The 55,278-nt window shown below is 48.9% G+C and carries 66 protein-coding genes and 1 pseudogene (2 of these 67 running past the window's edge); 20 read left to right on the forward strand and 47 right to left on the reverse strand.

Annotated elements, in window-relative coordinates; all coding sequences use genetic code 11:
* The 3 genes from cas3 to KNP85_RS13530 form a co-directional block, all read right to left on the reverse strand.
* Nucleotides 1-593, reverse strand: partial view of a CRISPR-associated helicase Cas3' gene (gene cas3 / locus KNP85_RS13520; RefSeq protein ID WP_214803514.1) — the start only. 1,756 nt of this gene lie to the left of the window's left edge; only the first 593 of its 2,349 coding nucleotides appear in the window; it begins with the start codon at nt 591-593; its stop codon lies off the left edge, out of view.
* Between the two features lie 188 nt (nt 594-781).
* A complete protein-coding gene (locus tag KNP85_RS13525) occupies nt 782-1,237 on the reverse strand; it encodes a hypothetical protein (protein WP_214803517.1) in 456 nt (151 codons plus the stop codon).
* 93 nt (nt 1,238-1,330) lie between these two features.
* Nucleotides 1,331-1,975, reverse strand: coding sequence for a plasmid pRiA4b ORF-3 family protein (locus KNP85_RS13530; RefSeq protein WP_214803520.1), 645 nt, complete (start codon nt 1,973-1,975; stop codon nt 1,331-1,333).
* A 337-nt stretch (nt 1,976-2,312) separates the two neighbouring features.
* Here KNP85_RS13530 and KNP85_RS13535 point away from each other — a divergent pair, with 337 nt between their 5' ends.
* Entirely contained in the window at nt 2,313-2,822 is a 510-nt protein-coding gene (locus tag KNP85_RS13535; protein WP_251136301.1) for a glucosaminidase domain-containing protein, read from the forward strand.
* A 173-nt stretch (nt 2,823-2,995) separates the two neighbouring features.
* On the forward strand, nt 2,996-3,538 hold the full coding sequence (locus tag KNP85_RS13540; RefSeq protein WP_214803526.1) for a GNAT family N-acetyltransferase: 543 nt from the start codon (nt 2,996-2,998) through the stop codon (nt 3,536-3,538).
* 20 nt (nt 3,539-3,558) lie between these two features.
* On the opposite strand, the gene KNP85_RS13545 is transcribed toward KNP85_RS13540, so the two are convergent.
* Both KNP85_RS13545 and KNP85_RS13550 read right to left on the reverse strand, forming a co-directional pair.
* Entirely contained in the window at nt 3,559-4,572 is a 1,014-nt protein-coding gene (locus KNP85_RS13545) for an ABC transporter permease (RefSeq protein WP_214803529.1), read from the reverse strand.
* Complete coding sequence (locus KNP85_RS13550) at nt 4,565-5,293, reverse strand: ABC transporter ATP-binding protein (RefSeq protein ID WP_214803531.1); 729 nt, start codon at nt 5,291-5,293, stop codon at nt 4,565-4,567. Before KNP85_RS13550 ends, KNP85_RS13545 begins: the two co-directional genes overlap by 8 nt.
* Before the next feature lie 171 nt (nt 5,294-5,464).
* On the opposite strand from KNP85_RS13550, the gene KNP85_RS13555 reads away from it, so the two are divergent.
* Together KNP85_RS13555 and KNP85_RS13560 are read left to right on the forward strand one after the other, a co-directional pair.
* Complete coding sequence (locus KNP85_RS13555; RefSeq protein ID WP_214803534.1) at nt 5,465-6,067, forward strand: TetR/AcrR family transcriptional regulator; 603 nt, start codon at nt 5,465-5,467, stop codon at nt 6,065-6,067.
* Nucleotides 6,068-6,190: 123 nt separating this feature from the next.
* A complete protein-coding gene (locus tag KNP85_RS13560) occupies nt 6,191-7,693 on the forward strand; it encodes a phytoene desaturase family protein (protein ID WP_214803536.1) in 1,503 nt (500 codons plus the stop codon).
* Nucleotides 7,694-7,946: 253 nt separating this feature from the next.
* Here KNP85_RS13560 and KNP85_RS13565 read toward each other — a convergent pair whose 3' ends face one another.
* The 4 genes from KNP85_RS13565 to KNP85_RS13580 are packed head-to-tail and all read right to left on the reverse strand — an operon-like array spanning nt 7,947 to nt 10,241.
* Nucleotides 7,947-8,339 carry a hypothetical protein gene (locus tag KNP85_RS13565; protein WP_214803538.1) on the reverse strand — a complete coding sequence of 131 codons (393 nt, stop codon included), beginning with the start codon at nt 8,337-8,339 and terminating at the stop codon, nt 7,947-7,949.
* Nucleotides 8,340-8,360: 21 nt separating this feature from the next.
* The gene (locus KNP85_RS13570; RefSeq protein ID WP_214803541.1) at nt 8,361-8,846 is read right to left on the reverse strand and encodes a hypothetical protein; all 486 of its coding nucleotides are present in this window, start codon (nt 8,844-8,846) and stop codon (nt 8,361-8,363) included.
* Nucleotides 8,847-8,905: 59 nt separating this feature from the next.
* Complete coding sequence (locus KNP85_RS13575; protein ID WP_214803544.1) at nt 8,906-9,724, reverse strand: SMI1/KNR4 family protein; 819 nt, start codon at nt 9,722-9,724, stop codon at nt 8,906-8,908.
* 16 nt (nt 9,725-9,740) lie between these two features.
* Complete coding sequence (locus KNP85_RS13580; protein WP_214803547.1) at nt 9,741-10,241, reverse strand: hypothetical protein; 501 nt, start codon at nt 10,239-10,241, stop codon at nt 9,741-9,743.
* Between the two features lie 77 nt (nt 10,242-10,318).
* Here KNP85_RS13580 and KNP85_RS13585 point away from each other — a divergent pair, with 77 nt between their 5' ends.
* Complete coding sequence (locus KNP85_RS13585; protein WP_214799836.1) at nt 10,319-10,522, forward strand: hypothetical protein; 204 nt, start codon at nt 10,319-10,321, stop codon at nt 10,520-10,522.
* Here the strand turns inward: KNP85_RS13585 and KNP85_RS13590 are convergent.
* From KNP85_RS13590 to KNP85_RS13630, 9 genes are all read right to left on the reverse strand, one after another.
* Nucleotides 10,519-10,992: a DMT family transporter gene (locus KNP85_RS13590; RefSeq protein WP_214803550.1), complete on the reverse strand. Its 474-nt coding sequence runs from the start codon at nt 10,990-10,992 to the stop codon at nt 10,519-10,521. The two genes, KNP85_RS13585 and KNP85_RS13590, sit on opposite strands and share 4 nt — an antisense overlap.
* A gap of 12 nt (nt 10,993-11,004) precedes the next feature.
* The gene (locus KNP85_RS13595; protein WP_214803553.1) at nt 11,005-11,673 is read right to left on the reverse strand and encodes a Crp/Fnr family transcriptional regulator; all 669 of its coding nucleotides are present in this window, start codon (nt 11,671-11,673) and stop codon (nt 11,005-11,007) included.
* A 6-nt stretch (nt 11,674-11,679) separates the two neighbouring features.
* On the reverse strand, nt 11,680-12,105 hold the full coding sequence (locus tag KNP85_RS13600; RefSeq protein WP_214716089.1) for a DMT family transporter: 426 nt from the start codon (nt 12,103-12,105) through the stop codon (nt 11,680-11,682).
* A gap of 15 nt (nt 12,106-12,120) precedes the next feature.
* Nucleotides 12,121-13,059, reverse strand: coding sequence for a DMT family transporter (locus tag KNP85_RS13605; RefSeq protein ID WP_214803557.1), 939 nt, complete (start codon nt 13,057-13,059; stop codon nt 12,121-12,123).
* Between the two features lie 112 nt (nt 13,060-13,171).
* Complete coding sequence (locus KNP85_RS13610) at nt 13,172-13,657, reverse strand: hypothetical protein (RefSeq protein ID WP_214803560.1); 486 nt, start codon at nt 13,655-13,657, stop codon at nt 13,172-13,174.
* Nucleotides 13,657-14,112: a hypothetical protein gene (locus KNP85_RS13615; protein ID WP_214803563.1), complete on the reverse strand. Its 456-nt coding sequence runs from the start codon at nt 14,110-14,112 to the stop codon at nt 13,657-13,659. The genes KNP85_RS13610 and KNP85_RS13615 overlap by 1 nt, the downstream gene beginning before the upstream one ends.
* A gap of 17 nt (nt 14,113-14,129) precedes the next feature.
* Nucleotides 14,130-14,612, reverse strand: a complete 483-nt coding sequence (locus KNP85_RS13620) for a hypothetical protein (RefSeq protein ID WP_214803565.1) — start codon at nt 14,610-14,612, stop codon at nt 14,130-14,132.
* Between the two features lie 11 nt (nt 14,613-14,623).
* Nucleotides 14,624-15,085, reverse strand: coding sequence for a hypothetical protein (locus tag KNP85_RS13625; RefSeq protein WP_214803568.1), 462 nt, complete (start codon nt 15,083-15,085; stop codon nt 14,624-14,626).
* 9 nt (nt 15,086-15,094) lie between these two features.
* Nucleotides 15,095-15,559 (reverse strand): hypothetical protein, encoded by a 465-nt coding sequence (locus tag KNP85_RS13630; RefSeq protein WP_214803571.1) that lies wholly within the window; start codon nt 15,557-15,559, stop codon nt 15,095-15,097.
* A 160-nt stretch (nt 15,560-15,719) separates the two neighbouring features.
* Between KNP85_RS13630 and KNP85_RS13635 the strand changes: the two genes are divergently transcribed.
* A complete protein-coding gene (locus tag KNP85_RS13635; RefSeq protein ID WP_214803573.1) occupies nt 15,720-16,925 on the forward strand; it encodes an MFS transporter in 1,206 nt (401 codons plus the stop codon).
* A gap of 14 nt (nt 16,926-16,939) precedes the next feature.
* Nucleotides 16,940-17,371 carry a MarR family winged helix-turn-helix transcriptional regulator gene (locus tag KNP85_RS13640; RefSeq protein WP_251136302.1) on the forward strand — a complete coding sequence of 144 codons (432 nt, stop codon included), beginning with the start codon at nt 16,940-16,942 and terminating at the stop codon, nt 17,369-17,371.
* A 130-nt stretch (nt 17,372-17,501) separates the two neighbouring features.
* Here the strand turns inward: KNP85_RS13640 and KNP85_RS13645 are convergent, their stop codons facing one another.
* The gene (locus KNP85_RS13645; protein WP_214803579.1) at nt 17,502-18,455 is read right to left on the reverse strand and encodes a flavin monoamine oxidase family protein; all 954 of its coding nucleotides are present in this window, start codon (nt 18,453-18,455) and stop codon (nt 17,502-17,504) included.
* 425 nt (nt 18,456-18,880) lie between these two features.
* On the opposite strand from KNP85_RS13645, the gene KNP85_RS13650 reads away from it, so the two are divergent.
* Nucleotides 18,881-19,108, forward strand: a complete 228-nt coding sequence (locus tag KNP85_RS13650; RefSeq protein ID WP_214803582.1) for a hypothetical protein — start codon at nt 18,881-18,883, stop codon at nt 19,106-19,108.
* An 18-nt stretch (nt 19,109-19,126) separates the two neighbouring features.
* Nucleotides 19,127-19,399 carry a hypothetical protein gene (locus KNP85_RS13655; protein WP_214803584.1) on the forward strand — a complete coding sequence of 91 codons (273 nt, stop codon included), beginning with the start codon at nt 19,127-19,129 and terminating at the stop codon, nt 19,397-19,399.
* A 26-nt stretch (nt 19,400-19,425) separates the two neighbouring features.
* Here KNP85_RS13655 and KNP85_RS13660 read toward each other — a convergent pair whose 3' ends face one another.
* The 5 genes from KNP85_RS13660 to KNP85_RS13680 form a co-directional block, all read right to left on the reverse strand.
* Nucleotides 19,426-19,896, reverse strand: coding sequence for a hypothetical protein (locus KNP85_RS13660; protein ID WP_214803587.1), 471 nt, complete (start codon nt 19,894-19,896; stop codon nt 19,426-19,428).
* A gap of 19 nt (nt 19,897-19,915) precedes the next feature.
* Complete coding sequence (locus tag KNP85_RS13665; RefSeq protein ID WP_214803590.1) at nt 19,916-20,581, reverse strand: DUF3841 domain-containing protein; 666 nt, start codon at nt 20,579-20,581, stop codon at nt 19,916-19,918.
* 94 nt (nt 20,582-20,675) lie between these two features.
* The gene (locus KNP85_RS13670) at nt 20,676-20,984 is read right to left on the reverse strand and encodes a nucleotide pyrophosphohydrolase (protein ID WP_034781437.1); all 309 of its coding nucleotides are present in this window, start codon (nt 20,982-20,984) and stop codon (nt 20,676-20,678) included.
* The gene (locus KNP85_RS13675) at nt 20,981-23,164 is read right to left on the reverse strand and encodes a UvrD-helicase domain-containing protein (protein ID WP_214803592.1); all 2,184 of its coding nucleotides are present in this window, start codon (nt 23,162-23,164) and stop codon (nt 20,981-20,983) included. The genes KNP85_RS13670 and KNP85_RS13675 overlap by 4 nt, the downstream gene beginning before the upstream one ends.
* A 297-nt stretch (nt 23,165-23,461) precedes the next feature.
* Nucleotides 23,462-25,093, reverse strand: coding sequence for a restriction endonuclease (locus KNP85_RS13680; protein ID WP_214803595.1), 1,632 nt, complete (start codon nt 25,091-25,093; stop codon nt 23,462-23,464).
* A gap of 200 nt (nt 25,094-25,293) precedes the next feature.
* Between KNP85_RS13680 and KNP85_RS15930 the strand changes: the two genes are divergently transcribed.
* The 3 genes from KNP85_RS15930 (at nt 25,294) to KNP85_RS13695 (ending at nt 27,963) form a co-directional block, all read left to right on the forward strand.
* Entirely contained in the window at nt 25,294-26,280 is a 987-nt protein-coding gene (locus KNP85_RS15930; protein WP_214803598.1) for a LytTR family transcriptional regulator DNA-binding domain-containing protein, read from the forward strand.
* Between the two features lie 130 nt (nt 26,281-26,410).
* Nucleotides 26,411-27,259 (forward strand): ABC transporter ATP-binding protein, encoded by an 849-nt coding sequence (locus KNP85_RS13690; RefSeq protein WP_214803601.1) that lies wholly within the window; start codon nt 26,411-26,413, stop codon nt 27,257-27,259.
* Nucleotides 27,256-27,963 carry an ABC transporter permease gene (locus KNP85_RS13695; RefSeq protein WP_214803604.1) on the forward strand — a complete coding sequence of 236 codons (708 nt, stop codon included), beginning with the start codon at nt 27,256-27,258 and terminating at the stop codon, nt 27,961-27,963. Before KNP85_RS13690 ends, KNP85_RS13695 begins: the two co-directional genes overlap by 4 nt.
* 49 nt (nt 27,964-28,012) lie before the next feature.
* Here the strand turns inward: KNP85_RS13695 and KNP85_RS13700 are convergent, their stop codons facing one another.
* The 9 genes from KNP85_RS13700 to groES all read right to left on the reverse strand — a co-directional run bounded on the left by KNP85_RS13700 (nt 28,013) and on the right by groES (nt 40,842).
* Nucleotides 28,013-28,579, reverse strand: a complete 567-nt coding sequence (locus KNP85_RS13700; protein ID WP_214803607.1) for a YdeI/OmpD-associated family protein — start codon at nt 28,577-28,579, stop codon at nt 28,013-28,015.
* Nucleotides 28,580-28,757: 178 nt separating this feature from the next.
* Nucleotides 28,758-30,020, reverse strand: coding sequence for a TIGR02679 family protein (locus tag KNP85_RS13705; RefSeq protein WP_214803610.1), 1,263 nt, complete (start codon nt 30,018-30,020; stop codon nt 28,758-28,760).
* The gene (locus tag KNP85_RS13710) at nt 30,017-34,111 is read right to left on the reverse strand and encodes a TIGR02680 family protein (protein ID WP_214803613.1); all 4,095 of its coding nucleotides are present in this window, start codon (nt 34,109-34,111) and stop codon (nt 30,017-30,019) included. The genes KNP85_RS13705 and KNP85_RS13710 overlap by 4 nt, the downstream gene beginning before the upstream one ends.
* Nucleotides 34,108-35,265 carry a TIGR02678 family protein gene (locus KNP85_RS13715; RefSeq protein WP_214803614.1) on the reverse strand — a complete coding sequence of 386 codons (1,158 nt, stop codon included), beginning with the start codon at nt 35,263-35,265 and terminating at the stop codon, nt 34,108-34,110. The genes KNP85_RS13710 and KNP85_RS13715 overlap by 4 nt, the downstream gene beginning before the upstream one ends.
* Complete coding sequence (locus tag KNP85_RS13720) at nt 35,262-36,737, reverse strand: TIGR02677 family protein (protein WP_214803618.1); 1,476 nt, start codon at nt 36,735-36,737, stop codon at nt 35,262-35,264. Before KNP85_RS13720 ends, KNP85_RS13715 begins: the two co-directional genes overlap by 4 nt.
* 308 nt (nt 36,738-37,045) lie before the next feature.
* Nucleotides 37,046-37,795: a hypothetical protein gene (locus tag KNP85_RS13725; protein ID WP_214803621.1), complete on the reverse strand. Its 750-nt coding sequence runs from the start codon at nt 37,793-37,795 to the stop codon at nt 37,046-37,048.
* Nucleotides 37,783-38,742 (reverse strand): helix-turn-helix domain-containing protein, encoded by a 960-nt coding sequence (locus KNP85_RS13730; RefSeq protein ID WP_214803624.1) that lies wholly within the window; start codon nt 38,740-38,742, stop codon nt 37,783-37,785. Before KNP85_RS13730 ends, KNP85_RS13725 begins: the two co-directional genes overlap by 13 nt.
* Nucleotides 38,743-38,874: 132 nt before the next feature.
* Nucleotides 38,875-40,515 (reverse strand): chaperonin GroEL, encoded by a 1,641-nt coding sequence (gene groL, locus KNP85_RS13735; protein ID WP_058765593.1) that lies wholly within the window; start codon nt 40,513-40,515, stop codon nt 38,875-38,877.
* 42 nt (nt 40,516-40,557) lie between these two features.
* Complete coding sequence (gene groES / locus KNP85_RS13740; RefSeq protein ID WP_021065365.1) at nt 40,558-40,842, reverse strand: co-chaperone GroES; 285 nt, start codon at nt 40,840-40,842, stop codon at nt 40,558-40,560.
* Between the two features lie 213 nt (nt 40,843-41,055).
* Between groES and KNP85_RS13745 the strand changes: the two genes are divergently transcribed.
* The 4 genes from KNP85_RS13745 to KNP85_RS13760 all read left to right on the forward strand — a co-directional run bounded on the left by KNP85_RS13745 (nt 41,056) and on the right by KNP85_RS13760 (nt 42,909).
* Nucleotides 41,056-41,751 carry a CPBP family intramembrane glutamic endopeptidase gene (locus KNP85_RS13745; protein WP_251136303.1) on the forward strand — a complete coding sequence of 232 codons (696 nt, stop codon included), beginning with the start codon at nt 41,056-41,058 and terminating at the stop codon, nt 41,749-41,751.
* A gap of 16 nt (nt 41,752-41,767) precedes the next feature.
* Nucleotides 41,768-41,977: a YdiK family protein gene (locus KNP85_RS13750; RefSeq protein WP_021065367.1), complete on the forward strand. Its 210-nt coding sequence runs from the start codon at nt 41,768-41,770 to the stop codon at nt 41,975-41,977.
* 129 nt (nt 41,978-42,106) lie between these two features.
* Entirely contained in the window at nt 42,107-42,538 is a 432-nt protein-coding gene (locus KNP85_RS13755) for a hypothetical protein (RefSeq protein ID WP_214803627.1), read from the forward strand.
* Between the two features lie 92 nt (nt 42,539-42,630).
* The gene (locus KNP85_RS13760) at nt 42,631-42,909 is read left to right on the forward strand and encodes a hypothetical protein (RefSeq protein ID WP_214803629.1); all 279 of its coding nucleotides are present in this window, start codon (nt 42,631-42,633) and stop codon (nt 42,907-42,909) included.
* 33 nt (nt 42,910-42,942) lie between these two features.
* Here the strand turns inward: KNP85_RS13760 and bsh are convergent, their stop codons facing one another.
* The 3 genes from bsh to KNP85_RS13775 form a co-directional block, all read right to left on the reverse strand.
* Nucleotides 42,943-43,917: a choloylglycine hydrolase gene (gene bsh / locus KNP85_RS13765; protein WP_214803632.1), complete on the reverse strand. Its 975-nt coding sequence runs from the start codon at nt 43,915-43,917 to the stop codon at nt 42,943-42,945.
* Nucleotides 43,918-44,035: 118 nt separating this feature from the next.
* A complete protein-coding gene (locus tag KNP85_RS13770; RefSeq protein WP_214803635.1) occupies nt 44,036-44,440 on the reverse strand; it encodes a hypothetical protein in 405 nt (134 codons plus the stop codon).
* Nucleotides 44,437-44,595, reverse strand: a complete 159-nt coding sequence (locus KNP85_RS13775; protein ID WP_021065374.1) for a hypothetical protein — start codon at nt 44,593-44,595, stop codon at nt 44,437-44,439. The genes KNP85_RS13770 and KNP85_RS13775 overlap by 4 nt, the downstream gene beginning before the upstream one ends.
* 118 nt (nt 44,596-44,713) lie before the next feature.
* Between KNP85_RS13775 and KNP85_RS13780 the strand changes: the two genes are divergently transcribed.
* Nucleotides 44,714-45,049, forward strand: coding sequence for a TM2 domain-containing protein (locus tag KNP85_RS13780; RefSeq protein WP_214799892.1), 336 nt, complete (start codon nt 44,714-44,716; stop codon nt 45,047-45,049).
* Nucleotides 45,050-45,089: 40 nt separating this feature from the next.
* Here KNP85_RS13780 and KNP85_RS13785 read toward each other — a convergent pair.
* Nucleotides 45,090-45,677, reverse strand: a pseudogene (locus tag KNP85_RS13785) (NADPH-dependent F420 reductase); the annotation flags it as partial.
* 156 nt (nt 45,678-45,833) lie between these two features.
* Here KNP85_RS13785 and KNP85_RS13790 point away from each other — a divergent pair.
* The gene (locus tag KNP85_RS13790) at nt 45,834-46,016 is read left to right on the forward strand and encodes a PspC domain-containing protein (protein WP_214803638.1); all 183 of its coding nucleotides are present in this window, start codon (nt 45,834-45,836) and stop codon (nt 46,014-46,016) included.
* A gap of 31 nt (nt 46,017-46,047) precedes the next feature.
* On the opposite strand, the gene KNP85_RS13795 is transcribed toward KNP85_RS13790, so the two are convergent.
* The 5 genes from KNP85_RS13795 to KNP85_RS13815 form a co-directional block, all read right to left on the reverse strand.
* Nucleotides 46,048-47,394: an FAD-dependent oxidoreductase gene (locus tag KNP85_RS13795; RefSeq protein WP_058765575.1), complete on the reverse strand. Its 1,347-nt coding sequence runs from the start codon at nt 47,392-47,394 to the stop codon at nt 46,048-46,050.
* 191 nt (nt 47,395-47,585) lie between these two features.
* Nucleotides 47,586-47,879, reverse strand: a complete 294-nt coding sequence (locus tag KNP85_RS13800; protein ID WP_214803641.1) for a YesK family protein — start codon at nt 47,877-47,879, stop codon at nt 47,586-47,588.
* A gap of 124 nt (nt 47,880-48,003) precedes the next feature.
* Complete coding sequence (gene tatC, locus KNP85_RS13805; protein WP_058765572.1) at nt 48,004-48,792, reverse strand: twin-arginine translocase subunit TatC; 789 nt, start codon at nt 48,790-48,792, stop codon at nt 48,004-48,006.
* A gap of 2 nt (nt 48,793-48,794) precedes the next feature.
* On the reverse strand, nt 48,795-49,013 hold the full coding sequence (locus KNP85_RS13810; RefSeq protein WP_021065382.1) for a twin-arginine translocase TatA/TatE family subunit: 219 nt from the start codon (nt 49,011-49,013) through the stop codon (nt 48,795-48,797).
* Entirely contained in the window at nt 49,013-49,669 is a 657-nt protein-coding gene (locus KNP85_RS13815) for a redox-sensing transcriptional repressor Rex (protein ID WP_029596207.1), read from the reverse strand. Before KNP85_RS13815 ends, KNP85_RS13810 begins: the two co-directional genes overlap by 1 nt.
* A 149-nt stretch (nt 49,670-49,818) precedes the next feature.
* On the opposite strand from KNP85_RS13815, the gene KNP85_RS13820 reads away from it, so the two are divergent.
* Both KNP85_RS13820 and KNP85_RS13825 read left to right on the forward strand, forming a co-directional pair.
* Complete coding sequence (locus KNP85_RS13820) at nt 49,819-51,720, forward strand: ABC-F family ATP-binding cassette domain-containing protein (protein WP_214803643.1); 1,902 nt, start codon at nt 49,819-49,821, stop codon at nt 51,718-51,720.
* Nucleotides 51,717-52,124 carry a hypothetical protein gene (locus KNP85_RS13825; RefSeq protein WP_214803646.1) on the forward strand — a complete coding sequence of 136 codons (408 nt, stop codon included), beginning with the start codon at nt 51,717-51,719 and terminating at the stop codon, nt 52,122-52,124. Before KNP85_RS13820 ends, KNP85_RS13825 begins: the two co-directional genes overlap by 4 nt.
* Nucleotides 52,125-52,171: 47 nt before the next feature.
* Here the strand turns inward: KNP85_RS13825 and KNP85_RS13830 are convergent, their stop codons facing one another.
* The 5 genes in view from KNP85_RS13830 to tsaE are tightly spaced (at most 14 nt apart) and all read right to left on the reverse strand, a layout consistent with a single transcriptional unit that may run on beyond the window.
* Entirely contained in the window at nt 52,172-52,738 is a 567-nt protein-coding gene (locus tag KNP85_RS13830; RefSeq protein ID WP_214803647.1) for a hypothetical protein, read from the reverse strand.
* Between the two features lie 14 nt (nt 52,739-52,752).
* Entirely contained in the window at nt 52,753-53,775 is a 1,023-nt protein-coding gene (tsaD, locus tag KNP85_RS13835) for a tRNA (adenosine(37)-N6)-threonylcarbamoyltransferase complex transferase subunit TsaD (protein ID WP_214803650.1), read from the reverse strand.
* Nucleotides 53,772-54,233, reverse strand: a complete 462-nt coding sequence (rimI, locus tag KNP85_RS13840; protein WP_214720076.1) for a ribosomal protein S18-alanine N-acetyltransferase — start codon at nt 54,231-54,233, stop codon at nt 53,772-53,774. Before rimI ends, tsaD begins: the two co-directional genes overlap by 4 nt.
* A complete protein-coding gene (gene tsaB, locus KNP85_RS13845) occupies nt 54,226-54,882 on the reverse strand; it encodes a tRNA (adenosine(37)-N6)-threonylcarbamoyltransferase complex dimerization subunit type 1 TsaB (RefSeq protein ID WP_214803652.1) in 657 nt (218 codons plus the stop codon). The genes rimI and tsaB overlap by 8 nt, the downstream gene beginning before the upstream one ends.
* A protein-coding gene (tsaE, locus tag KNP85_RS13850; RefSeq protein WP_029596214.1) for a tRNA (adenosine(37)-N6)-threonylcarbamoyltransferase complex ATPase subunit type 1 TsaE crosses the window boundary here: on the reverse strand, nt 54,879-55,278 show its 3' portion. Its footprint extends 50 nt past the window's final position; only the last 400 of its 450 coding nucleotides appear in the window; its start codon lies beyond the right edge, outside the window — the gene reads right to left on this strand; its stop codon occupies nt 54,879-54,881. The genes tsaB and tsaE overlap by 4 nt, the downstream gene beginning before the upstream one ends.

The following is a 55,278-nucleotide window of genomic DNA, read 5'->3' on the forward strand; positions in this document are numbered from 1 at the left end:
CTTGTATTTGTTCGATCTGCATCGATCAAAATGCTGAAGACTAACTTTGTAAGAAAAGTGGAGTTTACTAACGTCTGCCCGATTCGTTCCAAATAACTCATCAATTGTTGAGAAGCCACTTCCGCATAATTCATAAAGTCTGTTTCTGATATCACTTCATCAAAGAATCGCTTTTTACATACTTCGTATTCATCTAATACTTTTAATTCAACTCGTTGTAGAAAGGGCGAGTCTTCACCTTGAATGTAATCATGGAGGTTTCCGTGATGCGATATGATTGCGTTGCTCACGATTTCTCCCAATAACTGGTCAGGTATTTTTCTTTTTAACGTTTCGAACAATAAACGTCCGCCCGCTGTAGCATGATCCACTTCGCCTCGCCTAACCTTTTCTCCTGAAACGGCTCGACGTATGTAATGTTGAAACGCCTCACTGTACTTGCCCATATCGTGTAGCAAAGCTGCAAGACCACAAACTTTTGAGATTCCAAGCGGGTCTCCCCATCTCTCTGCTAATAATTTCGTGTCTAATAAATGTTGATGAACGGATTGAATTTCTCCATCTTCAGCGCGTATATGAGCGATATATTCCACAATCCTATCCCTCCCTAATCTCTAAAAATATTCCACGAAATAGGTGTTTTCACCTTTATTTTATTACATTATTTTACTTTAGGTGGTTACTTTTTCTTGTTGGGTGTAAATAAAAAAGCAGCTTTAGCCGCTTTTATACTTGCACTGATTCCTAAAGATCCAGTGCCACATACTAACTATTTATCTAATCATTTAGCGAAACTCAAGTCATGCCGACTCGGATGCTCCGGATCGAGCTGGCGAATCTTGCGTTCGTAATACATCGTCGTCGCCGCTTGGCCCGCGACCGCACCAAAGAAAATCATCATCCATAAGAACAGATTTGACTGGAATCCGTTCTTAAACAACAAACAGAATCCGATGGCCCCGAACAACGAGACAGCGTTGCGACCGAGATACGTGCGGCGAATGAACTTCTGGACGGATGGTTCGTCTGTCAACCGTTGCATGAATTGGCTTTCGCGCCACTCCAAATAAATCAACACGACGAGCGCCGCTAAGAAGACGATTCCATAACCCGTTTGAAACTCATTCATAACCAATAACGCAAATGACATCCCGACCGCGATGACGACGGATACGTGCAAGGGCATCCATCTTTTTTGATACGATTGAATCGAACGCATCCGTGCTTGTTTCTCCATTCCCATCACCTCGTTTCTATTTACGCAAGCAAACTGATTTTAGTTTCCTTAAAACGTGGGGTTTTTATAGAGATATTCACTCCGCCGCTTTTCTCATTTCACTCTCTTCACAGTCACATATTCTTGCAATAGGAAATTGATTTTATCCTTTTGATAGAATTGTACTTCTTTAGACGCCTCCACATACTCCTCGTGTTGCGGATGAGACGAATCGTTTAGGATGTCTTGAATCATCTGATTTCCAGTCATCCCGCCCACGTCTTCGAATGGCGTCTCCCCTTCCCATTCTGTCACCATCGGATATGGATACGGATAGTCGTCGATGACTTTCTCTAACGTCAGTTCATGCTTCCAGTCGTCCCCGTAGTCATACGTATAGTAAAGTTTCGGATTCGACTCGATGACGGTCGGCAATTTTACGTTCTTCATCTGGCGAATGGATAATTGCCGATACATTTCATAAATCTGTTGTTCGAATGCTTGTAATTGCGACTTAGACTTGAAGTAAGACAACCGAGCCTTATGCTCCTCGGCTTCATCTGAAGATAAGACGAACCGGAACGTCGGCTTTCGTAAATCATTTTCAAACTTTGCCAAGTGAGAGTCGTCCCACCACATAACGATTTGAATCGCGTCATGGAGCCGTTTGAAGTTCGTCTCGGCCGGGATGCTAAAGCGGCGCCAGACCGGTGTTGGGCTGTCGAGAAGTTGAATGTGGAACTGATACGCTTTGAACATAAAGTCGATTCCTCCTAATTTCGTTTCCGTCGCTTCTTTTTCTGATGATGATTCTTCCTGTTTCAAAAATACCTGAATGAATGGAAACTCGCCACTTATAAAATAGCACTTCACGATTTAGTTGCATAAATTTGGATGATTCCTCCCACTTAATCAAAATGAAATAATTATAAAGCCTAATATATGGTATTATTTTCATAGTTTATTTACTGATTAGGGAGGAACAAGGATGAAAAACGTGGTCGTTTATTCGATTGGAATGGCTTTAATCCTATTTTTGTTAATTAGTTCGACGCCGTCTGTTTCAGCTGCGTCAAAAAAAGAAAATCGTGCTATTATGGGAACATCAGCATTAACACCTCAACAAATGGCGGACTTTGTCAAAAAGAAAAATCCGAGAAACGTCCGGCTTGAAGGGGTGACCGTCGAAGAACTCGCCAAGCTGTTCGTCGTCATCGGCGCCAAAGAAGGTGTCCGTGGCGATGTCGCGTTCGCACAGGCGTTGAAGGAGACCGGCTACTTCAGTTACAAAGGGGACGTCCTCCCGAGGCAACATAACTACGCGGGGATCGGAACGGTCGGCAACGGGGTAAAAGGCCATACGTTCCGCTCGCCTTTCCAAGGCGTCACGGCCCATATTCAGCATTTGAAAGCATACGCTTCCACTGACAAACTGAACATGACGCTCGTCGACCCACGCTTCCGTTACGTAAAACGTGGATCCGCCCCAACATGGCCTGCCCTTCAAGGCAAATGGGCGATGCAGCCGAGAGGCAACTATGGCAACGACATCCTTGCAATCTACAAAGAGATGGAACGGACAAAATTTCGCGTCGCCAAAAAATGAACGACTACAATGACTTACAGGGGTGAAAGATAGTGACTTGCAACCAAGTACGATTGTTTAGCGGACTCGCACTTCTCGTGACCGGCGTCGCTTTACTACTTAAACGTTAAGCTGCATCCGGGAATGCCCGGATGCTTTTTTGACGCAATCAACAATAAAGAGGAGCTACCTCAATGAAACCACGCATGTATATCCGAGAGGGTCAACGATGTACCGTTCGACTGGCCGAGACGAACGATGCGAAGCGACTTGAATTGATTCGTCTTCAAATCGACAGCGAAACCGAATTTTTAGACCGCGAGCCGGACGAGGGCTATCTCGACGCTCCTGCGTTCAAACGACTCATTCAACTAGACCGCGAAACAGCCAACCGTGTCTTCCTAGTCGCCGAAGTCGATGGAAACCTTGTCGGGTTTGCCCGTTGCGAAGGCAGTTCGTTGAAACGGAAAGTGCATGCCGTCGAGTTCGGCGTCGGGGTGTTGCAAGCCTATTGGGGATTCGGCCTCGGCTCGGCACTATTGCGCGCTTCAATCGATTGGGCCGAGACGAACGGAATTCATAAAATCAATTTGAGCGTCATCGAGGCGAATGAAAAAGCCGTCGCACTCTATGAGCGTTACGGCTTTGAAGAGGAAGGCAGATTGCGTCATGACAAACGCCTGAGCGATGGTAAGTACTATGACACGATAATGATGGGACGGTTGAATCGGGGTTGAGCAAATGGCTCAACTCTTTTTTAATGCCCCCGATACTTCCCGAGCGCCCGCATGTTGAGCAAGTAGAGTACCCCGGCATAGACAATCAAGCCGAGCACGTAGCCCCAGATGCCGGCGAACCCGCTACCGTACACCATCACTTCTTTGATGGCCGTCGCCCCGTAAAAGATGGGCATGACGTAGCTCAAGTTGCCAAGCCCGTATGGAATCAAGTCGAGCGGGATCAATCCCGAGAAGAACACTTGCGGAATGATCGTGAACGGAATCATTTGGACGACTTGGAGTTCCGAACGAGCGAACACCGAAATCGTCGCGCCGAACAAGACGGCCGTCCCCGCCATTAAAATCATCACGAGAAACACCCAACCGATATTGCCGAGCGAGGTCAGCCCGAGCACGTAAATCGTATACAGAACGATGAAAACGGACTGAACGACCGCGAACACGCCGTAGCCGAGCGTATACCCTAAGATGACCTGTCCACGTTTAATCGGTGTCATGAGTAGACGTTCGAGCGTGCCACCGCTCCGCTCTTTGACGAGCGCCATCGCGGATAGAATGAAGACGAAGAAGAACGAGAACAGTGACAAGAACACGTAGCCGAACGAATCGAACGTCGATTGGCCTTCTTCCCCATATACATAGTTCATCTCGATATCGGCCGCCGGATTCAATGCCGACAACGCCGCTTGAATCTCTCGTACCGCCTTCGAGGACTTCGTCGACGGCTCTCGGAGCGTGATGGTCGTCCCTTCCTGCGTCGCTTCAAAAATCGCATCGACGTTTTTATTGTCCTCTAAATACCCGAACGGATTGTCGACCGTATCCAACCGGACGTCGAGTGTCTCGGCTTCGAACGCTTCGACGAGTTGCGTTTGCGCGTTCTCATCGAGCACGACGACCGGCACGTAATCCGAGTCACCGAGGAGGAAGTAAACGAGCGTCAAAATCAAGAGTGGTGCGATCAAAATCAAGGCGACACTCCGTTTATCATTGAGCGTCTGAAAGATGACGCGTTTCGCCAAGTTACGCATGATCCGTCCCTCCTTCTCGACCGGCGATGAGGAACAGTTCCTCGACGCGACCGTTCTCCGTCTGATCTAACAGATGCGGCACGGTGTCGTAAGCGATCAAACGGCCGTTATAGATGAGCGCGGCCCGGTCACACTCGAGCACCTCGTCCATGACGTGCGTCGAGACGATGATCGTCGTCCCGTTCGCCCGAATCGCTTGAAACTGATCCCAAATCTGACGGCGTAAGATTGGATCGATTCCGACCGTCGGCTCGTCTAAAAACAAGACGTCCGGTTGATGCAGGATTGCGATTGCGAGTGACAACCGTTTTTTCATCCCGCCCGAGAAGTTTCGGACGAGTTTCTTGCGGTCGGCCGTCAAATCGACGAGCGTGAGCACTTCCGTGATGCGTTGTTGGAGCTTCGGTTTGCCGAGCTTATAGATGGAGCCGAAAAATTCAAGATTCCCCTCGGCCGACAAGTCGTCATACAATCCGTCGTTCTGGGGCATGAAGCCGATCTTGTGGAGCATGCTCATGTTTGGCATGATCGTCTCTCCGATTTGAATCGAACCTGTGTCTGCGGCCAAGGCACCAATCATCAGCCGGATGAGCGTCGTCTTTCCCGAACCGGATGGGCCCAGCAGGCAACAGATGTCCCCTGAGTTGATGGTGAAGCCGACGTGGTCGATGGCCCACTGGTCACCGAACGATTTACTGATGTCGTTCAGTTGAATATCCATATTCATTCTCCTTTTCGATGCCTTGTTCGAGTACACTGAATTAATAGACACCGTGTTGGTTTATAGGTTCAGTATAGACCTCAGTCGACAGCCCAACAATCGGCAATATCGGCCATCGTGTCGGTTATCAGACAGTTTTCACTCAAGTGTTGGATAAAGGAGAATATTCAGATGGGACATGAAGATTTACGCATCACACGAACGAAACAATTGATTAAAAGCGCCTTCCTCGAATTGATTGACGAGCATGGGTTCGAGGCGGTCACCGTGAAAGCGATCACCGAACGGGCCGGTATCAATCGGGGCACGTTCTACAGTCACTATGTGGATAAGTTCGACTTGATGGAGAAGTCGATTGAAGCGATTTTCCATGAGGCCGAACTTAAACTCGTCAAAAACCTCCCTCACGTCTTCGGTGAAGAGCGCGGCGAATCATCCTATCAACTGCTCGTCCCGTTCATCCGTTTCATCGAAGACAATAAAATCTTGATGAAACCGCTCCTCAGACCGAACGGGGACCCGCAGTTCCAGGCCCGGCTCCGGTCGTACATGCATGCGGCGCTGTTCCATCGTTCCCCGACGGTCTTGTTCGACGAGACGAAGGCGCTCGTGCCGGCCGATTATTTAGTGTCTTACATCTCATCGGCCCATATAGGTGTCATTTACGAATGGCTCTATAGCGATCGGCCCGACACGGCCGAGGACATTGCCCGCATCATCTATACGATCACGTTCGAAGGGCCGCTCGTCGCGGGTGGTCTCCGTGCACATTGAAACTTTTACCGTTCCCTCCTGTACGTTAATATTTGGATAAAATACTTCTCAAATGGGTATGTATACGGAGAAGAATGTCTTTGGTTCATAAAAATTAACTGGCGAAAGAAGGGCGGCTCGTCTATGCAAAATGTGAACAAGTCTGTGATTGTGATTGGCGGTGGGCTCGGCGGGATTTCCGCGGCCATCTCGCTCACACAAAAAGGATACGACGTCTCCTTGTACGAAAAGAACGACCATATCGGCGGGAAAGTGAATCGGCTCGAACAAGACGGCTTCGGCTTTGACCTCGGCCCGTCGATTTTAACGATGCCACAAATTTTCGAGAAGCTGTTCGCAGGTAGCGGCAAGCGGATGGAAGACTACGTGCCAATCAAACGTCTCGATCTCGAGTGGCGTTCGTTCTTCCCGGATGGCACCGTGCTCGATCTCTATCACGATTTGGACAAGATGGAGCGCGCCAACCCGACACTGTCACGCAAAGACATGTACGAGTACCGCGAGCTGTTGAAATACGCTGAGCGGATTTATAACACGACAGAGAAGGCATACTTGAAAGAGGGGTTTGAATCGCCGCGCGAAGCGGTCGCGAAGAACGGTCTCTTCTCGACGTTGTTCGGATTCGATTTGACGTCGACGATGTACGACGGCATCGCCAAACGGATTAACAACCCGCATTTACGGACGATGCTGTCGTATTACGTCAAGTACGTAGGATCATCCCCGTATAGCGCGCCGGCCGTCCTCAACATGATGATTTATATGCAACACGCCCAAGGCTGCTGGTACGTCGAAGGCGGGACGCATAAACTCGCGGAAGGACTGACGAAACTTGCGGAGGAGATTGGCGTCCAGCTCCATACCGGGCAAGGCGTCGTCCGCGCGCACACGCTGAATGGTCAACTGACGGCCATCGAACTCGAGGACGGAAGGCTCCGCTCAGCTGACTATTTCGTCTCTAATATGGAAGTCATCCCGTTCTATCAAAAGATGGTCGAAGCAGACGAACAGTTCGTCGACAAGCTCGTCGAGAAATATGAGCCGGCCAGTTCTGGTTTCGTGCTCCACCTCGGCGTGAACAAAGCGTATCCGGCGCTCGGCCACCACAACTTCTTCTTCTCGGAGAACTTGCATGAACAGATGGACAAGATTTTCGAGCAGCACGAGTTGCCGGACGACCCGACGATTTACTTGGTGAACGTCAATAAGACCGACCCGACACAGGCACCGCCCGGGCACGAGAACATCAAAATTTTGCCGCATATCCCGTACATCCAAGACAACCCGTTCACGCCAGAGGACTACGCCGCCTTTGAAGAGCGTGTCCTCGATAAGCTCGAGCGGATGGGCTTGGAAGGATTGCGCGAACACACGGTGACACGTGACGTCTGGACGCCGCATGATATCGAGCGCACGTACGGCTCGGACCGGGGCGCGATTTATGGCACCGTCGCTGATAAGAAGCAGAACGGCGGCTTCAAGCACAAAAAGCAGAGCGAGCTGTACGACAACCTCTACTTTGTCGGCGGCACGGTCAATCCGGGCGGCGGCATGCCGATGGTGACATTGAGCGGCCAGCAAGTGAGCGATAAGATTGCGAAACGCGACGGAGTCACAAATCGATGACCGACTCGTTTTGGGAACGACACCGCTTCAAGTTCTATACGATTGGCATGGTCATCTGCGGAATCTTGGTGGGCATGTTTTCATGAAAAGAAGCATCTGACGTCGTGTCAGATGCTTCTTTTAGTTGCCTGTATTCGATTTTCCGACAATCAGCTTCAATACAAAAATGATTCCGCCTAACACGACAGAATAGGTTCCAAGCGACCAGAGCATGTCAAACACTCGCATATCCACCTTAATCTACTCACTCCATTTAAAAGTTATTTAGACTCAAGATCTCGTTCACTTCTTCGGTGTACATCGAATCGACTTCAAATACATCGGTTCCTTCCAATCCACGAGTGAAGAGCATCTTGTTATCATCTAGTACCCAGACGTTCACCGTCGCTTCCATCGTCGACTCGGACCGGTTGTTCACCGTGATGACGTAGTCGGGCAAACCTGTGACTGTTGATTCAGACAAAGGACTCGTCTCAATCAACTCAAGAAACCGTCCAATTTCTGCTTCGTCCGTGAGCGTATCGCCAGAATAGACGATGGTGCTTTCATCTGTATACGTCCCGACGACGAGTTCACGACCATTCGCATTACACGCATTCAAAAACAACAACCCGACAATTAGAAAGAAGATTAGTCTTCGTCTCATTCATCTGCACGTCCCTCCGTTTTACTTGAAACGATTATTGGACGCGTCGCGATGAGCCGTCCGCAGTTCGTGATTCGTCACGTGCTCCGAATCAATCAACTCGATTTTCCGATTCACCCACACTGACATGAAGATGAATGGGATGAACAAGGCAATCAGCAGGATCGTGAAGACGACGAGCGAGCCTTCAATCGCCCAAGCAATGGCGATAAAGATGCCTAGCAAGATGACGTTCGCGAGGACGATACCGAACTCGAGGCGCACGAACTTTTGATAGCGTGCCTCGTCATTGAAGGTGAGCAGTAACTTCATCCGGTGCCATGCCCGATAGAGACTTGGCAGCTGCGTCGCCATGATGATGACGGCAAACGTCAATAACGAGATTTCTTGCGTGAAGATGAAGTAAAAGGCGATTCCTAAAATCGCGAACGTGAGCAGGAGTGCCGTCCGGTTCACTTTACGGTCGTTCTCGACCATTTGTTTTAATCGTTCAGTCTTTGGAATCATGTAACTCCTCCTAAATGAATCTCATAGCCTTCCTTTACGAACGTAAACGACAAATTGTTTCATTCGACTTGAATATCGTTATCGAGAATGTATATCGTCTCTTCGTAGCGTTGTTTACTATAGGTATCGTCTTGCCTGAGAAGCGTTTCAAAAAATGCTTCGAACAGTTGTTGGTTGAGCGGTTTCCGGCGAATGATGATTTCTTGAATGATGCTTGTCGCCGAATCTCGTAACGTCTCGTCATCCATCCATGTCAACAACTCGCGAACGAGTTCGTCCGCTCCGAACGAATCCACCCCATTGAACCAAATAACCGCACCATCGATTTTTTCTTCCGGATGATTGCTATAGAGTAAGCGTCGCGCGTAATCAGGGAAAGGCTCCCCGTCAGCCATTCCCGTGACCGGTTCCGGCATCACTTCTTCATACATTCCCAGATCGACCGTCGTGAGTGCTTCGGCTAACTGGTGAAACGAATCGAATAAAATATCAATCTGTTCAGTGTCCGTATCGATGAAAGCGATGTTCGGATTTGACCCATCGCGGTAATCAAACGCGAGGAAAAAGTGCCCATCCCCGGCGAACGCAATCAAACGTTCATCCTTAACACCCCATTCGGTCAATAAGGTTTTCGATTCAATTATCCCTTTATGTAATCCGACCCCGGCAATCGAATCAACGAGGGCGATGTCATCTTGTCCATTCCATATAATCGGCAAATCGCGTTGTACGACATATCCCCCGTTTTGGATACGAAGCGACTCAAGATAATCGTCCGGCAGCTTCACCCCGAGGCGCCCTTCCACTTCAGTCAATACGTCGTCCGTTAATGCGGGCAACCGATTCGGGTCGTCCGGTATGTCATTCCAAATGATCATTGCTCCCCTGCTTTCTTTAATCGCTATATTTCTTATCCCAACTGCGCTTCAAGCGCTCGCGTTTTGTAAAGCTAATCAAGCTATCCGCGACATGCTCGTGATCGATCCGAAGCAAGCGATAATCAAGCCATGTCTCAACCACTAACATACCTACAATCAACGTTGCCGACAGTCCGCTGAACACGGACAATGCAAAGAATCCGGATACGTGTCCAAACATCAGACCGAGCATACCCCATAACATCGCAATCACGATGACGCCCTTCGCCCGAATCAATCGTTGGTAAGAGCGATGTTCATTGAATGTCAAAAGTGTACGTGTCTTCTGCCACGTGACAACACTAAACGGGACAGCCGTCATGATCAAAAAGGAGAAGACTGCAAGTAGCTGCAACGACGCATTGGCGTAAATCCACCATCCCACTCCTAGTCCAGCTGCGGCGGCCCATAACAAGTTAAATGCACCTTTTTTCGGGCGTTTCTGTAACTGTTCGATTCGTTCTTCTCGCGTCATCATCATTTGTTCCTCCTTGAAACCAATTCGGACATTTACCGTATATACAAGTAGCATACCAATAATTAGGAGGTACTTCGATGGATATTCTGATTTTAGTCGTCCTGCTCGGTATCGTCGGCTTCATTGTGACCCGCTCTTATACCATCTATCCGTCCTCATTCGGCGACCGCTCCCCCATTCAACCAAGCGCCTCGCTCACAAAAAAATGCCCGCATTGCCAAACCGTCGTCAAACGGCAGGAACACGGGCAAACTTGTTCAACTTGTCGAAAATCGTTTTAACCGACCTGCTTTGCTTTTTGATGAGCCGTCTCTTTTTTTCCACTCAATTGGAACAACAACACCCCACCCACAATCAATACGATGCCAAGCGCTGTCTTCCACGTGAACGGGATGGCCTCGAGCCCGAACCAGCCGAGCGTGTCCCACAGGAGCGCGAAGAGAATTTGCGACACCATGACAATCGAGATGGCGTGGCTCGGTCCGAGCTGCTGAACCCCTTGCGTCACGCTCATGACGACGCCGACCCCGATGATGCCGCTGAACCAATACCACGTCTCCATCCCCGTGACCGCGAACAGACCCATTCCTTCACTAATCAGTCCGACGAGCAGCGACGCCAAGAAACCGAGGGCGAGCACGAGCGTCGTCGTCGCCCACGCCCCAACCTGTTCTTTCACTTTGGCGTTGAACGTATTCTGCACACAGACGAGCATGCCGCCCATGACCGCGAGCATCATTCCAAGTGCCATGATGTGTCCTCCTCATTCATAAATACTCTCCCCGGCGACGGCAATCAACCCGGCGCGATCCATGATTGCAATCGATCGACGATCCCGTTCAATCAATCCCTGCTCGACGAACCGCTTGAGCGTCCGGTTGACGTGGCGATAGCTCGTTCCAATCAAATCGGCGATATCGGTCAACTCATCGACGGTCGACCCGAGCGTCGTCTCTTCCGGTGTCATCGACAACAGATAGCTCGCGAGCCGCACATCGACCGGATAAAACAAGTTGAAACTCATCGACTGCGACTTCCTCTCAAACTTCTTCGTGATCCCTTCCAACAAATAGTGGAGCCACGTGACGTCCTCCTTGGCATGACGCGCGAGCTCATCGAAGCGGACGACGATCATCTCGACCGGCGTGACCGCCTCGACCGTGTTCAAGAACGGCGTTCGGCGGACGTACTCGATGTCGCCAATCAAGTCGAGCGGATATTTGAACGACAAGACGAGCCGCTTCCCGGCCGCTGACGTGTGGGCCACCCGAATCTTTCCACTGACGAGAAAGTGGAGCTGCTCGGCCTTAGCGCCTTGGGTGCAAATCGCCTCCCCCGTCGCGTAACGGACGAGCTTGAGTTGAGGACGAACGGCTGATGGGAGTACCTCATCCAGCCCATACCGCTTCATGTAATGGTCAATTTGTTCCATCGCACGTCATCCTTTCAATACGAGAATCCCAACAATCATCATGACGACACCGAGCAGTTGCGTCCGGTTCAAGTCACGGCGCAACATCCCGAACCAGCCGCGCCAGTCGATGACGAGCGCGAGGGCAAGCTGGGCAATTAAGAACAACGAGATGGTGAGGGTGACGCCGAGCTCATGCACGGCCGTCATATTGCTGAACAAGATGAACGCAGCAAACGCGCCCCCTGACAAATAGAGCGGCTCGACGCGACGCATGTGGACGTACGTCCGGTCGCGGACGACGAGCATGATCACGAGCGCGACGAGAAAGCCCGTCAATTGCGTCAACGTCGCAGCCTGCCACGTCCCGATACTTGAACTGATGCGTGCGTTGGCGACGCTCTGTAGCGTTAAAAAGAAGCCGCCACTGATGGCGAACAGTACTCCGCGCATGATGTCTCTCCTTCCTTATGATAAACGAATCAGCATGATTCCGATGACCATGACGAGTAAACTGACGAGTTGAATCCCGGTGACCGGGTTCTTGGCGGCCCCGAACCAACCGAAACGGTCGATGAGCAGGCTTCCGCACAGCAAGCCGACAATGACGATGACGACGGCGATGCCGGTCCCGACCATCGGCACGATTAAGACGTTCCCGCCGATGAACAGTGCCCCGATGATCCCGCCGAGCCAAATCCACCACGGCTGACCACGTAACCCGCACCATTCGACGCTCGGCCGCAAGACGAGCAAGATGAGCAGTAACGTGACCGTCCCGACGACGAACGAGACAAGCGCCCCTTTCAAGGCCGATTCGAGCACCGTTCCCAAATAACCGTTGATGGCCGTCTGTGTCGCACTCATCATACCGGTCCCGATTCCGACGAGGCGCCAAGCGTTCAAATTGCCATTTCCCGTCTGCGATGAGGCGACGAGTTTACCACGGCGACGGTTAATCCAGTCCGTGAGCGCGACCGTCCCAACGACGCCGAGTAACACGAGCAAGGCCCCGAACACGCGCCACGGCGTGAGGACGTTGACGGCTGAATTAAACCAACCGAAGTGGTCAATCAACAGTCCCATCAAAATCTGTCCAAAAATCGGCATGATAACAGTCTGAACGCTGCCGAGCCTTGGAAACAAGAGGATGTTACCCGTTAAAAAGATGACCCCCAACAAGCCGCCCGACCACATCCAAAGCGGTTCTGCTCGGAAGATGGACGATTCAATCCCGAACGACTGCCCGGTGAGTAATAACATAAGTGTTAAAAAGGTCGTCCCGATCGCGAACGACAGAAACGACGCGACGAACGGTGACCCGACGATGGTGCGCAGACGTGAGTTCACGCTCGTCTGCATCGGCAACAAAATCCCGATGACGAGTCCAATTACAATGGCTAACATAGTCTCTTCCTCGATTCTCTCTATATACTGTGTACATCTCAAGCTTACTCCTCGAGCGCTCGAGCATAAAGGACCTATGTCCTGAAATGTGAAAAAAGACGAGTTCCGATGATCAGGAACTCGTCTTTTCGTGTGCACGGCGCTCAGTTTTCGCTTCGTCGAACATCCGATTCGTGACGTGATGTTGATCAAATGTCAGAACGATTCGGGTGACCATGTATGAAAACAGTAACCCGCCAATCGTCCCAGTCACCAACATGACCATGAGTGGCCAAATCGTGAGAAGGCCCGTGTGATAGGCAGCGAGTAGACAGATGAACAGCAAAAAGATGAACCATTCGACGATGAAATCACTGTAAATCCAACGTCGATAGCGAGGATCCGGATTAAATGTCAGCAACACTTTCGTCTTGCACCACGCGACACATAATTGGGGCAAATACACTGCAAATAGGATGAGCGGTAAGTAAATCGATGTCTGATACGAGATGAACGCGACAGCGACAAGGCTGAAGAAAAGGCCCCAGTAGCGCCAGTGCCACGTCGCATCCTCATGCGCGAGTAATCGTTCGATTCGTTCTTGTTTCGTCAAGATCATCACATCAACCCCCGCGTCGTCATCAATTCAGATCGGACCGGTTGGACTGTATCTGCGCTTTGGACAGCTTCGTTGACGCGTTTATACAAAGGCGGCAACGTGACGGCAATCCCAATGGTGAGAATCCACGTCCACCATGGAGCCTCCAATTTATAACTTGCCACGCTACCGACGATAATGACGTACCATCCGCTTAACACCCAGTAGACGTTTCTCGTCGCGACTTGTGCTTTCGGTTCCGCAGACAGATTGGCGAGCGCCTTGCCCTCTTGTATTACATATACAATCGAACCGATTGCGAATATACTCATCAAACCTGCCCATACCCACCACAGTTGATCGGCGAGCAGCGTGACAAACAATAGTCCAGGGACAGGAGCGAATAGTATGTCCCGCCGCCGCTTCTTTTGCTCACGGTATCGGTTCATTTCGTCAATCCGTTGTTGTTTCGTCATACGATTCCATTCCTTTTCTAATCATTGATTCCGTCAAGTCGACGCTTCAGCTTCTCACGATTGGCTTTATCCAGCATGTTTGACGTAACGTGTTCTGGGTCGAGTTTGAGCAGTTTTCGATCCATCCACAGCGGCAACAACACAGACGGTGGTGCCCCGATGACCATCGCCCACATCAACACGTCCGGATGAATCTGCCCCGTCAAAAACAGGGTGATGAGACTGAACAACGTGAGGAAGGTAGCTACTAAGATAAAGAATTGTCCTTTCACGAGACGCCGATATGTCCAGTCGTCATTGAACCGAAGATACAGGACGGTCTGTTTCCATTCGAAAAACAGTGTCGGCACAAGACTGGCCACCGCAATCACACCAGAATACGTCGTGTGCATCATGAAATAAAGCGCGCTCACAAAGATGACGACACTGCTTCCAATCATGAAACGACGATACGTCGTGTAGATTTGTAACAATGCCTCAGTCCGGGCTTCTCGATCCATCTCATCCCTCCTCAGTCTCTGACGTTGTCGAGCCGTATCTCACGAAGCATCGGATGCTCCGGATCGATGTTCATCAACCGCTCGTCTTGCTTTCGGATCAAACGATACCCGACATAGATGACACCGACCGCTACACCTAATATCCACGCGTATGTCCACCCTAGTTTAAGCGTCAGGGCAAACGACAAAAGGAAAAGGACGAACAGCGCAAAGACAAATCCGTTCCGACGTGCGATGATAGTTTTGGCATCCTCTCGCTCAGTCAACTCTGTCTCGACTCGGTTCGCCTTGAAGAAGATTCCTCCCAGCAGCAATAGACAGGCGAGTACGCCGGCCACGTACCAACCATTCCATGAATCCGACTGAATCAATCCGACGAGACAAAACACCATCGGAAACGTGAGCAGACTTTGAAGCACGGCCGTCTTTATATTGATTTTATAAATCAGATTGATGCGTTCTTGTTTGGTCATATCGGTACCTCACCACATGAATCTCGTGCGTTGAATCTCGCGACGAGTCGGTTGTTCTGTATCCATCCAGCTCAACTGTTGATCGAGTTTATGCTGCGTAAACCAGATTAATGCGCTGCCACCGACGAATAGAAGGAAAGGAATCAGGTTGGTCAGGATATTCAGTCGCATCATCATCGGAAAAATCACGGCCATCATAATGACGTACAAGTAATCAAGTTGATATTGGATACCGATTACCTTCTTCACTTGGTCACGTGTCGTTAATGCTTTGACGAAGCGAGCTTCCCTCATAAACAAAATACTTGCTGCACTGGTCAACGATAGAAGGAACGTTGCCATAATCATCGGGGAGCCTTGCGACTGTAAGAAGTAATAGACCAAAACCCCAGTCGGCAAAGCAAACATGAGCCGTAACAACATCCACTGTAAATTCATTCGTTTCACATTATGTAGTCGTTCTTGTTTGTTCATATCATTCACCTCTTAACTACTTATACGGTTTTCAGTAAAAAAAGTTCCGTTTTTTTACAATTGTTTTGTAGTGGCCTACTCGCTTGACGAACCATTCACTTCACTATACAGTTTAGTTAACTTAACTATATTAAAAGGTAGAAAGACTGAGGTTTTCTTTATGAATTTGCTACAAAATCCACGCTTCGTATTCACGTGGTTATCCGGCATGACGCTCACGCTCGGGTTCTCGATTTTCTTCTTGAGCGTGTCGTGGCTCACAATCGATGTGCTGAAGCAACCCGCCCTCCTCGGGATTATCATGACCGCCGTCTCGTTGCCGCGTGTCGTGATGATGATATTCGGCGGTGTATTCGCCGACCGATTCCAAAAGAGTCGGCTCTTATTTTTGACGAACCTCGGACAAGGTCTTCTCATGGTCGCGGTCGTGGCGCTTCATCTTGCGGACGCGTATTCGGTGTTCGCCTTGATTATGATTTCCATCGTGTTCGGACTGCTCGACGGCATGTCTTATCCGGCGTTGTCATCTTTGATTCCGTCGCTCGTCAAACAAGAAGAGCTGCAGCGTGCCAACTCGCTCTTCCAAGGGACGCTCGAGCTCATGTTCGTGTTCGGACCGTTCCTCGCCGGTGCCTTACTCACATGGGGCGGCTTCGGGCTCAGCTTCGGGACGGCGGCCGTCTTGATTTTCATCGCCGCTATCTTGATCATGCCGCGCTTGATTCGTGACTCCATCCCCCTAGCCCGTGCGATGTCGCTCGGTCATGTCATCGTCGATTTGAAAGAAGGCATTCGTTACGTCTCGAGCACGCCGATTTTACGGAGCGGGACGCTGTCGATTGCTATCGTCAACTTGTTCGTCATGGGACCGCTCATCATGAGCATCCCGATTCTCGTCGGTGAACGGGGTGGCAACGCGTTTGATTTGAGTTTGATTGAAGGTGGACTTGCTGTCGGGACGTTCGTGGCGAGTTTTCTCGTCCTGTTGTTCCGCTCGGTCCACCGAGGTCGCTTCGTCTTCCGCGTCCTGTTTTTGACGATTGGGGCCTTCTTCCTCTATACGCAGGCGCAGTCCATCACACTCCTTGCCTTGGCTGCAGCTGCGAGCGGATTTATGTTGATGCTCGTCTACTTGCCGACGGTCACACTCATGCAAGAACATAGCGACCACGACAAAATCGGACGCGTCATGAGCATCATGGCGCTCGCCGCATCGGGACTAGAACCGATTGCGTTCGCTGTCCTGTCGATTTTGGTCGCCCTGGCCGTACCAATTCAAACGTTGCTCATCTCATTTGGTATAATCGGATTAGTATGCAGTATCGTGTTATACGTGCGGAGCCAGACGTTCCGTGACACGCGATGAAAGGAGAACGACGATTGAATGATACACGCAAACAGCAAGTCATCGAGATGTACCGTCAAATTGACGAGCTCGACTTGTTGTTCACTAAATATTTTACCGAGTTGAACGAATTCGAACTCAGTTACCAGCAAGAACAGATGTTACTCCTGTTCAAACGCCAAGACACGTGGACGACGACCGAGATTGCCGCGAAGATGAATATCTCGAAAAGTGCGGTCAGCCAAGTGCTCAAAGTGCTCGAACAGCGTCAGTTCGTAAAAAAAGAGAAGAACCCGGACAACTTGCGCGAGAGCTTCATCCGGCTCGGCCCAATCGGTATGGAGTATTCGAAACAAATCGATGCCATCGAGGAACGGCTCGCCGAAGAGATGTTCTCCGTGCTCGAAGATGACGAGATGGCGATGATCAATCGTTCGCTCTCGCTGATGATCAAGAAGTTCAAATAAAAAATGCGTATCGTCCCTTGCTTGGGATGATACGCATTTTTGGTTAGAGGTGCTCGACGACCCGCTCCGCTGCCCGGAGCGCGCCTTCGATATGACCGCCGAACAAGGAGTCCGTCTCCGTCCCAGCGAGTTAGAGCCGTCCTTCCCAAGGTGGATCGAGCGCAATCGGCTGATAGACGGGGAAATCGGTTAATGGCTGGGCATCTCGCGGGCTTGCCGTGTCACGATCACTCGACCAATCCATATACAAGACATCACGTGACTGCCGCGCCTCTTCCCCGAACAGTCGCACGAGTTGATCGATGACGCGACGATTCAGCTCGTCTTGATCGAATACCGAACGTTCGGCAGCAGACAACCGAAAGAAGCCGAATAACGCCGCAAGTCCGCCCGGCTGCGAGGCGTCATGAATCTCCTGCAACACTCCGGCCCAGCTCATGCCTTGACCAGATTGACCATTATCTCGCCAAAACGGGCGGTCGTAGACGGCGAGTACTTTCGCCTGCCCGGCCATCCAGGTCGGCGTATTTGCTAGGTTCGACTTCGTCGTTTCAGACAGTTCTGGTTGGAAGCTGATGCGTGATGCGAGTCGTGGCGGGATGGCAAGGATGACATGACTGAACGTTTGAGATCGCCCTGTTTCGAGTTCGATGGAGACCTCGTCTTCTGTCTGTTGAATCAAGGTGACGGTCGACTCGAGTTTAATCGTTCCGTCAGGCAAGGTGGCAGCAAGCGCTGTCGTCAGTGTCATCATTCCACCCACGAGTCGCATCGATGGGACGGTGTGACCTGGCGGGAGCGTATGGTGTTCGATGACACCGAACTGCCGCTCAAGCATCAAATCACCGGCCGTATATTGTGTGAACGTCGGGAGACCGAGCCGTTCGATGAGTTGGGTGATCGTCGTCTCTGTCTCTGGCCAATACCAGGTCGGGCCGAGGTCGAAACCGTCATGGCTCAACACCCGTCCCCCGATACGGTCACGCGCCTCGAAAACGGTGACGTCATAGCCTTTCTCGATGAGGAGCGACGCGGCATACAATCCGCTCACGCCCGCTCCGATAATCGCAATTGATGGATTCATGAAAATGCTCCTTCTTTGTATGTGGTGTTCCTATTATACTGAAAAAGACGAATATACATAATTTGGGCGAACCGCTCAGTAAAGGACGTTATGATGTGAATCGATTCTTTTATTATTTCTATTTCCCGTTCATTTGGTTGATGCGCATATTGCATCGGTTCATCAAAACAGAAGTGATGATGACAGTTGCATTATTTGTCATGGTGACCCCAGTGACGGTCATGATATTAGCTGATGTAATTCCACTGCCATTTTACTTGAAAACATTTGTTTCGTACTATGTCCCACTAGGAATGTACACACCATCTCATTATTTTGACTCGGACGTCAGACGAAGGCGGACCAAGCCTGGATACGTTCCGCTCGATGAAACCAAATCGTATTTGAAATCGTAATATCTAAGAGTCACACAAGGAGGAAACCACATGGAGGAAGTATTATTCTCATTTCTCGAGGGAGTTATGGCACTGCTCCCGTTGCTTCTCATCATTTTGTTCATTGTGACAATCGTACGATTCATGAATCGTTATGAGCAACGCGCTAACGCACAAATCGAATTTGAGAAACTAACCGCCTTGCATCAACAAGAACAGATGAATACGTTAATCGAACGACTGGATCGAATTGAAGAGACGTTAGAGACTCGCCCGTAAATCGAAAGGAGTGTTTGAATGGATTGGACCACGATCATGTTAACTGCCTCATTGATCTTGAACGCCTTCTTGCTCAATATCATTGCGCAACAAGCAAAGGATATGAGTGCATTGAAACGAAAACAACTCCATACCGAACCAATCGTTCAAGATGCTGAGTTTCATGCGTCGATTAAAGAAAAAATCGATACGATTGGCATGATCCCGACCGTTAAATTCTTGCGTGAGACTCATGGCATGTCCCTGCTTGAAGCGAAACAATTGGTCGATCGGGTAAACGAAAAGGAGTAGCGCGCGCTACTCCCTTTTTCCGGCTTTTATGAGTTGAAGTAACCGACTTTCCCTCGGGCATACACCTTGTGCGTCACGTGCTCCGGGTCAACTTTTCCAAGTCTTTGATCGAGCCGAGACGACGCAATGATTCCGATTCCATAAATACCGGTTGCGACAACCATCACACTGATTAGTTCCGGATTGAGCAGTAGCGTCAAGATCAATACAACATATGCTCCAATCAGTCCAAATGCTGTCCACCATTCGAGACGCACAAGCCGCTTATACTCGGCGGACTGGTTGAAACGCAGCAATGTGTTCGTCCGAGCCCCTATTTTCACGAAACCGACAGATGGAAACACTAGAAGGAACCAGATGAATTCAGCGAGACGACGTTCGCCAATCATCATCAAGGTCACACTGATTCCTGTAATCAGTGCAAACAGAATGATTGCCTGACGGGTCGAGCGCTTGCCGCTTTCATACAAATGATTGAACCGTTCGCGCTGCGTCATGAAACCAGACTCCTTTTGTTCAACTAATTTCTTTCAACCCAGTTTGGTCTCGCCACTGGAACGGTATCGACTTCTTCAAACCCAGTCGATGACCGAGACGCCATCCGAATCCGCGGATTCGGTCCACCCAACCGTCACTCAAGTCTTGGAACGGCATGACAGCCCGGACTTGATGCAGCTCGATACGATGAATCACGTATTGATAGTCTGGTGCCTCAATCGAACGATTGACCGCCATATCTTCGCACCACTTCTGATCAAAAATTTTCTCCCAAGATTTTCGTGTATATGCCGGGTCAATGTCTTCCCGGTGGTCAAATGCTTCAGCCGTATCGCAAAAAGTAGAGTGATACGGAACGAAGTCCCAAAACGAAATTTCCGAAACCAACACTTCGTCATCTTGCAATTCAACCGTTAGCACGACCCCTTTATTCCCTTGTCCGACCCGATTTCCGGTGCCTAGGTCAGGGAACTTGTCCCGACACCAGACCGGATAGGTCCCATTCAGCGGAATCCCGATTCGCTGCTCGTATTGTTCAACCATCCAGTCATAGGCTGGTTTAAAGTGATCAAATCCCTCATTATTGAACAAGGCATATTGAGCGTCACCTTGTAGATACCCTCGCTCCAATGCTACTTTCCAAGCGTCTTCATGCTGATACGTATAATAGATGCCCATATTCATTAACCCTCTCCAGACTTATTCTTTCACCACTTTATCCGATTTCACATCAAGAAGTAGTGAAAATAATGGTCAGGGTTAATCGGTCGATTGCAGCTTAGGCGTTCGGACTCGGATACTTCACTGCGTTTTTCTCAAGCTTCTCTTCAATCGCCTGCGACACATCAATCCCTGCCGCATGAGCGAACGTGAGCGCATAGATGAGGACATCCGCGAGCTCTTCTTTCATCTCGACGTGTTTCGTCTCGAGCGCTTCTTCGCTCGACACCCATTGGAACAACTCCAACAGTTCGCTCGCCTCGAGCGATAACGATAATGCCAAGTCTTTCGGGTTATGATGGAACGCCCAATCGCGCTCGTCACGGAATTCAATCACTTTGTCCATCAGTCGTTGCACTTCGTTCATATCTGTACCTGCTTTCTCTTCCTGTTATTAAATACTATACTTCTGAACAACGATGAATATTCCTCTGTCGTATGAACCACTACTTCATGTAACGCCCGAGTCAACGAGACATATAACCGTCGCGCTTCTTGGGGGAATTCAGGATAGCTATCTTGATCAACATCCATTAAAAGTACTGCATCAAATTCCATACCACGTAAGTAGTCTACCGTAGAAATAACAATTTCATCTCCAACTTTAGTAGTGTCAGACAAAATTATTTGAGTACGTAAATTAAGTTTCGCATGTAAGAACTGTGCACGTTCTAATGTCGGTGTGATTATACAAATTGTAAATTGCTGTTCTCGCCAACGAGCTAGCACGTCTTTTATCTCTCGACTTTTCTTCGTGACTAGAAATTCTATAGGTTGCCCATCTCGATTAAATGGATCAATCCATGTCGTATCGTGATCTGAGTCATACAGTATTTCTTTAGCAAAATTAATAATTGGTTTCGTCGTTCGGAATGCTTTAGTTAAATACTCTATGTGCCATTTTGACGTTCCATTAGTTTGAATCGCATCCCACGACTCCATGTCCAACTCTTGATAACTTTGTAACGTATCTCCGAACACAGTCATCCCGTGGCAGATTTTCTCAAGCACCATTAAATCGAGCGGACGAAGCGTCTGTGCTTCGTCCACAAAGAGATGGCTCCATTTTTCAGGATATCCGTTCGTTTCATAATGAAGATACATCCAAAGGAAGAGATCTAGCCTTGTCGGAGATTTATATTTGTGCCATGCCTTCAATAGAGTCTCATCAACGTCTACTTTCATATGGTCAAGCATCAATGGATTTTTTAGCATTTTCCAAACCGTTTCGGCATCAATTCTTAAAATATCACTCCAAAAGTTTAAAAAAGCTTCTCGTTTTTTCTTTTCGGATAGTAATCGATTTTCAAAACTCTCCTTCATCAACTCACTTAATTTTTGACGCTTTTCATCATACAAATATTTTGTCCACGTCGAAGCTGTTTCAATATATTCTTGTTCGTAATCTTGTTTATTTAAAATATGAATTTTTTCAAGTTCACTTCGAATCGTTTGGAGAATCCGCAATCTCTTTTCGTGAAACGTTCCTTTTCCTGACATCCAGATATCAATTGCTCTCTCATGTAAGTTGACTAACTCATGAATTGGTTCATAACTAAAAAGCGTTTCACAGATGTCTTCGTTCCATTCTGCCAACGCCTCATCCACCCACTTGATTAAATGGCTTGATTCATATAGCGGAAGCAATTCCAAATGACCGTTCTGATTTAAAAACTTTTTGTTCAATTGAACCGCAAAATCATCAAACGTCATTGTCGACACCGATTGAATTTGTAAATGCTCCGCGTCCTTCAACAGTTGATGAATCGTCGCCTCATTCGGAGCCAAATAAAGCATCTTCCGACGCTCGTCTTGATACTGCAAATAAGACATACGATGTAGCGCCGTCAACGACTTTCCGGTCCCGGCCGCCCCTTGGACAATCATATATGTATTCACTGGTGCCTGGATAATGTGGTTCTGTTCGGCTTGCCGCGTTGCGATGAATCCATCGATAGAGCGATCTTTTTGTTTCTTCGTCAACTCTTGCTCCATAAAACTCTCTTCTGGGACTTCAGGCACCGTCTCCGGCTTTTTGAATGTCGATTTGATTTGTTCGGTAAATCGTTTTGTCAGTGAGCTCGATTGCCGTTTTGGAGCACGACGATGATTTGCCTGAATGACACGTCGTTGTCTTCGATCAAGCTCGAGCTGTGTCATTCCAACGATATCACCACCAGGCGTCTCAATCGTCTCTCCATTAAACATGGACGCACGCATCGCCACCTCACTCCGCCAGTCTAGAACGAGCGGAATCTCAGGTGAACGAGGATGTGCTACTCCGAATTTTCCGACTGGATAAACCTCTTCTTCGCCTTCGTCCTCAATGACGAATGTAAACGAATATAACTCTTTCAGCGCGTCTTTGTATCGTTGTCGTTCCTGTGCACTTTCTGATTGACGTGAATGCCTCCGCATGTCAATCATTTCATAGTCGCTTGACTCAAGACCCGGTTTGTCTCCTGCTGTCTTCCCATTTAGATGAGACTCGATTACCATACAAAAGGTATCAAGTCGTTGCTGTTCACTTTCTAAAACTGCCTTCATGCCTTGCACCCCTACGTCATTTGATATCCTCATTTTACCAAATAATGCATCTTATCGATTTTTCAATATTTATAAATTAGGTGAATTCTTTAAAATGAGATGAAAAATAGTAGTTCAAATTTCTTAATTTATGAATATCAATCATCCTATTTTCTAATTACAAATTGCTGTACATAATAACTAAAAAAACTGGCATCGAATAACAATTCGACACCAGTAGAAAGTTAACTGATCATAGCTAAGGGAGAATATCTTGCTTAACTTCGATATCCGTGATTACCTGTCAGTATCGCTGTACTACATTCTGTTTTTTTCGTTCTTTGCTGCCTGCAAATCAATAATCGCTTTATGCCCATGATTTTCTAACAAATATAATAAGTTACTTCCATTTAACAATGTTAATGGCTTATCTTTAACAAAATTATAGGCATCCGGACCATAGTCTGCAGTAGATACTAAAATCCCTTTAATAGCACCTTCATTCATCACTGTCCCGTATAAGTCACGAACAGCAGACACTCCTACAGTATTTGTATACCTTTTTGCTTGAATAACTATCTTACCTCCTCGTAAAGGATCCGGGTCAAAGGCTATCGCATCAACTCCACCATCTCGACTTGCTTGTGTGATTCTTACTTCTCCACCATTTTTACTAAACTCTTTTTCAAATATTTCACGAATCAGATGTTCGAAATCCTGCCAATCCATAGAAGCTAAATTTGTTGTTTCTTCTAATTCGTGAATTGTATCCTTACCTTCCACAATCCTATTATCATTCCAGTCCATTTTAATGACCGGTGCGACTGCGGTGAGAGAATAAAGTTTACTACTACCGATTCCTTTCAACTGTTTAAAACATACTTTAGGATTGACCATCTCTAAATTAATATCTAAAAATTCTTCTCGAGACACAAACAAAGAAGATATGCATAACGTCTCTGTCTTTCCAGTTCCTGTATTAATAGAATCCACATAACCATTAATAGCTACAGATTCAATATCATGTCTCTCATCATATTTAAAAATCAAATGAATCATGCTAAGCAAATATGAATACAGTAGCCGGTCATAGAGTTCATTTAGGTATTTTTCAGATACCCGAACCTCTAAAAAATCATCTCCTTCAACCACATACTTAACCTCTTTAACATTCGTCATGTCTTTAACTGTCGGTAAATACTGCTCAATATAAAGAGTTTTTGTCTCCTTCAAATACTTGGTTGTACGTTGGATTGGGATATAATCCAGTAAAATAAAATGATTTAATATAAAGTCAAAGTAAGACTCTATACTCTCATCTCTATAAAATTTATAGTCTTCAAAAACCTTGTGTACATGATTGAATCTCTTTTGTTCTGCTTTTTCAAAAGCTTCTTTTTCCCGACTCCATTTTTGAAACTTCTCTCGATATTCGCTTAGAGTTTCCTCGTTTCTTGCATCGATTTGATCTTTTTCAGCTAACCAAATATTTTTTTCTTTATTGTATCTAAGCTGAGCTTCTTGTTTTTTCCCTGGTGCTAAAAACGGAAGTAATTCCTCGATAAAGTTATACATAGGTTGATAAACTTGAGCTGAGGGATCAGGTGCGTTCCGAATTTCCTCGAGAGTTGGAGAAGAAGGCTCTTTCACAGTAAAAGTTTTTAGAGTGAGATTATCTTTTAAATTTTCATTGCGTGCTCGTTTGATTACACGTTGAAGATAATCTTCTGCAACTGTTCGTTCATCCTTCAACTTTTTGGACATTAACTGTGCAATCGCTCTTCTGTTGGTTTTTTGTTTCAATTCCTCTTCTTTTTTTATCACTTTATTCCACTGATCTTCCCAAATCTTTAACTGCATTTCCGCTTTCTGATCAATTTCATACATAGACTTCCCTCTGATTATTCGAAATTTACGTAAGCCGTCGTGACGGATTTCTCGCTCATACATAAGCAAGCTCCTTTCATATCATTTGTTTCTTATATTCCCTGTAAATTACTCTTTTCACGAAATTGAAGATAGAATTTTTATAATCATGTCCTAATTACGCACAAAGGATATTGTTTATAAATATTCTTCAAATTTAATCGAAGAGTTCGTAGTAACAGCGTATCCAAATGATATAATCCCACTAAAAAGGGAGGGATTCGGTGCTTACTTTCGACAACGTCTCTGTTCGCCAACAAGACACGCTCATCCTTGAAAATATCTCGTTCACCATCAATCCGGGTGAAATCGCAGCCATCCACTGCGGCATCACTTCCCGGGAAATATTGTTCGCGCTATTGACGGACTCGCACGCAAACTACTCCGGAAACATCGATACAGCGAATCGTACGCTCTCTGTCTTCTCCATCCGTGACGGATTGTATGAACGGCTGACGGTCGAGGAGTACTTGCGATTTACGCACACGCTTTACGAATCGACGGAATCGCTGGATATCGTCCTGCAAACCGTTCAACTCACCCCATATCGGAACAAACGATTGAACCGGCTCAGCTTGTCTCTCGTCCGGCGCGTCCAATATGCGGCGCTGCTCTTACATAATCGGGACATCTATGTGCTTGAAGAACCGGATCAAAACGTCGACCAAGAAACACGGCACTTGTTCGCGGCTGTTTTGATGCAACTGAAGCAGCAACAAAAAGCCATCCTGCTCCTGACGAGCAACATGGAGAGCGCCCTCTTCGTCACGTCGACTGTCTATCGCATCGACCATCGACACTTGCGCTTACTTGATGTGGAACCAGATGAACCGGATACGAATGAAGACGTCACGCCAGAGGTCATGCACGTCCGCTTCGAGAAGATTCCGACGAAAGTGAACGAGAAAATCGTCTTGCTCGATCCGCCGGAAATCGACTACATCGAAAGTCAGGACGGACAATCCGTATTGCACAGTCAGTCCGAGCAGTTCCCGAGCGTCTTCACGATGAACGAGCTCGAGACGCGTCTGACCCCATACGGCTTCTTCCGCTGCCATCGGTCGTATATCGTCAACCTTCAACGAGTGAGGGAAGTCATCACCTATACGAAGAACAGTTTCAGCCTCGTACTCGATGATTCAGCGAAAACGACCATCCCGCTCTCGAAGACGAAAATGGCCGAATTGAAGACGATGATCGGGCTGAAATAGGCTCCATTCACCGTTACATTTGCTCCACTCACTCCCCGAAAAGCGCCAGTTACCGCCATTCTAATGCACCCGCCTCTCCTCCTCGATATGATGTAAGCAAGCAAGACGACATCGATGAGGAGGAACGAGAATGGACTCAATCATTCAAGTGAACGGATTAAAAAAGCTATTCGGCAATGAAGAGGCGTTACGCGACGTGACGTTTTCTGTCGGCAAGGGAGAAGTGTTCGGCTTCCTTGGACCGAGTGGGTCTGGGAAGACGACGACCATCAAAATCTTAACGTCCCAACTCGCGCAGACATCAGGTGACGCAACCGTATTCGGCGTCCCGGTCTCGGAGTTGAAACAAGAACAGTACCGGAAGCGGATCGGCGTGTTGACCGACAACAGCGGCCTATACACGCGCCTCTCCATCGAAGAGAACTTGCAACTCTATTGCGACCTATACGACGAACCACGCACACGCATCGATGATGTGCTCCAAACGGTGAACTTGACCGGGGAACGTAAAAAACGCATCTCTGCCTTATCACGCGGGATGCTGCAACGGGTGACACTGGCCCGGGCGTTGTTACATGAACCGGAACTGTTGTTTTTAGATGAGCCGACGTCGGCGCTCGACCCGGTCAACTCGCGCCACATTTATAAAGGGATCGAACGGCTGAAGGCAAAAGGGACGACCATCTTCTTGACGACGCACGACATGAATGAGGCCGAGGAACTGTGCGACCGCGTCGCCTTCTTACATCAAGGGCAGATTCAATTGCTCGACGCCCCGAAACGATTGCGCCGGAAATATGCGAACGGCTCGATGCGCGTCGAACTGCATGACGGGGAAACGGTTGAATTGAAACAAGGAAATGATGGGGCCGACTGGCTTCATGAACAGATGCGCAATCAAAACATCGCGGCCATCCATTCGAACGAGCCGACGCTCGAGGATATCTTTATCGAAGTAACGGGGAGGAAATTATCATGACATTTTCAATGAAACGGGCACTCGCCATTTTCCAGAAAGACTATAAAGACTTGTCGCGGAACTTATTCGTCTCCTCGACGCTAATCATGCCGCTGTTCTTCGCCGTCTTCTATTCACAGCTCGGCGGAGGAGGCATCGACGTGACTTACTTTGTCATCAATATCACGTTCAGCCTGGTTGCGACGTTCGTCCAGTGTGCCTTAATCGCCGAAGAGAAAGAGAAGAACACACTCCGTGGGCTGATGTTATCGCCGGCGAGCACGCTCGACATCTTGCTCGGGAAGAGTGCGCTCACGTTCGTGACCACGCTCATCCTTATCGCGGCGTGTGCCTTTATCATGGGATACAGTCCTGCGAACCTACTCGTCATCTCACTCGCATTGATCGTCTCGACGTTCTTTTATATCGGGATTGGGACGATTCTCGGATTGATGACGAAGACGGTCATGGAAGCTTCGCTCATCGTCATGCCGGCGTTTTTCTTCTTCTCGTTCTCACCGATGTTGTTGGTATACGAGGACCGTTTCTCTATCATCGGTTTACTCGAGTATTTGCCGAACATCGTCTTGATCGACCTCGCGCATCAAATCGAGGCCGGTGCTGGACTCGGCTCTACATGGGTGGAACTTTTGATTCTGTCCGCCTGGGCGCTCGTCGTGTTCGTCGGAAGTATTGTGATGTATAACCGAAAACAAACGGATTGATTGAAACCGGGTGTCGCTTTGATTTTAAAGGCGGCACCCTTTTTTTCCATTACTCGATCAAGCGTCCATCATCATTCCATTGCCCGTACATCTCATTGGCTTTCGTTTTCTCAATCAGTTTATCGAGTCGTCTCAAATACGTCTCTCGGTCTTCGCGGACACTTTGAATCGTATCAATCCGAATGCGACGATATAATTCAGGAAAGTCCATGAACTGTTTGAATACTTGCGCGTCTTCCTGCAGGCGCATCATGACTTCTTGATCAATCACAAACGACTCACTGCTCATGTCGGGCAGAACACGTAATCCACGGTCATCCATCAAACCAAGTCGCTGTAATCGACGAACGCGTTCTTTGTTCAGTTCGGTCCAGTTGCTCCGTTTTCGTCTCGGTGAGAAGCGCTGTGCCAATTCTCCGTCAGCCGTCTTTTTCGCAATCCCATCAATCCATCCAAAGCATAACGCTTCTTCGACGGCATCTAAGTAGAGTAATCCGTCCTCTCTATTTTTCCGACTCAGAATCACCCAACAAAACGACTGTTCATCTGAATTCCCCTCTAGCCATTTCCGAAACTCGTCTCGGTGCTTAAAGCGTAGGACTTGATCGATTTCCATGCTCTTTCTCCTTTCCAAATCTTTTCTTTATTATCTTATGTGCACATCTAAGAAGGTAAACAAAGGGCAGTGCCCGCTTGGACACTATCGAATAGTTCTTTCAAGCAAAAAGAAAAGAGAAAATCGTTCCGACGTGAGTCGGTTCCATCTCTCTTTTAGAAATATATCTTCAAATTTTTTAAGTCATATCTTTTGTCATTGTCTCCAGCAATGCCTCCTGATATCCTGCTTTTTTTACCCGTTTCATCTCTTCCACCACGTGTTGCAACTCAATATCCGTAATCCGTCCTAGCTTCACCAATCGTTCCTCATCCAACTCAACACTCGGCTCAGACGCCACATAACTCTCCAAGCCCATACACCAGTAATCCAGCCTATCCCCGTAGCGTTGTTTCAATCTTGATGCCATCTGCAATCCTTCCGGGTCAAAGTCTCCAGCATATTTCAACTGACAACCTGATGCGACGAGCATGTCGAGTAACCGATACGCCGCGAGTTTGAACTGCCCGTGTGTACAGACGAGCGGTGCATCTGGCACGTCATCGAGTAAGCTTGAGAACACACCGGAGTTCTCGACGATCCACACGGTATGTCCTCGGCTTGGTCTCACCCGGTCTACGTTCAACAGCTCACGCATCGGCACGTTCAAGACGCTATGCATTGCTGCCGCTCCATGCCACATCGGATGCTCCGTTCCTTCGCGTTCCGCCGTCACATTCGCACACGTCACAAAATTGGTAATGTCATCCCGTAACAACTTAAATTCCAACAATAGTTCGTTCACCCGCTCCGTGTCGCTCGGTGGTGCCCCGACCTGTCCGCGCTTAATATGCAGCGCATGGATGAGGAGCTTCCCGAGATCTGTCGTCCGATCGAACACATGTGGATTGCCAAGGATTCGTTGCCCAAACACTGGTAGCCGCTCATAATCGAGCGGCAACCCGTCTAGTGCTTGCGTCAACTGTCTACAATACCGATCAAACCGATCCGTTCCAAGCATCCGATTGATCCAATGCGTATCAGATGACTTTTGTTCGATGTAGATGAACCAAAATCCGAGACTCGGGTACGTCAATGTGAGCTCACGAAAACGTTCCGCTCTCTGTCCTTCCAACTGAGCGAGGGCTTCTTGTTTCGTCACAAGCGCTTCTTTAAAATACGCCTCGAGCAAGTCGAACAACGTTACCCCTTCAAACTTGGTCGTCTGCAGTTTCTTCTCAAATGCTCGGAGCGTCACTGTCTTTTTTGAGCGGATTGCGGAAATGTCTTCTCCAAAAAAGCGAGCGATTGCCTCGAGCTCTACTTGTTTAAACGATTGAATCGAAACCGAACCACCTACTTTTCCGAGCGAGGCGTATTTCTTCCGAAACTGCGTAAACAGACGTGAGAATTCCGCCGATTCTTTAAAATACTGTACGGCTTCATCGACGGGGCGCCTCATTGAATCGCCTCTTCTTTCGCATACCGTTTTTCCCCATCCCAAACATAGTGCAAGACCGTGACAAAGTCCGCATTCTTCGGTCGCAACAACTCACAAACGGAGAGAGATGAGATTGTATCGTAATCCCCCCACAGAATTTGCGAGTTCATGATGTAGTCGAAACCTAGTTGTTCGACAATTTCGAACATCTCACGGATATTGTTCTCATCGACCCCCGCAAACGCCTCATCGAGCGAGATGATATACGGTGCCGTATCCGCTGCTTCTTTATAACGTGAATAGCAGGCTGCAAAGAGCGGGATGTACATCGCCATCGCTTTTTCTCCACCGCTAAATTTAAAGAAGTGATTGTTCGATAAGTCCCGCTTCGGTTCATTTGTTCGTTCAAAGTATAGGATGAACGAGAACCATTTTCGATAATCGAGCACTTCACGGAGCACTTGCAAAAGCGTTTGTCCATCTCCATTCTCTTTGATCATCTGCTTCGCTTTATTTAATTTTGAACGGAAGTGACGCGTGATTCGCTCAAAGTCTTCGTCTTTCAACAGCTTGGCATCTTGTTTCAAAATATAGACCAAGTCTTTCGTATCGAGTTCTTCTTCACTACCTGCCGTGCGCGGTTTCCATTTGATCGAAAACGTCAAGCCAGACGATGTATTGCGACTCTCCATCAACTTGTTCATTTCGCTAGTCCATTCTTCAGCGCGACGAATGCGAGAACGGAGTTTTGTCCCGACCGACTTGAAAAGAATTTCTTCGTACAATTGCTGATCGCTCTCATTCAAAATACTCTCTTGGCGCGCGAACTCTTCTTCGACCGTTCGCTTGACTGCCTGAGGGCTCGCCTGCTGTCCCCGTAAGTCGAGCGAGATGATCCGTCGGGCCGTTTTTTGTTGCCACGTTTCGATTTCCCGTTTGAATCGGTCGTCGACATCATACATCCACGCTTCAAGCGCTAGTTCTTCAGTGGTGTGCCGCATCCGATATTCCATCAGGTCGTTCTGTTGCTCGATGAACGCTTTCGATAAATGTTCGTCCGCCTTCGATGCACTGTTCGTGAGTCGCGTTCCGTACGCTACTTCAATCTTCCGAGACAATGTGATCGGGTCGTCTCCTTCTGCTTCTAAAGAAACGATCCCTCGTCTCCATTCTGCTTTTAGTGCTGTTTCCCAAGCTTTTCTCATCTGTACTGACAAGATATGGTGGTGTTGCTTATCATCTAACTTAGCTGTACCCGCTTTGAATTGTTCGTGTCGAATCGAGACCAGTTGTAACGATTCTTTCGATGCTTGTTCGATTCGCACCAAATCTGCTTGGACGGATTGGATCTGGCGACGGATATCGTCAGCACCCTCTCTCGCCAATTGTTCCTCAATTGTCGCAATGTTCTTCTGAACCCGTTCTATCCTGTCCTCGAGTTCATTCAGCTCACCCATCAATTCGACAAGGTCTTCTTCTAATTCTTTAATATTCTTCTCCATCATAGCGAGTTGTTTGTGCGATACCATCGCTTTTCCATGTTGAAATTCCACATCACGCAATACATCTTTATAATGCATCATCGACCGCTTCGCATGTTCGAACGCTACTTTGTTTTTTTCCAAATTGAACGGTTCGGCCAACGTATACACTTCACGTTTCAACACGCCGAAACGTTCACTCGTCTGCTTTAACAGTTCTTCAATTTGGCGGCATCGATCCTCCTTACTCTTAATCTCGAAAGCGACATTCTGAATTTGTTGATATCCCGTCCGCAAATCGCGGTCTGACGGAAACATAGTCCATGCGGTATCCGCTAATTCAATGTGTTGGCGCAGCTCTGCTTGTTCTCCACGCAATGTCATGCGTTCAATCTGAAGTTGTTCGATTTCAGACTGCAATTGTTCGATTTTTTCTTCGCGATATCGTTGTCGAGCATCTTGCCCGAGAAAGCGCACACGTTCGACGGGCACCGCATGCCCTTTCAGTTGTCCGAGCCGATACGTCCCGTCCTCTCCAATTGATGTCTCCCCATCATCCATGAGGATGCTTCGAAGCACGTCCTCAATCCGGTCTGAAGTGATGCCTGTTTCTCCAGGACTCGGCTTCAAATAATCCGCTAACGTATGCACCATCATTTGTGGTGCCGGCAATAAGACTCGGTCATGTGTGACGTCTACCTCGGTAATGAGGGCGTCCAACATCCCACTGTCAATCAATGCTGCCTCAATCCGTTTTTGAACGTCTTCCTCCACTACGTCTTTAAATTCAACGAGCGCATAGAGAGGTGCGAAGACAACCCCTTTAACTCGCATTCGTTCACGAGATTCTTTTGTCATCGGATGAAGATCTGGTTCAGGTTCCGCTTTCTCTTTCCATTCAGCTAACATCGTGTCAACGGTTTGAATATCCTTCCGAATCTCCTCTTCAGCCGATTTCTTTGCTGCGGCTTTTTCACGCAACCGGTTTTGATAATGGACCACGGACGGTTGAACGAGTCGCGATACCTCCTCATACGTTGAAGGATCATAATCATTTCGCAGGGTGCGCTCGATTTGTCCGACTGACTCACCCTCGACATCAAACTCTGGATGCGCATCAATCCATTGATAAACATTTGCAAGATGGCGGTCGAGGTCTTGCTCGAATGTCCGTTTCCAATCATTTAGCTCGTGTTTTTTCTGATCACGCGCTTGCTGTTCGTCAGCGAGTTGCTTGTTTTCCAATTGAAGTCTTTGTTTTGTTTCTTCAAATGCTCGCATCTGTTCTATTATTTTATCAAGCTGTTCCGTATGTTCGTTTACTTCCTGTTTCCACATGGCAAAATCAAAATCTTGATTGAGACGATGATAGTCGGAGACGTTCAATTCATGGCGGTCAAACGCCGCCTGTTCCGCATCATATGCCATATCTTCAATGAAGTCATCAATCGTTTGAAGCGTCGTACGGTAATTTAACTGTTCCTGATCTTGTTGCTGTTTCGCATCAAAGATTCTGTTAACCGTCTTCGACCGACGTTCTTCTTGACGCTGATGATTGCCCTCGATCCGCTGTAACGCTTCCTTTTCATCCTTCAACTCGTCTTCTAAATTCCAGACTTTATGTGATGCCAAGCGTTGGCGTTGACGTTCAGCCGTCGCTTTGTCTTGTTCTAGCTCTTGAATAAACCGCTTCAACGTCTCAATCTCATGCGTTCTTGAAGCTTGAAGTTCACGCAAATCCTCAAGTTCTTGTGCCTCTATCGTCTCTCGTTCGGTCGCCATTCGGTACTCAGCAGCAATGTCCGCCATGTGACGCTCGTTGTAGATGTCGTATGTATGGCTCAACTTTTGTAACGCCTTCAGCTCACGCTCGAGCTGTTCGAGTTGCTGTTTCGTATGATCCATTTGTTCGATCGTATCGGATAGGTGGCGTAAGTCGTCATCAGATAACGGTGGAAGCGCCGCTTCGAGAATCTCGTAAATGACGGTCGGCCGGAAATCTTTGGACAGCTTTGGACTACGCAATTGAATGAGCAACTTAATCAACTCTTCATATGCATCGATTGATTCGAATCCGAACACATACTTGTTGACAAGTTGCATATAGTCACCCTGTGTCGTCACAACCTTTCCGCCGTCTCCAATGACTCGCTCGAGTTCGACCCGCGAATAAGGAATTCTATTACTTTGTTCCCCTTGACGGTCTCGTTTATACAGCTCCATATCGATATTGATTCGGCGATTGTCCGTGATCACGAATCCCCAGAAATTAAGCGGCTTCCCACGTTTTGCTTGAAGTCCGATTCCAGTCGTCACATATTGGTTCGTCTCGGCCTTCTTGTATTCGATAAATAGATAACCTGTTCGTTCTTCGCGGTCAACGACTTCCTTCTCACCGAGTAAGTAGTCCTCCATTCTACGAGCCTTTGAACCGAATGGGTCGAGTCGGTCTGGTGACTTCTTCCCGTCGAGTAATACCGTCAGAAGACTTTGCATCGTCACCGATTTCCCTGACCCATTACTACCTCGAAGCAACAGCTTCCCATCCGAGAAATCGAACGTTTCTTCTGTGTAATACCAAAAATTGAGCAAGCCCGCTCGGTTCATTTGCCAACGATTTTCTGCTCTCATTGATTCATGATCTCCTTTACGAATTTTTCTGGATAATAACCTGTCGCGCGACCGAATCCTGATTGAATGACGAGGATACCTGAATGCGTCTCTACATATCCGAACTCCCACTCCAGCAAGAAAGAGACAAGTTCGTTCGCAATTTTTTTGGGCGAGTCTTCCCGATACTGTTTCGCCCAACCCGATCCCCACTCAAGCTGAACCGCCTCGACAATCCGTTCGAATTCGAGCATCGTGATTCGAATCTCCCCCATCTCGTTAACGGACAGATTAAGTTTCCGAATATGATCCGCTACATGCAAAGCGACACTTGTCACTCCTTTTTGATTCGGGAATAACGTATACCGCTGTTTTTGTTCAGGCAAGACCAGCATCGCTGCATTTTTGAACACTTCTAATCTGAAGGGTGTATATTTTTCAAATTCATCTGCCAATCGGTTTCGTAAGTTTCGGATATAGGCAAAATCCGGATCATCGTTTGACTCTCGATACACGATAGGCGAGAACATGAGTTTACGATATACACGTTTTCGGCGTTCATCTTCTTTTTGACGACTCCATTCACTCGTTAAGATGTCTTCCATCGTCTCGTAGTTAAACAAGTCTTCTGGATAGGAACGCATGAAATAGCGTGCGTGAACGCTCACTTCGTATAACACTTCTTCCGTCTCGTTCGTCGCAAACAAATCGACATCCCCGTCGACCGCTCGAATCAATTTCAATTCATTCAATTGTTTTAAAGCACGTACGAGTGATCTTCGGTGTCGATAGTTCGTCCAATCGAGTGGTAGGTCACCTGGATACATCTCCTGAATATCTTCTGTGATATGTGACAATAAAAACTGTTCATCAACTGATTTACTTTCGGTAAATGCGAGCGCACAGCAAAAAATGGCGTAGTCCATCGGTTCAGTGAACGCCTGAATGCCCATCCACGGCTTCGGATCGACCGGTAGTTTCTCGAGTTTGATGAAGTGTTGATGTACAATCATGTCAAAACCGAATTTTTCTGTCACGTATCGCTTCAGCTGATGTTCACGTTCACGAATCTTTTGATAAACAACAGGTTGCTCGGTTCGTAACACCCAAAATTGTTCGAATAGAATTCCGAGTGCATCCTGCATCCGTTCATCTACTTTTCCTTCCTCGCTCATGACGTCACCTCTTCATCAATAAACTGATACTCTACGTTCGGCATCTCAAGTGAACCATCTGTCGCTCGCAAGACGACACGTTCTTCTTCAACCATTACCCGCACGCGTCTACCGTACTCTGTTTTGACAATCCGGTCTTCCCGCACCATCGCTTTACCGAGCCAAGACAACAATAGCTTTCGTACATGCGGCTCAATGACTGGAAGGGTTTTGATTGAAATGACACCTTCCTTGATGTAGCGTTCGATAGATTCTCTTTCTTTTTCGAGTTGCTTTAGATGGAGTTGTCGCATCTCTGCAATTTGATCAGACCGATCGATGATGGCCCCCGCTTTGGTTGACTCTTTATATTGTTTCGTTCGAGGCTGTGTCACATGTTGCATTGGTGCCTCATCCCATATATCTACATACATGTCATCAGTCGGGGCCTGCTCTCCGTAAAGATGACGTGTATGAAAGACACCGAATATGACCGATGACAGCTGATGGGCTTCCTCAATCGTGTCGATGCCGTCGAACCACTTTGCCAAATGTTCATAATCACGACGTCGACTTCGGAACTGTTGATGCCGTTCGCTCATTCGTTGCACCATTCGTGTGATACGACGGATGGCCTCATTCGTTCGTTCCTGCAGACGCTCAAACTCGCTTTCACCATGAATCGTGCCGAGGAACCATCCTCTTAAGTTTTGCCACTTCTCAATCAAGTCCGTATTTACATCTTTCTGATCCTCTTCAAAACGGAATGTTTGATGTTGGTGGTTCATCACCTGTTGAAGAAATGGCGCAATCCGTTTCGTAGTCAATTCAGTTAGCACGTCTTGAATTTGCATCGCCGTTCGCTGTAGGGCAATGATGAAGTCACGTAAATAAGTCGTGAAACGGTCTTTATAAACAAGAAACGCCTCTGTTTTCATCTTTTCAATCACTTTTTCGCTATGGATATAGGCCATATAATCCGAAGTGTTCTGTGTGATTTTTCGAAAGTACTCCATGACGTCATCCCAAAGTTGTGCGCATTCTTCATCCGATTGTCCGTTCGCTCGTCCAATCTTTTCAAGTACTTGATAAAGACGTTCAAACTGTGTCTTCTCAAGCGAACCGCCGAAACTGTCCCCAAGTTGCTCCAGTTGAATCATCATTCGCTCGAACTCGACCGTGTATGGGGTACATTGATAACGGAAATTCTTTTTCTTATATTCTTCAATCGTTCGAGCTTTTCTATGTTCTTGCGTTGCAATGACGTTGCCCCATTTAGTGAGCGAATCTAAGTCTTGGTGAAGCATATCCATTGTATATTCCTGAAATTCTACGAATTGCTGCAGGTATTCATAAATCTCTTCTGGATACAAAAACTCGCGCATCCGTTCATGCTGTATGTAGAAATATCGTAAAATCGGACGATAGCTCCATGCCTTATCCGCCGTCAGATATGTCGCTTCTTTGATTTTTTTCTGCAAGTCTCGTTGCATGAGGTGTCTCCTCTCGAATAATATCTAACACTAAGCATAATACAGATCATAGAGAGCGGGAATAAAACATTCCTGTTTTTGGAAGGGATGAACAATTTTATGATAGGTATATGAATGACAAATAAAAAACCTAAAAATCCAGTATTGAACTGAATTTTCAGGCTATCCTAACTAAGTTTTTTTGACTGGACGGTTTGTCAAATTAAGCGTAACACTTGCTCAGCTATATTAACCGCGTACTTCATCTCTACAGGCGCATAGTAAACACTAAAATAACAGGGATACCGTATGGATTTACGGCGTCCCTGTTATTTCGTTCGATAGACTTGGTCTAACACTTCAATAATTTCAGCTGATGTAATTGGCAGTTTCAACGACTTCGGGTCGGTCGGGTCTTTGCGATACAATTCCATGAACTGATTCATATCTTCTTGGACACGAGGAGGCAACTCGCACACTTCATTGCTGATGAGTAGGGATGCCAATCGCGTCACATCATTTTTATGTTTCTTAATATCCCGCGAAGACAAAGATGGATTGTGTTTTTTTCGTTCCATCAAATCGAGCCAAGCTTTCGCCTTGAACGGAATCAAATAACGTTCAGATAATACGACGACGCTGTCAATCGTTTTTCGTCCCTCCACAAGCATCTGATAATAGTCTTCGTCGAGTAAAATCGCAGATAAGCTTGAGACCGTATCGTCTATCGGCAGTGGTGTTAGGTGAGTCGGGGTCTTTAATTCAAATGGAGCTCGACTGAACAACTCAATCATATGAGGAAAATGATTAGTTTGTGGCTTGTCAAAACGATAGAATTGCGGCGTGCCTGTGCTTTTTGCAGTATGTTCATACTTTCCATCATGGATAAATGACCAAAACTGCTCTCCAAACTCTGGCGTCAATGCTTCAACAATTAACACCATGTCCAAATCTTTTGTCGCTCGGAACGAGGATCCGTCTTCTTCCGAGAAAATAACATCACAGGCAGCACCACCAATTAGAACGTAGTGGTCTTCATACTCCTTGAAATATTGTTTGAACGTTTCTAATCCTTCCATCCCTGAAACACCCTTTCCATTAATCGCTCGATTTCAATTCCAATCCGAGGATCTTCTTTCTCATAATCAGACAACGATAAAATGATAGATAAAGGATCCATGTGTCGCCCTTCATTTAACTCTAAGCGATATTTCACAACTTGCACTACACACGCAGGATCTTCATCGGACCGGACCGTCTTCATTTCCTTCACCCGAAGTGCTTTTTCTTCTTCACGTGTGATCGCATAAATTGGATAGTCAGGTCCGTTTAACATCGTATACTCACTGAATGCGGATAGACCACTTGTCATGAGTGTATTGGGTTGAATCTTTTTCTCTAATCGATAGTCACGGACCACCGGGTTAAATAAATACGGATAAAAGGTGTCCCAAAACGTGTGTGTGTCTTCTTTTCTAGAAAAAAATCGTTCTTTACCATCTCGATATACAAGTGATGAATCAATTCCCTCTAACTCATCAAATATACGTGAAACCGTCATCTTAGAGACACCTATCTGAATGGCCACTTCAGCTAGAGATAATCTTGTCCAATTCTTATAAATGCTGAGCAAGATAAAACGTTGAGTTTGAAGTGAAACCTTCGTCACTTCCGATAATTCACGGAGATGAGACTTGTGCAGTAGGATTCCCATAAACGGCATATAAATCTGTTCCTCGTTCAGAATAAAAGGAATTCCTTTCGCTGTCATCTTGTTCATTTTATACGTAGACAACGTGTTAAAACCAAAAACAACTGGTGTATTCGTCATTTTGCTCAATTTTTTAAAATGTTTTTCAAGTGTTATGACACTCACATTTGTTTGAGGAAGTGCAAACAGAATAGATTGACCCTGAATGATCCATTGACGAAACTTATACGCATTGTTTATTGAAAGAGGTAATTGCAACTGCTTCTCTGTTTCTTTTACGTCGACATGCATCGTTTCTTCGACATAAGATTTCATCAGGGAATCCTCCTTAACATGTTTTTTTTAATTATAACATAATTTATGTTAAGGTTTAAAAAATTAATGTTAAAGACGAAAAAACCACCCACCAGCTTTCGCTGATGAATGGTTTTCGTTAAAGCGTATGACTTACATCATTCCGCCCATTCCACCCATGCCGCCCATGTCAGGCATGCCGCCGCCAGCGCCTGCTGGTTCTGGCTTGTCTGCGATGACCGCTTCTGTCGTGAGGAACATGGCTGAGACGGATGCTGCGTTTTGAAGTGCTGAGCGCGTCACTTTCGCCGGATCGACGATACCGTGTGCGATCATGTCGACGTACTCGCCAGTTGCGGCGTTGTAGCCGATACCGACCGACTCGTTTTTGAGCTTCTCGACGATGACCGAACCTTCTTCACCTGCATTTTCCGCGATTTGACGGACCGGTGCTTCGAGAGCACGAAGGACAAGTTTGACACCTGTCGCTTCATCCGCTGTCACTTCTGCAAGCAACGCACGAACGGCTGGGATGACATTGATGAACGCCGTACCACCACCTGCGACGATGCCTTCTTCGACCGCCGCGCGTGTCGCGTTGAGCGCGTCTTCGATGCGGAGCTTACGTTCTTTAAGCTCTGTCTCTGTCGCCGCACCGACTTTGACGACGGCTACGCCGCCAGCGAGTTTCGCAAGACGCTCTTGGAGTTTCTCACGATCGAAGTCAGATGATGTCTCTTCGATTTGGTTGCGAATCGTTTGAACGCGTGCTTTGATCGTCGCTTCGTCTCCAGCACCTTCGACGATCGTTGTTGTGTCTTTCGTGACGACGACTTTCGATGCGCGTCCGAGCTGTTGAAGCGTTGCCGATTTGAGCTCGAGGCCGAGGTCTTCTGTGATGACTTGGCCGCCTGTGAGCGTCGCGAGGTCTTCGAGCATCGCTTTACGACGATCGCCGAATCCTGGTGCCTTGACCGCGACCGCGTTGAACGTACCACGGAGCTTGTTCAAGACGAGTGTCGCGAGTGCATCGCCTTCGATGTCTTCAGCGACAATCAAGATTGGTTTCCCTTGTTGCACGACTTGCTCGAGCACTGGGATGATCTCTTGGATGTTCGAGATCTTCTTATCGGTGATCAAGATGAACGGGTTGTCGAGCACCGCTTCCATCTTGTCTGAGTCTGAGATCATGTATGGTGACAAGTAACCACGGTCGAACTGCATGCCTTCGACGACGTCAAGTTCCGTCGTGAAGCCGCGTGATTCTTCGATCGTGATAACGCCGTCGTTACCGACGCGTTCCATCGCTTCCGCGATCAACTCGCCGACTTCTTCGTCCGCTGCCGAGATGGCCGCAACTTGGGCGATCGCTTCTTTCGACTCGATCGGTTTCGAGATGAGCTTGAGCTCTTCAAGTGAACGACGAACCGCTTTGTCGATTCCTTTACGGAGAATCATCGGGTTCGCGCCCGCTGTCACGTTTTTGAGACCTTCACGAATCATCGCTTGAGCGAGGACTGTCGCCGTTGTCGTACCGTCCCCTGCGACTTCGTTCGTCTTCGAGGCGACTTCAGCAACGAGCTTCGCGCCCATGTTTTCGAAGTGGTCTTCGAGTTCGATTTCTTTCGCGATGGTCACGCCGTCATTCGTGATGAGCGGTGAGCCGAATTTCTTCTCAAGGACGACGTTGCGTCCTTTCGGTCCGATTGTGACTTTTACCGCGTCAGCGAGTGCGTCGACACCGCGAAGCATCGCGTGACGTGCGTCTTCTGAGAATTTGATTTCTTTTGCCATTGTTCATTTCCCCCTAGAAAAGTTTTTGAAGAATGGTGAGTCTTAGCCTACGATTGCGAGAATATCGCTCTCTCGAACGATTAAGTATTCTTTGCCTTCATGCTTCACTTCGGTACCCGCGTATTTCGAGTAGATGACCAAATCATTTTCTTTGACGTCGAGCGCGATCCGCTCACCTTGGTCCGTGACGCGGCCTGTACCGACTGCGAGGACGCGTCCTTGTTGCGGCTTTTCTTTCGCAGTGTCAGGAAGCACGATGCCTCCGATTGTCTTTTCTTCTTTCTCCACGACTTCGATGATGACGCGATCGCCTAGTGGTTTTAACATAGAAAAAACCTCCTCCGAATATGAATGATGTATCGTTGAATCGTAAGTTTTAGCACTCATCAAAAAGGAGTGCTAACATTGATTAGTGTAGTATGAGACGCCTGAAAATGCAAGCGGGAACATCGAAAAAATGCTCCCACTCGCGGTCAAGAGACCTTATTTGATACAATGGTCAAAAGGAACGTTGACTCTTAGGAATAAGGACGTGTTCAATTGGCTACACTAAACTCAAACCAATCGATAAATACCCGTTTTTCGATGGCGCCTAACATTCGGATTCGGCATATCATCCCGATTCTGCTGTATGCGTTTGTTCAATTCTTTCCAGTATTGATTAGCGGAGTGCGTCCAGAATGGATCACACCGACCGCAACCGGGCTTTGGTTCGCCATCGGGTTCAGCTTGACGATCATCATCTCCGTCTTCTTGCTCTGGCCCGACTTGAAGCTATATAAGCAGCAAGGCATCCAATCAAATTTGAACGACACGGTCAAATGGATCGGGCTCGGGATTCTCATGCAATACGGGCTCGTCATCGTCGCCAACTTGATTGAGACAGCGATCTCAGGTGACGTCATGGGGTCACAGAACACCGAGCAAATCGCGGATATCGTCCGTCTCGTCCCAGTCATGACGCTCTCGGTCGTCTTGCTCGGACCGATCATGGAAGAGATTCTGTTCCGTCATATCTTGTTCGGCAACTTGAGCGCCCGCTTCGGGTTCTGGATTGCGTTTGCGGTCAGCTCGCTCTTGTTTGCGCTCATCCACGGGGACAACAAGATTCTCGTTTACGTGGCGATGAGCTTCGCCTTCACGGTCGCTTATGCCAAGACGCGTCGCTTGATCGTGCCAATCGCGATTCACGCGTTTAACAACGCGCTCGTCATGGTCGTATTATTCTTAATGTAGAAATGAGGTGGCATTGATGCCGCGACACTTAAAAGTTATGTTTTTGTTCAGTCTCTCATTCGGGATTCTGTTCACCGTCCTCGCCTACTACTCGGTGCAAGAGTACGGCTTCAGCTTCTGGACGTACTTCATCATCGCTGTAGCCGCGTATGACTTCTTCAAGGTATATCAGATTTTGACGCTCGCTCGAAAAGCGAAAAAAGAAAAGACCGATAAATCGGCATAAAGAAAAGACCAAGCGCGCAGCTTGGTCTTTTCTTATGGATCACTTTCTCTAAAACAAAGGGTTCAAGATTGTAAAATAAAGGTATTAAATATTTAGGATAGTATAAAAATGGTAAAGGGAGCTGGTTGTATGTTTAAGAAGTTGATGAATAACGTAGCGGTCACAGTCCCACTCGAGGCGTCCAAACTTCAATCGTTCATAAGTCCAAAAATCCCCGAGCTGTCGGATGTGACCGTCGAGATCACAAACGGACAATTGCTTTTAGCAGGGTCAAAGAAAGTCGGGGTCGCTTTCTTCTCGAAAGATGTTCGGATGAAACTGACGTTGGTGCCAAAAGAGATCCACGGGCGGAAAATTGTGTTCACTGTCGTAAAGGTCGAGCCTACGGATAAAGAAATCTTCAACGACAAGTTTTTAAACCACTCGCCTTATATCACTTACGATGCTCGAACACTGACGCTCGACTTGAGTGCGATCGGCCCGCTCCAAAAAGTGAAAGTCGGCAACATCAAGTCACTTGCGTTAGAAGAAGGACGTGTCGTTTTAGTCATCGGCGCATGACCATCCGCTCTGACTCATCCTGGCTCTCTTTTGAAAAAGATATTAATCTTCGTTATATTTGATAGGTCAACTATCAAATAAGGAGAGATACGATGAAGAAAGCACTTCTCGCAATGTTCGCCTCCCTGTTTCTCGTCGCCTGCTCAAACGAAGACGACTTGTCTACATACGAAGAGTATGGCGTGCTCGAAGAGACGATTGAAATTGCGCAGTATGAACCGAAAGTCGAGACGGACAACGACGGCAACCGCGTCATCTTATTCTATGAAGGTGAACGTGTCGCCTATAAGAGCGTCTATGTAAAAGACGAGCGTCACCTGAAAGTCATCAGCACGGACGATGAGGCCCCGCTCTATAACGACACACTGTAAAACACAGCCCCCTTCGCGCGAAGAGGGCTGTTCTCAATTCTCATAATGAATTTGTTGTTGGTGTTGTAGGCGATACGTGATCAATTGCTCGCTGTCTAACGGTTCATGGAACAGCGACACAGCCGTGATTTGATTATTGCCATACGTCCGATAATAATAGATGCCGTCGTCGACGTTACAACATGAGGAATAGATCGTGTACTCATACGTCCCATCCTCGGCCTCGTTCAAGCCCCGCGTTTGCATTACCGTATCCAACAGTTTGAAAAATTGACCGACCGCGGACGCCTCGGTCGGTTCGCAGACCGAGTTAAATGTAGCGAACGTTGCCCGGACGAATCGTGATGTCGACGATAAATCACCCGGCAAGCCTTGCCCGCCTAATCCGAGACAATAGGCATCGAGGTTCAATGTCGGCGCGAACGTATTAGCCGGCAGTTTCGTCGAGACGTGGCGATAATCGTTCAGATTGAACAGCTGATACTCGAACGACGGATTATTCGTCAAGACCCCGACTGGATTGTCGTACACGCGCAACCCGTCCGTCATCGGCTCGACAACAATCGAAGTATCCTTGTCGGCGATCATCCAGTGTAGCGGGTGAAGCGGGAGCGCGTCGCTGAAATTGAGATTGATCAGATGAATCGTCGCCAGTCGCTCTTTCACTTCTTCGATTGTCGCGCACTGGCCGAGGATCCACGGGATGAACTCGAACGGGGAGACGTTGTCTCGTCCGTCGACTTCCGGCTTGAACACGGCATTCCCCGGGAAGTTCAGCCCTGCCATGCTCAGTCCCTTCTCATTCGTCGCCTCGTAATAGAGCGGATAGTCTTCCACGACGGTCGCCATCCCGATCATCGCGTAATGGTTCGCATTCTCGCCCATTCGTCTGAAGTTGAACGGATAGTGTCGGGGCGTGATCGTCACTTGCTCGTGATAGGACCCATTCAGGTCTAAGTTTCTGCCGAAGTAGTGGGCGTGCGGAGCGTACGTGATTGCTGTACACATAACAAAACTCCTTCCGATCCAATGCAGACAATAACAGCACTCTTTGTCCTATTCACGTTTTCGTCTGACATCAACCATAAGAAAAAACGATGAGGCGTGTGCCACATCGTTCTTCATATTAATTCAGTTCGGTCTCGACCGTTGTTTCCGGCATAAAGAACCAGAGTCCCATCCCTTTTAATCCGAACACAAACGCCAATCCGTAATACATGAGGGCTTCAAGCGAGTAGGTCAACGTATCCATGAAGAACGAGACGAAGAGTCCAATCATCAAGGCGACGACGACACCTCGTAATGTCAGTTCACTTGATTCACGTCCGATAGCACGAGATGCTTCCTCACCAAGTGTCGCCGCGATGTCACGGCGCCACGCATAAAACAGAGTCGCAGCCAGCGCCAAAGTCATATCTGGCACGTTACCACCTAAGACATCCATGATGGTGAGCCCGAGCATAATGAACATCCCGAGTTTCAATGCATCTTCATTTGTATAGCTCACTCGAGGTTTCAAGAACTTGTTCATAGGACGATGAACCCCACCGTCAATAGACCATATACGAAACCGAGCACGATCACACTGATGGCGATCGATTTATATTGCGGATACTTATGTAAGACGACCGCTCCGGCGATCACGTGAATAAACGCGACGATGAACGTCACAATCGCAAAACCCATTCGGTTGTTCCTCGCTTCCAAAAATAAATAATAGAAAATCATGGGAATTCATCCGTTTCCCGGTACAATAAAGACTGCATTCATTATATCAATTTTTGGAAAGAAGGCACATCACATCATGAATTATTCACGTACCGATTTATCGACAGAGGAAATGCTCCTCGTCAACAGCGAAGTCGAGAAAAAGAAACGCAGTCTCGTCGTCGCGTACTTGCTTTGGTTCTTCCTCGGCGCGTTAGGCGCACACCGCTTCTATTTCAAGAAAACAGGGACGGGCATCGCCATGCTCTTGATGGTCGTTTTGACGATTGGTTTCGGTGCTATCATCACAGGCATTTGGGCGCTCGTCGACGCGTTCCTCATGCCAGGCTGGCAACAACGCGAAGTCGAAGCGATCGAGCGCGAGACGATTGAATCGTTGAAGACTCGCTCTGAGCGTCAAGCTGCCTTTTAACGACCAAGACGGTCACGCCAACGCGTGACCGTCTTTTCTATTAAAAACTATTCTCTTTCAAGTAGAACGCAAAGTTCCGGTGCTTCCGTTCTTTCGTCGCGTAATGAATCCATAACCACGCGAGCGACTCGAGTTCTCGCGCCAGTTTCAAGTGACGCAGCGTATGGGCGTCGAAACCAATCTTCGAGGCAAGGTCTTGAACGGCTCGGACCGACTCTTGCTCGTCTCCGGCGATGAACATCATCGACATGTTCGGATTTTCCAAGTTCTCGACGCCGGTCTGATTGAACGCCTTGACGATGCGGACGTGTGGCGCAAGTTCTTGCAGATGCTCGGCCCCCGACTTCCCTTCCGGCCGCTCGATGGCGTCAAACTCTTTGGCGATCGGATTCGTCACATCGATGACAATCTTGTCGTCCAAGTCCCGGAGCGATTGAATCAAATCGACGGCCGCCGCGAACGGCGTCGTCAATAACAAAATCTGTGCGTTCGACGCCACTTCTTGGAGCGACATCGTCCCTTCCCGTTCTGAACGTGTCCCATACAACACTTCATAGCCGACGTCCTCGAACTTGCGCCCGAGCGTCCGTCCGACTTTCCCTGCTCCTAAAATACCAATCTTCATATAGTCCGACTCCCCTTCACAGTTCTTCGTCTGCGTGCCGTAGCCTTTCTCTTACCCCTTCCCCGGCTTCAGACGAAGAAAAACCTGTGTGCATTGTACGCTTGCCACCAATTTATATGGTAAAATTTTCATATCATAGTTGAGATAGGAGCCACGCTTATGAAACGTCCGCTTCGTAAATCCGCCACGAACCGCTCTCTCTTTGGTGTCTGCGGCGGCATCGCTGAATACTTCGACTTGTCGCCCCTCGGTGTACGTCTGCTCTTCTTGATTGTGCCGGGGAACGTCCTCATCTATATGATTCTCGCCAACTCGATGAAGGACGCCCCACGCTATCTATAAAAAACTCGGAAGCCGCGGCTCCCGAGTTTTTTTATGCGTTGACTTTATCTTTCATCGCCGCGAGCGCCCCACTGTTGATGAAGTGCCATGGCTTGTTGTAGTGCGGTTGGAAGAAGAAGTCGACATAGGCGAGCTCTTCGACCGTCATCTCGTTTTGGATCGCGAGCGACAACGTGTTGACCGCTTGCGTCATGTCCGCTTTTGAGAGGACTTGTCCACCGACGACGCGATGCGTGCCGACTTCATAGACGAGTTTGAACTGAACCGGTTCAGCCGTCGGCATGAACTCCGGACGGTACGCGTCTTCAATCACAACACTCTCAACGTCGAGGCCGAACAGTCCAGCTGCTTCTTCCGTGAGACCTGATGAGGCGATGTTCCAATCATACAGGCGAAGACCTGACGTTCCTTGCGTCCCTTGATAACGGACACGCGGTGCGATCAAGTTCTCAGCGACGAGCGTTCCCATGCGGACGGCGTTCGTCGCGAGCGGGATGTAGGCATGTGTGCGCGCCGGGTTGTAATAGACAGCACAGCTGTCACCAGCCGCGAAGACGTCCGGGTTGCTCGTGCGCATATATTCGTCGACGATAATGGCGCCGTTGCCGAGCATGTCGACTTGGCCTTGAAGGAGTCCCGTGTTTGGGCGGAAGCCGACACAGAGGATGACGAGGTCGGCCTCGAACTCACCTTTATCGGTCACGACGTGCGTGACGTTTCCATCTGTCCCACGGAACGCTTCGACCGTTTGGCCGAGTTCGAGGTCGATGCCGCGTGACGTCATGTCTGCCTCGAGTTGGTCTGTGAACGACTTGTCGAGATACTTGTTCAAGATGCGGTCGGCACTATCGATGAACGTGACGTGTTTGCCGTACACTTCGAACGCCTCGACGAGCTCGACACCGATATAGCCGGCACCGATGACGGCGATGTTCGTCGCGTCTTTTGCCCGCTCGATGATGCGTTGGGCGTGACCATAGTTTTTGCAGAGCTCAATCCCAGTCATCTCGATGCCAGGAAGTGTCGGGACGATCGGCCATGAACCAGTCGTGACGATCAAACGGTCGAACGTGTCATAGACGTCTTCTCCCGTGTCGAGGTTTTTCGCATGGACCGTCTTCGCTTCCGTATCGATGTTCAACACGTCGTGCTTCATGCGCATCGTCGCGCCGAGTTCTTCGAGCTCGGTCGGTGACGCGTAGAAGAGCTCTTCCGCACGTTTGACGACACCGCCGACGTGGAGGGCAATCCCACACGAGAGGAAGCTGACGTTGTCGTTCCGCTCATACACCGTGATGTCGAGATTGTCGTGCTTGGCGAGTAATCCTTTGACGGCTGCTGTTCCTGCGTGTGTACATCCGATGACTGCGATTTTCATATGGTTGTCTCTCCTTTGAGTGTTAGGCAAGTTAGTGTTTGTGATAAATATCACATTTACTTTCTGAACTTAGTGTACTATTTCACAAGAAGGTTTGACAATCCCTTTGCTCACTTTTTCACGTAATTATGTCTAAAGTTTGAACGGCTGGTGTGACAACAAAAAAACGCTCCGCAACCGGAACGGTTCATTCATGAATGGGTCGTGCGTCTTGCTTTAAACCAGTGGTAAGTGACGACGCCGATATAGGTGAGGAGGCCGATTACATACAGACTGAAGCCAATCAAAATCCAGCCCAGCGCGTCCCAACCACGGACGAAGACGAGTCCGATGATACACGATACGTACCCCACGACGAGCAATGTCAACGAGAAGGCGAGTCTCCGCTTGAATCGCGACTTCAGAAAGTTCAGCACGGCAATCAACAAAATTGTCGTCAACACGCCGATGATGATGAGTTCATCCCCGTAGTACTCCCAAGCCATCGCTTCTCCCCCTGACTGATGTTTAAGTAGTTTCATCGTATCACGTGGGTCCAGTGTTTATCTTGTTGTTAAAAACATTTATTCCCAATCACAAAAAAAGCATCGTCCCGTTAAAGAACGATGCTTACTTCTCATTCATTTGTTTCATCAAATCGACTTGCTCTTTCACCATCGCCTCTTTCTCACGACGGAGCACGCCCCGGTACGTGATGCGTGAAATCGACAAGCTGATTTCATACAAGAAGAAGAGCGGCAGCGACACCATGAGGTGCGACGTCAAATCCGGCGGCGTGATGAAGGCCGCGATGACGAACAAGGCGAAGTACGCATATTTCCGAATCGATGACAGGAAGTACGGTGTCACGACACCGATGCGCGTCAAGAACATCGTCACGACCGGCAACTGGAATAACAGTCCGAATGGAATGGTCAGTTGCAGCAAGAACGTGAAGTAGTTCGACGCCCCGATGATTTGCGTCAGACCGAGGTCTTGCCCGAGGTCCGTCGAGATATCGAGGACGAGCGGGAACAACCAATAGTAGGCGAATGCGAGACCGATCAGGAACAAGATGAAGATGATCGGGATATACGCGAGCGTCGCTTTCCGCTCGTTCGGGTGCAGACCAGGTGCGACGAACGCCCACAGTTGATACAGTAGAAACGGACCGGACGCGACGAGCCCGATGACGAGCGCCAAGTTCAAGTAAATCATGAGCGGGTCCGCGACCCCAAAGGCGTTCAGCTCGAGCCCTCGTTCGACGAGGTCCGCCTGCAGATAGGCGAGCACATATTTGACACTCGGCAAAGCGATTAGAAAGAAGGCAAAGACGACAAATGCCGACAGCATCAGTCGTCTCCGCAGCTCTGTCAAGTGATCGGACAGTGCCCGTTCTTGATCAGGTTGATGATTCATGATTACTGCTCTTTCTTCTCAAGTTCTTTCTTATCTTTCTCGTCATGTTCGTTCATCATGCCGTTCGTGGCATTTTTGAACTCTCGGAGCGTTTGACCGGCGGCGCGTCCGAATTCAGGCAATTTCTTCGGCCCGAAGATGATGAGCGCGACGATGGCGATAATGAAGATACTTGCTCCCCCAGGAATACCGACGACGAGCAACGATGATAGTAATTCCATTATTGATGGACCCCCTCAGCAGATGGATAGTGTTGCATAAAGTAAATGAGCGACTGGAGTTCGATCGACAAGTCGATGTGATGGACGCGGACCGTGTCCGGCACAGTAAGTCTGGCCGGTGTGAAGTTCAAGATACCTTTGATGCCGAAGCGGACCAAGTCGTCCGCGACCGGTTGCGCATAGGCAGACGGCACCGTGAGAATGGCGACGTCAATCTTGTTTTGTTTCATGATCTGTTCCATCTCATCGACGTGATGAATCGGGACACCGGACATCGTCGTGCCGACTTTTGTCTCGTCTGCGTCGAACCCGACGACGATATGTGTGTTATTGTTTTTAAGGAAGTTATAGTTGACGAAAGCTGTCCCAAGATGACCAACCCCGACTAAGGCGACGTTCGTAATCTCGTCCTGATTCAGTGTCTTACGGAAAAAGTCTAACAGATACTGTACGTTATAGCCATATCCCTTTTTCCCGAGCGCACCGAAGTACGAAAAATCGCGACGGATCGTGGCCGAATCGACCTTGACCGCCTCGCTCAGTTCAGCAGAAGAGACACGCTGTTTTCCTGATGAATGTAGGCTTTGGATAAACCGATAGTATAGTGGCAACCGTTTGGCTGTCGCTTGCGGAATCTTTGGTTCGTTTTGACTCAACGGAAAGAGCCTCCTTTTTACGACGCGTTTCAAACGAATCTAATTTCATACACCTTGATTGTAAACGAATTCACATGACCACTCAATGAATATACCTGAAATGGGGAAGAAATAAAGTATACTAAATAGAGAGAAAGGGGTTTTTTCACTTGATCCTACTGCAAGTCAATAACTTATCGAAATCATTCGGCGTCGAGCCGATTTTAGAGAACGTCAAACTAGAAATTCAAGAAGGCGAACGTGTCGCCCTTGTCGGCCGTAACGGTGCCGGCAAGTCGACATTGCTTAAAGTCATCGCCGGGGAATACAACTATGACTCGGGCGACATCATGAAGCCTAAAGATGTCACCATCGGCTATCTCGCCCAAGACTCAGGGTTAGAGTCGAACGAGACGATGTGGAACGAAATGTTGACTGTCTTCACCGATTTAATTGAACAAGAAAAGACGCTGCGCCGCATGGAGCAAGACATGGGTTCTGAGCGCATCTTGAACGACCCGGCCGCCTATGAGCGCCTCTTGTCGTCTTACGATGAAGAACAGCATACGTTCAAAGACCGTGGCGGCTATCAATATGAGGCGACGATCCGCTCTGTCCTTCACGGGATGCGGTTCTATCCGGACGACTTCGAACGCCGCATCGATACGCTCTCCGGCGGACAGCGGACACGTCTCGCTCTCGCGAAGATGCTGCTCCAAAGTCCGGACCTGCTCATCTTGGATGAGCCGACGAACCACTTGGACATCGAGACACTCGGCTGGCTCGAGAAGTATTTGAGCGGCTATAAAGGCGCCGTCCTCATCGTCTCCCACGACCGCTACTTCCTCGACCGCGTCGTATCGGTCGTCTATGAGCTGTCCCGCCACCGCAGCCGTCGCTTCGTCGGCAACTACACGAAGTACCTTGAACAGAAGGCTGCCATTTACGAGCAAGAGAAGAAGCAGTTCGAGTCGCAACAAGAAGAGATCGCCAAAATGCAGGACTTCATCCAGCGCAACATCGCCCGGGCGACGACGACGAAGCGGGCCCAGAGTGTCCGCAAGCGTCTCGAGAAAGTCGACCGGATGGAAGCGCCGGACGGTGATGAGCGTAGTGCCGTCCTCTCGTTCTCGATTAAACGCCAAAGTGGGAACGACGTGTTGAGCGGCAGCGACCTCGCCATCGGCTATGAGGAACCGATCGCCCAGCAGCTCCGCTTTCAACTGCAGCGCGGCGAATCGGTCGCCCTCGTCGGCCCGAACGGAGTCGGCAAATCGACGCTCTTGAAAGTGTTGACGAAACAACAGCCGGCCCTTACCGGTGACATCCGCTACGGTACCGGCGTCGAAATCGGCTACTACGACCAGGAGCAACAGAATTTGTCGGATGCCAACCGCGTCATCGACGAGATTTGGAACGATTGGCCGCTCATGCGCGAACAAGAAGTGCGGAGCCTGCTTGGACAGTTCCTATTCAGCGGTGACGACGTCATGAAACGCGTCCATGAATTGTCGGGTGGAGAGCGGGCCCGCTTGACGCTCGCGAAACTGAAGCTCGAGCAACCAAACTTGCTCATCTTGGATGAGCCGACGAACCACTTGGACCTCGACTCGAAGATGATTCTCGAGAACGCCCTCGTCGACTATCCGGGCACAATCCTATTCGTCTCGCACGACCGCTACTTCATCGACCGGCTCGCGACGCGCGTCTTAGAGATCACGCCGAACGGCATCGACGAATACCTCGGCGATTACTCATATTATGTCGAGAAGAAAGAAGAACTTGAAGAACTGGCCCGACTCGCCCGCGAAGAGACGAAACAAGTCATCGTCAAGAAACAGCGTGCCGACAAGGAACAGCAACGTGAGGAACGCCGGATGAAACAACGGATCGAGGAAATCGAGCTCACCATCGAACAACACGAGGCCCGTCTCGAGGAAATCGAGCAGCTCTTGTGTGAACCGGACGTCTTCAACGACTTCGCTCGGGCACAGGAACTGTCGACCGAGTCCGACGCGACGAAAGAATCGATCACGGCACTGTATGCAGAATGGGAGGAGCTCCATTCATGATGCGATTCCGTGCGATGCGAATCGAATGGATGCACGCCTTCCTGACCGGTCTCGCCTACATCGTGCCGACGGGGACGGAATTCGTATCCGAACTGATTCGTGGGGAACCGACGGTCGTTCCGTCGTTCCTGTTTTATTTCTTGCCGGTCGTCATCGGCTTCATCATCCAGACATGGAGCGGGATTGTGATCAGTTTGTTGAGCGGCCTGCTTATGAGCAGCCTGTTTATCCGCCTCGTCGTCTGGCCAGTCGATGTGACCGTGCACAGTTTTTACGCCCCGGGCTCGGTGTGGGGACACTTCTATCAGTCGACGCTCCTCATGTGGGTGCTCGCACTGATTGTCTACGTCGTGAGCCGGGTGAACATGTGGTACAAACAGAACAAACATCATCCGGACGTATAAAAAAGGGAAGCCGTCTCCAACGTGGAGACCGGCTTCCCTTTTAACAGTTAGAAATAACGTAGCGGCTGGAATCCGCGTGTATGGAAGTCGAGCTTGAGGCCGTCTTCCGTGATAAAGAACACGTACTCGTTCGTATCGACATCACGGACGAACACTTTATAGAACGTGAGTGTCTCCTCACGGTTCGTCACATACTTCGCCTCATGCGTCGAGATCACTTGCGCGAACAATTGCTCTTCGTCAAACTCGTTGACGATATCCTCGAACTTCACCGCTTCTTCTTCGGTCGCTTCTCGTCCCGGCGCAATCTCGTAATATGCGTCGCTCGCTTTCGGCTGAACGCCGAGGTTGCGGTCGACGACGATGACGCTCTCGATATTTTGGTCGTCTAGGCTCTTATAGCCGTACAACGTCTCGACGAGCGTGTTCTCACCCGTGACCCGGCCGATGCCTTCGAGCGATTCCGCTCCTGTGAGTGAACGGACGCGTGTCGCTTCCGGCACGATTTCTTCTTGATAGGCGATATTATAGGCGCGGATAATCTCCCGTACTTGCAAAAACGTCGCGACGACGAGCAGTACGACCAGACCTCCAATGATGATGCGTTTCGTCATGTCTCTATTTCCCCCTAGACTGTCATGCTCTCTTCTAAGGATAACCCAGGAACCGCATTCATCGCCAGTGTATCGCGCTTTCCTCGCACATACGCGTGATGTGCCGCCACCCCAATCATACCGGCGTTGTCTCCGCATAGATCAAGTGGTGGGATAACGAGGCGGATGCCTTCGCGGTCCGTCGCTTCTTGAAGCGCAGCACGGAGTCCACGGTTGGCCGCAACGCCACCTGCGACGAGCAGTTGTTTCGCGCCTTTTTCTTTCACCGCACGAATCGCTTTCTCGACGAGCACTTCGACGACGCTCGCTTGGAAACTGGCCGCCAAGTTTTCAGGGATGACCGTCTCCCCACGCTGTTCGGCGTTATGGACGGCATTGATGACTGACGACTTGAGCCCGCTGAAACTGAAGTCAAAACTTCCTGCTTCGAGCCGGACCCGTGGGAACTTATACGTGTCTTCCCCGTTAGCCGCGAGACGGTCGATGGCCGGGCCACCCGGGTAAGGCAGGCTGAGCGTCCGTGCGACTTTGTCGTACGCTTCTCCAGCCGCATCGTCACGCGTCTCACCGATGACTTCAAACACACCGTGCTCGGGCATATAGACGAGCTCCGTATGTCCTCCTGAAACGACGAGACAGACGAGTGGGAACTCCATCTCTTCAACGAGTTCGTTCGCGTAAATATGTCCGGCGATATGGTGGACGCCGATGAGCGGTTTACTATGGGCGAACGCGAGTGCCTTAGCCGCACTGATGCCGACGAGCAGCGCCCCGACGAGACCTGGTCCTTGCGTGACCGCGACGGCGTCGACGTCTTGCATCGTCACGCCGGATTCACTGAGGGCGTCATCGATGACGTACGTGATTCGTTCGACGTGGTGGCGCGAGGCGACCTCGGGTACGACCCCACCGAACCGTTTATGGCTTTCAATCTGCGACGAGACGACGTTTGATAAGAGCGTCTTGCCGTCACGCACGAGTGCGACCGATGTCTCATCACAGCTCGACTCAATCGCGAGAATGAGCGATGTGTTCATTCTGATTCACTTCCTAACTTCGCCCAGTAAATATAGGCGTCTTCATTATTGTCTTGATAGTAGCGTTTCCGACGTCCGGCATTTTCGAAACCGAACTGTTCATACAGCTTTTGGGCGCCGATATTCGAGACGCGCACTTCGAGCGTGAGCGCCGCCAATGACTTCGAGCGAGCGAATTCAACGAGTTGCGTCAACAGCAGATTGCCGATGCCTTGCCCGCGATATTCCGGTAAGACGGCGATGTTCGTGATATGCCCTTCGTCCACGATTTGCCAGACGCCGACGAACCCGACGACGCGACGTTCATGGACGGCGACAAAATAGACGGCCTGCTCATTCTTGAGCATCTCGTTCATGAACGCTTCTTTCGTCCATGGGATGGCGAACGACGCTTCTTCGACTTTGGTGACTTCCTCGACATCGAGCCAGTTCATGCGCCGGATTTTAATATCAGCCATTGTTTTGTCCCTCGAGCCATTTCGCTTCCGCTTCAGCAAGACGGAGATATTCGGGCTCAAACGCATGGACATCGTCCGTGACGTCACCTAACGCGACGAGATCGCTCGCCCGGCCATAGCTATGCGCGGCCGGTGCTTCGGTATAGTCGTAAGACGCGAGTACGTCACGGAACGGCTCGACATCACCGACGACGACGAATGGTCCTGTGATGGTGGCTTCAAGCCAAGCTGCGACCGAGGCGTGACGGTCGGGTGTCACGGCCTCGTTCTGTTGATAGTGACCGATATACGCATTGCCACGACGAGCATCGATGAGCGCGACGACCGGGAGCTCCGTATTCGGGGCCGCCGCCATGAGATGGAGCGCCGAGACCCCGACGAGCGGGATTTGAAGCGTGTAGGCGAGCGTCTTCGCGGTCGTGACACCGATGCGGATACCCGTATAAGATCCCGGACCTGTCGTCACGACGATACGTTCGAGCTCGGTCGATGTCCATTTGACCGCATTCATCAGTTGTTCAATCATCGGCATGAGCGTGACGGCATGGTTTTTCGAGACCATGACCGTCGCCTCGGCTTGAATCTGTCCGTGTTCACTGAGGGCGACAGATAGACGTGTCGTCGCCGTATCAATCATCAGTTGCTTCATGCGAGCACCTCCTTCACCAGCGCATCATAGACGTCGCCGACGGGCGCGAACGTCAGTTGACGTTCCTCGTCCCCGATTCGCTCGATTGTGATGGCGAGCCGTTCCGTCGGAAGTGATGACTCGATCAAGTTCGACCATTCGACGATGGCGACACCATCGCCGTTGATGTATTCTTCGAGGCCGATATCGTCCCCCGTATCTTCGAGACGATAGACGTCCATATGGTAGAGCGGCAAGCGCCCTTGATATTGCTTCATGATCGTAAACGTCGGGCTGTTGACGTTGCGCGTAACACCGAGGCCTTTACCAAAGCCCTGGGTGAACGTCGTCTTACCGGCACCGAGGTCTCCGTTCAACGTTATGACTGTCCCGGCTTTGACGAGTGTGGCCAACTTC

The sequence above is a fragment of the Exiguobacterium sp. s194 genome (assembly GCF_018618275.1).
Lineage (GTDB): Bacteria > Bacillota > Bacilli > Exiguobacteriales > Exiguobacteriaceae > Exiguobacterium > Exiguobacterium chiriqhucha.

Coding starts and splice junctions, on each gene's coding strand:
- KNP85_RS13525 (WP_214803517.1), bottom strand. CDS start 1,237: ATGGAGAAACAAGCACGGATGCGTTCGATTCAATCGTATCAAAAAAGA.
- KNP85_RS13530 (WP_214803520.1), bottom strand. CDS start 1,975: ATGTTCAAAGCGTATCAGTTCCACATTCAACTTCTCGACAGCCCAACA.
- KNP85_RS13535 (WP_251136301.1), top strand. CDS start 2,313: ATGGGAACATCAGCATTAACACCTCAACAAATGGCGGACTTTGTCAAA.
- KNP85_RS13540 (WP_214803526.1), top strand. CDS start 2,996: ATGAAACCACGCATGTATATCCGAGAGGGTCAACGATGTACCGTTCGA.
- KNP85_RS13545 (WP_214803529.1), bottom strand. CDS start 4,572: ATGCGTAACTTGGCGAAACGCGTCATCTTTCAGACGCTCAATGATAAA.
- KNP85_RS13550 (WP_214803531.1), bottom strand. CDS start 5,293: ATGGATATTCAACTGAACGACATCAGTAAATCGTTCGGTGACCAGTGG.
- KNP85_RS13555 (WP_214803534.1), top strand. CDS start 5,465: ATGGGACATGAAGATTTACGCATCACACGAACGAAACAATTGATTAAA.
- KNP85_RS13560 (WP_214803536.1), top strand. CDS start 6,191: ATGCAAAATGTGAACAAGTCTGTGATTGTGATTGGCGGTGGGCTCGGC.
- KNP85_RS13565 (WP_214803538.1), bottom strand. CDS start 8,339: ATGAGACGAAGACTAATCTTCTTTCTAATTGTCGGGTTGTTGTTTTTG.
- KNP85_RS13570 (WP_214803541.1), bottom strand. CDS start 8,846: ATGATTCCAAAGACTGAACGATTAAAACAAATGGTCGAGAACGACCGT.
- KNP85_RS13575 (WP_214803544.1), bottom strand. CDS start 9,724: ATGATCATTTGGAATGACATACCGGACGACCCGAATCGGTTGCCCGCA.
- KNP85_RS13580 (WP_214803547.1), bottom strand. CDS start 10,241: ATGATGACGCGAGAAGAACGAATCGAACAGTTACAGAAACGCCCGAAA.
- KNP85_RS13585 (WP_214799836.1), top strand. CDS start 10,319: ATGGATATTCTGATTTTAGTCGTCCTGCTCGGTATCGTCGGCTTCATT.
- KNP85_RS13590 (WP_214803550.1), bottom strand. CDS start 10,992: ATGGCACTTGGAATGATGCTCGCGGTCATGGGCGGCATGCTCGTCTGT.
- KNP85_RS13595 (WP_214803553.1), bottom strand. CDS start 11,673: ATGGAACAAATTGACCATTACATGAAGCGGTATGGGCTGGATGAGGTA.
- KNP85_RS13600 (WP_214716089.1), bottom strand. CDS start 12,105: ATGCGCGGAGTACTGTTCGCCATCAGTGGCGGCTTCTTTTTAACGCTA.
- KNP85_RS13605 (WP_214803557.1), bottom strand. CDS start 13,059: ATGTTAGCCATTGTAATTGGACTCGTCATCGGGATTTTGTTGCCGATG.
- KNP85_RS13610 (WP_214803560.1), bottom strand. CDS start 13,657: ATGATCTTGACGAAACAAGAACGAATCGAACGATTACTCGCGCATGAG.
- KNP85_RS13615 (WP_214803563.1), bottom strand. CDS start 14,112: ATGACGAAACAACAACGGATTGACGAAATGAACCGATACCGTGAGCAA.
- KNP85_RS13620 (WP_214803565.1), bottom strand. CDS start 14,612: ATGGATCGAGAAGCCCGGACTGAGGCATTGTTACAAATCTACACGACG.
- KNP85_RS13625 (WP_214803568.1), bottom strand. CDS start 15,085: ATGACCAAACAAGAACGCATCAATCTGATTTATAAAATCAATATAAAG.
- KNP85_RS13630 (WP_214803571.1), bottom strand. CDS start 15,559: ATGAACAAACAAGAACGACTACATAATGTGAAACGAATGAATTTACAG.
- KNP85_RS13635 (WP_214803573.1), top strand. CDS start 15,720: ATGAATTTGCTACAAAATCCACGCTTCGTATTCACGTGGTTATCCGGC.
- KNP85_RS13645 (WP_214803579.1), bottom strand. CDS start 18,455: ATGAATCCATCAATTGCGATTATCGGAGCGGGCGTGAGCGGATTGTAT.
- KNP85_RS13650 (WP_214803582.1), top strand. CDS start 18,881: ATGGAGGAAGTATTATTCTCATTTCTCGAGGGAGTTATGGCACTGCTC.
- KNP85_RS13655 (WP_214803584.1), top strand. CDS start 19,127: ATGGATTGGACCACGATCATGTTAACTGCCTCATTGATCTTGAACGCC.
- KNP85_RS13660 (WP_214803587.1), bottom strand. CDS start 19,896: ATGACGCAGCGCGAACGGTTCAATCATTTGTATGAAAGCGGCAAGCGC.
- KNP85_RS13665 (WP_214803590.1), bottom strand. CDS start 20,581: ATGAATATGGGCATCTATTATACGTATCAGCATGAAGACGCTTGGAAA.
- KNP85_RS13670 (WP_034781437.1), bottom strand. CDS start 20,984: ATGAACGAAGTGCAACGACTGATGGACAAAGTGATTGAATTCCGTGAC.
- KNP85_RS13675 (WP_214803592.1), bottom strand. CDS start 23,164: ATGAAGGCAGTTTTAGAAAGTGAACAGCAACGACTTGATACCTTTTGT.
- KNP85_RS13680 (WP_214803595.1), bottom strand. CDS start 25,093: ATGTATGAGCGAGAAATCCGTCACGACGGCTTACGTAAATTTCGAATA.
- KNP85_RS13690 (WP_214803601.1), top strand. CDS start 26,411: ATGGACTCAATCATTCAAGTGAACGGATTAAAAAAGCTATTCGGCAAT.
- KNP85_RS13695 (WP_214803604.1), top strand. CDS start 27,256: ATGACATTTTCAATGAAACGGGCACTCGCCATTTTCCAGAAAGACTAT.
- KNP85_RS13700 (WP_214803607.1), bottom strand. CDS start 28,579: ATGGAAATCGATCAAGTCCTACGCTTTAAGCACCGAGACGAGTTTCGG.
- KNP85_RS13705 (WP_214803610.1), bottom strand. CDS start 30,020: ATGAGGCGCCCCGTCGATGAAGCCGTACAGTATTTTAAAGAATCGGCG.
- KNP85_RS13710 (WP_214803613.1), bottom strand. CDS start 34,111: ATGAGAGCAGAAAATCGTTGGCAAATGAACCGAGCGGGCTTGCTCAAT.
- KNP85_RS13715 (WP_214803614.1), bottom strand. CDS start 35,265: ATGAGCGAGGAAGGAAAAGTAGATGAACGGATGCAGGATGCACTCGGA.
- KNP85_RS13720 (WP_214803618.1), bottom strand. CDS start 36,737: ATGCAACGAGACTTGCAGAAAAAAATCAAAGAAGCGACATATCTGACG.
- KNP85_RS13725 (WP_214803621.1), bottom strand. CDS start 37,795: ATGGAAGGATTAGAAACGTTCAAACAATATTTCAAGGAGTATGAAGAC.
- KNP85_RS13730 (WP_214803624.1), bottom strand. CDS start 38,742: ATGAAATCTTATGTCGAAGAAACGATGCATGTCGACGTAAAAGAAACA.
- groL (WP_058765593.1), bottom strand. CDS start 40,515: ATGGCAAAAGAAATCAAATTCTCAGAAGACGCACGTCACGCGATGCTT.
- groES (WP_021065365.1), bottom strand. CDS start 40,842: ATGTTAAAACCACTAGGCGATCGCGTCATCATCGAAGTCGTGGAGAAA.
- KNP85_RS13750 (WP_021065367.1), top strand. CDS start 41,768: ATGCCGCGACACTTAAAAGTTATGTTTTTGTTCAGTCTCTCATTCGGG.
- KNP85_RS13755 (WP_214803627.1), top strand. CDS start 42,107: ATGTTTAAGAAGTTGATGAATAACGTAGCGGTCACAGTCCCACTCGAG.
- KNP85_RS13760 (WP_214803629.1), top strand. CDS start 42,631: ATGAAGAAAGCACTTCTCGCAATGTTCGCCTCCCTGTTTCTCGTCGCC.
- bsh (WP_214803632.1), bottom strand. CDS start 43,917: ATGTGTACAGCAATCACGTACGCTCCGCACGCCCACTACTTCGGCAGA.
- KNP85_RS13770 (WP_214803635.1), bottom strand. CDS start 44,440: ATGAACAAGTTCTTGAAACCTCGAGTGAGCTATACAAATGAAGATGCA.
- KNP85_RS13775 (WP_021065374.1), bottom strand. CDS start 44,595: ATGGGTTTTGCGATTGTGACGTTCATCGTCGCGTTTATTCACGTGATC.
- KNP85_RS13780 (WP_214799892.1), top strand. CDS start 44,714: ATGAATTATTCACGTACCGATTTATCGACAGAGGAAATGCTCCTCGTC.
- KNP85_RS13790 (WP_214803638.1), top strand. CDS start 45,834: ATGAAACGTCCGCTTCGTAAATCCGCCACGAACCGCTCTCTCTTTGGT.
- KNP85_RS13795 (WP_058765575.1), bottom strand. CDS start 47,394: ATGAAAATCGCAGTCATCGGATGTACACACGCAGGAACAGCAGCCGTC.
- KNP85_RS13800 (WP_214803641.1), bottom strand. CDS start 47,879: ATGGCTTGGGAGTACTACGGGGATGAACTCATCATCATCGGCGTGTTG.
- tatC (WP_058765572.1), bottom strand. CDS start 48,792: ATGAATCATCAACCTGATCAAGAACGGGCACTGTCCGATCACTTGACA.
- KNP85_RS13810 (WP_021065382.1), bottom strand. CDS start 49,013: ATGGAATTACTATCATCGTTGCTCGTCGTCGGTATTCCTGGGGGAGCA.
- KNP85_RS13825 (WP_214803646.1), top strand. CDS start 51,717: ATGATGCGATTCCGTGCGATGCGAATCGAATGGATGCACGCCTTCCTG.
- KNP85_RS13830 (WP_214803647.1), bottom strand. CDS start 52,738: ATGACGAAACGCATCATCATTGGAGGTCTGGTCGTACTGCTCGTCGTC.
- tsaD (WP_214803650.1), bottom strand. CDS start 53,775: ATGAACACATCGCTCATTCTCGCGATTGAGTCGAGCTGTGATGAGACA.
- rimI (WP_214720076.1), bottom strand. CDS start 54,233: ATGGCTGATATTAAAATCCGGCGCATGAACTGGCTCGATGTCGAGGAA.
- tsaB (WP_214803652.1), bottom strand. CDS start 54,882: ATGAAGCAACTGATGATTGATACGGCGACGACACGTCTATCTGTCGCC.